The following is a 57,671-nucleotide window of genomic DNA, read 5'->3' on the forward strand; positions in this document are numbered from 1 at the left end:
TTCCTTCCAGTCAATCCCAAGAATTATATCTTGGGGCCAACTGTCCGAGAACCGTAGGGCGCCTCACTTCGTGTCCGACTGGACGATGCACTGCGTCGTCCAGCGGCCCAGCAGCCGGAGTGGCCGGATCCGGACCTGACCCGGCGTGCTCGCGGGGTGCTGGAGAGTGTTCCGCCGATCACCGTGCCGGCGGAGATCGACCGGTTGCGGCAACGGTTGGCGATGGTGGCAAATGGCGAGGCGTTCCTGCTGCAGGGCGGGGACTGCGCGGAGACGTTCGAGTCGAACACCGAGCCGCACATCCGGGCGAATCTACACACGCTGTTGCAGATGGCGGTGGTGCTGACGTACGGGGCGAGCTTGCCGGTGGTGAAGGTGGGCCGGATAGCCGGGCAGTACGCGAAACCGCGATCAAGCTCCAACGACGCACTGGGGCTGCCGGTGTACCGCGGTGACATCATCAACTCTCTGGTCGCCGAGCCGAAGCTGCGGGAGCCGGACCCGGGCCGGATGATCCGCGCCTACGCGAACGCGGGCGCGACGATGAACCTGATCCGGTCGCTGACCGGTGCGGGGATGGCGGACCTGGCCCAGGTGCACGGCTGGAACAAGGACTTCGTCCGTACCTCGCCGGCGGGGGAGCGGTACGAGGCGCTGGCGACGGAGATCGATCGAGGGCTGCGGTTCATGTCGGCCAGCGGGATGACCGGTACATCACTGCATTCGACAGAGATATTCGCCAGCCACGAGCTGCTGCTACTGGACTACGAGCGAGCAATGTTGCGGTTGGACGACGCGGAGGCAGCGAATCCCAAGCTGTACGACCTGTCTTCGCACTTCCTGTGGATCGGCGAGCGGACCCGCCAGCTCGACGGTGCCCATATCGCGTTCGCCGAGCTGCTGCACAACCCGATCGGGCTAAAGATCGGTCCGATGACGACCCCGGAGCAAGCGCTGGAGTACGTGCGGCGGCTGGACCCGCGGCACGAGCCGGGCCGGCTGACCCTGATCTCCCGGATGGGCAACGGCAAGGTGCGCGAGGTGCTGCCGGCGATCGTGGAAAAGGTCGAGATGTCAGGGCACAAGGTCATCTGGCAGTGCGATCCGATGCACGGCAACACCCATGAGTCGTCCACCGGGTACAAGACCCGTCACTTCGACCGCATCATCGACGAGGTGCGCGGCTTCTTCGAGGTGCATCGCGAGCTCGGTTCGTACCCCGGTGGGATTCATGTCGAGCTGACCGGTGAGGACGTGACCGAATGTCTCGGCGGCGCGCAGGACATCTCCGACCTCGATCTGGCCGGTCGTTACGAAACCGCTTGTGATCCCCGGTTGAACACGCAGCAGTCGCTGGAGATGGCTTTCCTCGTTGCTGAGATGCTCCGCGGCTGAGGCCGACAGCGCGTGGTCTACCAGGCCTACACCTTGGTCCTGCTGCGCAAACCGACGTCAGCGACCCCTGCGGACGAGTCCGACGACAGGGCGAGGGTGGTCGACAGCAGCCCTGGGAAGCGGTCCTCGAGGTCGTCGCTGCGCAGCCGCACGTAGCAGCGGGTGCCTTCCTCGCGGGTCCGGGTGATCCCGGCCGAGCGCAGCACCTTGAGGTGGTAGCTGAGGGTGGAGTTGGCGATCGGTGCGTCCAGCTCGCTCCAGGCGCGTTCCTCGTTGTCGCTGAGCAGGCGCACCAGGCCCAGTCGGATGGGATCAGCCAGGGCATGCATCACCGTGGGCAGATTGAGGGTGTCCATCGAGGGGTGTGTTGCGGCGGCCATGAGATAGATCATACTAGGACCTAAATGTTCGAGGTTCGTCGATTATCGAAGGGGATAGAGATGACTAGTCTGCGAGTGGCCGGCTACCCGGTGTGGCTCCTGTGCTTGTTCGTGGGGATGCTGGCCCTCGGCACCGACGAGTTCGTGATCTCGGGGATCTTGCCGGATGTCGCTCGGGACCTCGGCGTGTCGCCGGGGACCGCCGGATTGCTGGTGGCCGCCTTCGCGATCACGTTCGCCGTCGGGGCGCCAATCCTGGCCTTCCTTACTGATCGGCTCAACAAGAAGGCGGTCCTGACCTGGGCGCTGGTGATCTTTGCCGTAGCCAACCTGGCGGTCGCGGTCAGCGACGTGTTCGTCCTGACGCTCGTGTTGAGGGCGGTCGCGGGGCTCGCTGCGGCGGCGGTCTCGCCGACCTGCATGGTGATCGCAGGTATGGCTGCGCCGGAGGGCAAGAGCGGACGCTATCTCGCGGTCGTGACCGCCGGCCTCACGGTGGCCCTGTTCACCGGTGTGCCGTTCGGGGCTTTCCTCGGCGACGCGCTGTCCTGGCGGGCGACGTTTGTTCTCATCGCTGTGGTCGCGGCGCTCGTTGCGGTGTTAAGTGCAATCCTCGCCCCCTCGGTGCCGGGGGGGTCACCCACCGCCCTCGCCGCCCGGCTGGCTCCGGTGCGCAATCCACGCGTGCTCGCCCTTGTCGCGGCCATGTTCCTGTCCGGTGCGGGCGGCCTCATGTTCTACAGCTACCTCGGCACGATCTTTACCGAACAGCTCGGCGCCGACAGCAGTGACGTCACCCTGGCTCTGCTGCTGGTCGGGCTCGTCGGGGTGATGGCGGTGTTCTTCGGCGGCTACCTGACCGACCGACTTTCCCCGCGCCCGGCACGCCTGGTCGTCCTCGGAGGCCACTGCCTCGCCCTGGGGGCACTGGCCGCCTACTTCGGGCTCGGAGCCGGGTTCGGGTTCGCGTTGTTCGTGCTCATCGCGGTGTGGTCGGTCTTCGCCTGGGCGCTGAGCCCAGTCATCCAGGCCGGAATCATGAGCGTGGCTGACGGCCAGCCGATGCTGGCCATGTCGCTGGGGATCAGCGGACTCTACGGTGGCAGCGCCGTCGGCGCCGCTCTCGGCGGATATCTCATCGACAACTTCGGCCCCGTCGCGATTCCGCTGGTCGGTACCTTCTGGCTCGCCATCGCCATCCTGTGCGCCACCGTCCGTCCTGCACCGGCGGTCAGGGACAGCGCCGATCCGGTGCCGGTCACCGCTCCCTGAGCACACCCCGCACGTTCCATCCGGTCGTCATCCCGCCGACGGGAGCAACATCCACCACCCGGAGGGCACGATGACCAACCCGAACACCAGCGGAGCACCCCAGTCGCCAACGCAGCTCCAAGCCCCGCCTCGTCCTCGCACCCGCGCGCCCGAGCTCGTCGTCGACCTCCTCGACGGCAGCCGGTGGAACCTGGCGGGGCGGCGACCCGAGAACTTCACGATGATCGTCTTCTACCGGGGTCTGCACTGCCCGGTGTGCCGCGACCAGCTCGCGGCCATCCGCGACAGCAGCGCCGAGCTGGAAAGCCTGGGCGTCGACGTCATCGCCATCAGCGCAGAGGACGAGCATCGCACCCGGCGAGTTCGCGACGACTGGGACCTGCCGGCCCTGCAGCTCGGGTACGACCTTTCTGTGCAGACCATGCGGGACTGGGGCCTGTTCGTCTCCGCAGCCAGCAATGACAACGAGCCTGCCCACTTCAGCGAGCCCGCAGTCTTCCTGGTCGACGCTGAGCAGGAGATCTACTATGCCGCGCTCACCTCCATGCCGTTCGGCAGGCCGGGGCTGGCCGATCTCCTCGGTGGCATCAGGTTTGTCACCCGCACCGGTTACCCTGCCGGGGGCGACCGCTGACGTGCTCCAGGCCGGCTACGAGCGTGTTGCAGGCCACATGGCATGGAGGCACGTGCCCCTGGGAGGGAGAATGGGTTGGTGACCACCCTCGACGTCGTCCGCATCGATGACCCCGCCGACGAGCGCCTTGCCGACTTCAACAGCCTCACGGACGTCGTCCTGCGCTCCAAGCACGAGCCGGCCAAGGGCCTGTACATCGCGGAGAGCTCGACCGTGATGCGGCGGGCGCTCGCGGCCGGGCACCGGCCGCGGTCGTTCCTCATGGCGCCGAAGTGGCTGGACTCGATGACCGACCTGATCGCGGCGACCGGTGCGCCCGTCTACGTCGCCGAGGAACCGCTGCTGAAGGAGATCACGGGCTTCAACCTGCACCGCGGCGCGCTGGCGGCGATGCACCGCCCGCCGCAGCCGACCGTGCACGAGCTGCTCGCCGGCGCGCGCGGCGGCGCGGGGGCTCGCAGGGTGGTGATCCTCGAGGACATCGTGGACCACACGAACGTCGGCGGTTCCAAAACACGAGCACCGGAACCGCAGGTCAGCGCCGCAACGGAGGCGCGACGGGTCGTGATCCTCGAAGATATTGTGGACCATACAAATATTGGTGCCGCGATGAGGGCGTGTGCGGCCCTCGGGGTCGATGCGGTGCTGCTCACCCCGAGCTGTGCGGATCCGCTGTATCGGCGGGCCGTGCGGGTTTCTATGGGGACGGTCTTCCAGGTCCCGTGGACGCGGATCGATCCCTGGCCGGCCGGTATCCGGACCTTGCACGAGCATGGTTTCAAGGTCGCGGCGCTCGCTCTCGAGGATGACTCGATCACGCTGGACGAGCTGGTGGCCGACCCGCCCGACAAGCTCGCGCTGGTTCTCGGGACGGAGGGCGATGGCCTGAAGCCCCGCACGATCGCGGAATGCGACATGACCGTCCGGATCCCGATGTCCGGGGGAGTGGACTCCCTGAACGTGGCCTCGGCCGTGGCGGTCGCTGCTTGGGCTACGCGGGTGCCGGACAGCGATAGCTGAACGGCTACCGTGGCCATCGTCGGCGGATAGGCTCGCGCAGTGCTCGAGGAACTGGACGCGATCAACTGGGACGGCGTGGGCGGGGCCTACGGGCCTGCGGGCGATGTGGCCGAGATCTTGCGAGGGCTTGCCTCGCCGGACGAGCGGGTTGCGGGTGAGGCGCTCGATGCGTTCTTTTCCTCGATCTGGCACCAGGGGACGGTCTATCCCGTGACCGTGGTCGCGGTGCCGTTCATCGTGGACCTGGCCGCGGGTCGTGCTGTTCACCACCGGGATGCTCTGTGCTTCGCGTTGGGCGGGTTCGGAGATCCGAACATGAGCGACGGTAGTGCTCTGCCCGCGGTGCGGGCGGCATTGCGCGCCCACTCGGACCGGCTCCTGCCGCTGTTGGAAGACCCCGACGAGGCGGTCCGTGAGGCTGCCACCTACGCAGTCGCCCACTCGCGCGGCGGTGACAAAGCTGCGTCGGCTCTGGCCGCACGGCGGGAGGTAGAGGACGCCCCGCAGGTCCAGGCGGGCATCGTGCTGGGCCTGTGCGCTGTCGAGCCTGCTGCCGGCCTCCGAGTGGCGGAGGCCGCGTTGCGTGATCCGTTCCCGGTCCCGCTTGCTGCGGCCCATGCGCTTCTCGACGCCGGGCGCGCGGTGCCTGGCGAGGCGCTGGAACACCTCGCGGCCGCGATCAAGCGGGAAGCGGAGTGGACTGGCGCCTGGACGGAGTCCCTCGCACGGTTCGACGGTGTGATCGAACGCCTCGACGCCGTTGCCGCGCGGACTGTTGTCACGAAGATGGGGACTGGCTCCGCGGAGAGCCGTGTCCGTCAGGCGGAGAACCTCGCCCTCCGCTCGCGTGCCAGCCGGTCGGCTGCGCGGGAGTCCGTCGGGCACCTCCGCGAGCTTCTGGCCGACGACGACGCCGGCGTCGTGGCGTCTGCTGTCGCTGCAGCTGCCGATGCTGGTCACGCGGCGTCGAGCCTGGCGCCGGAACTGGCGCACCTGGCACTCGGCGACGTCACTGACCACCGCGGTTCCGCGAATATGGCGATCGCGGTCCTGACTCGGCTCCGGGACGACCGCGTCATTCCAGCGCTGACCGCTGCATGGGAACGCGGCCAGTCGCCGGACGCGCTGCGGCTGCTCGGCGACAACGTCCCGTCCTTCGACCCCGACTTTCTGACCGTCGTCCGCGCCCGACTGGTGACCGTGCTCGATGCCCCGGCGAGCGAGCGTGCCGAGTGGGCGACTCCCGTAGGCTGGCCGGACGGTCCTGCTCCGCTCATCGCAGTCCTCAGGGGCTGGGGACCGGCTGCGGCACCCGCCCTCGACGCCCTCGTCGACGCGCTCCCCGTGGCTCCGTATGCCGTTCCCATGGCGCTGGCTGCGATCGGCCCGGCAGCCCGTGGCGCAGAGGCCGCGCTCCGCGCGGCGGCTGCCGGCGACGGGCTTCCCGCGCTGCGGGCTGCTCACGCCCTGCGCCAGCTGCGTGAGGATTCGGCGCCGCTCGTTGCGGTGGCCGCGGGGCTCCTGGACAGCGGTCATGGGTTCACCGACTGGGATCTGAACTTGGTCGCAGAGGCCGGGCCTGACGCGACGTCGCTGGTCCCGCGCCTGCGCACATACCTGACGGGACGTGCTGCCGAGACCTACCCGGACCGTGAGCTCCAAGTCGCCGCCGCTCGCGTGGTCTGGCGAGCAGTGGGGGACATCGATGCGGTGGCCCCAACTCTGGACGCGGTGCTGAAAGCGGGGGAGAGGCCTGCGGCCCGAGCGGCTGAGTTGTTGGCGGAGCTTCCGCCTGAACTTCTCGGACCGTTCGTCCCAGTGCTGCGCGGCCTCGCAGAACGCACTGAGCCCTTCCACGGGGCTGCACGGGTTCCGGCGGCCCGCGCGCTCTGGCGTGCCGGTACTGCTACAGCTGGTCTCGTTCCGCTGCTCCTCAAGGAGATCGCGGGACCGTGGGGGAGCATCGATGGCGTAGACCTACTCACCGAGATGGGCGACGCCGACGCCGTTCCCGGACTTCGCGCTCTTGCGGAACAGGATGCCCGCATCGTCACCTCCGGCAGCTGGGACAGCCTCGTCTGGGAGGACGACTCCCTGCGTCGGAGACTCCTCGATGCGATCACCACGCTACAAATCATGAGCCGGAGCACGGGCAACCGAGGGTGAACGTGGTCCCTCCGACGTCCAGCACGCCGCACCGGCTAGGTGGCTCGATCGTGGCTTGATCTTGGTAGCCAGCTCATCAGTGCAGATCGAGCAGTAGAACGGAAACTCGCCCTGCTTCGAGTTCGATTGCGGGCCAGTGCATCTCCTTTGTCGGCAGGCGACACATCCCGTCGTCGCATCAGGAATATCCTCGAGATGCCGGGCGTTGTGTGGGTGGTTGCAGTACGCACACCCGGGTCGTGTAATTCGGGGTGGGTCTGTACGGGCGGTGTGTTTACCGCAATAATTGAACAGTGATCGTTGGTTGAGCTAGCCAGCGGTGGTGGGTTCGAAACCCTCACTCTGATAGGGACGCTCGCGGCCGTCATCCCCTTTGCCTTTGCCCACATGTTGAGCGAAGCCCGGGCGCGAAAGCGCTCAGCAAGGAGGAAGAATATGACAGGTGAAACCTCATCAAGGTTGCAGCAAATCCGCCGATTCCTAGGTAGTTTCTCGCAGTCGATGCTGGTAACGATCTGGACAGTAGGCACGGGGGCTCTGGCGAGTCCGCTGGCATCCTGAGTCAACGATCACTGACGACAATGCCCTCCGGCGAACCGGAGGGCATTGTTTGTTTGTACGGATCGTGTACGTCCAGAAGCCGAGCTTCGGCCAGACTCTCGACCGGAGCATCCGATCAAACTCGGGCAGGACAATGCGCCGCTATCTGGAGGTCGGCCGTTTAAGGGAGAAGTCCAGGACGCGGACAGAGATCACACGGCCCTGGGCGCGCTGCTTCTCTGCCTCGGCCTCCAAGGCCGTGCGCACCTTCGTGACGCTGCCTTGGCGTGCCGCCTTGCTGCGTCGGCCGTCCGCGGTTGCCCAGGATTCTTGGTCGAACCAAGCGACGACGTAAAGCCCATGATCGGTCTGGAAGTCGGCCATGTACCGCTGAACGAGCTGTGTCTCGAGCGACTCGATGAGCCCAGGGTTCCAGACGCCCTTGACCTCCCCCGGAATGCGCAGCGTCCCCGGCGACCCTATGGCGCCCGAGTCTGGCCGCACCGCCTCTACCCGCAGATCAGTCCGCTCAGCCAGGCCGCTCTGCCCGCTACGGCGCACCTGCACCTCTCGGTTGACCACTACGCCGACGCCGTTGAGGTGCTGTTCTAGTTCGTTGGCGAGGTAGTCGGAGATCTCTTCCTCTCTTTTCGGCCGCTTCGAGTGTGTGTCCCAGAGGAGAAATGCTGACGGCGTATCAGCCTGGAGGCGCGCTTCGATCTCGTCCAACGCGTGGAGCGTCGCGGCGAGCAGATCGGCGTCCGAGCGCACTACGCGCGTCCGGCGGCTCTGGGCGAGCTGGTCGATCTCGTCCAGTGTGAGCGGCTCCCAGCTTCGTTCGCGTAATGCGCGCTTGGCATCGACCAGGAAACGTGCCATCCATGGCTCGTCAGGCCGAGCCAGTGCAATCCGCTCGATAGCCGCTACAGCGTCACGCGTACCGTGTCGTGACAGGGCGGTGAGTAGGGCATCCCGCCAGTGAGCGAGAGACTCACGTGGTCGGACCCGGTCAGTGTCCTCGGAGGCAGTGTCTTGGGCGCGTGGGAAGCGTTCGCACAGCCAGAGATACAGATCGGCCAGGGCTTGTGGCGCAAGGTCCGGAGTACGTCGGTCGAAGGCCTGGGCGAACTGCAGAGAGACCGCTTCCATGAAGGGTGCGTCGTTCTTCATCAGGGCACCGAGTGCCACCCACGACCTCGTTGCATCATTGCGGAGTAGGCGGCATGCGGCGTCCTTCCCCAGCTCCGGGTCTTCGATCCGTTCAGCGTCGCCAAGGCGTGAGTGCAGCACGGGAGCGACAAGGTCCAGGTGTCGTTCGACAAGGAAGTCCAGGATGCCCGCCCGCGTGTCGGGGGCCATGGGACGTGTGAGTCGTTCGAGAAGTTCGCGCGCTAGGACCTCGGTGGAAAGGACCTCGAGTTCGGTCCTGAGGAACACGTGCGCCTCATCGGCGATCGCCTTGTCGACCAGCACCAGGATGGTCTGGCGCAGTTCGTCCTCCGCATGCGGGCGCGCCAGCGTGAGCAAGCGTTGCTTGTCGTCATGGCTTGCTCCGTTGTTCGTGGCGATCCAGGCGATCAGGATCGGAGCCCAGTTACGCCAGGCCTCGGGCGAGACCGCGTTCAGCGCCGGCGGGTCTAGCTTCAACAGTAGAGCCAGCGCCTGATATCCGGCCCGCGCGGGGCGGTAGTCGATGTTCCGGGCGAGCCACTGGTCGGGCTGGCATTCACCGGTCTCCACATAGATGCGCGCGGCGGTCACGAAGTCGGCCTTCACCGTGCCCGGGAGCGTCTCCCACCGCGGGTGAAGCGTCAGGTCCGGCTGGAACTCGTCCATGTCTCTTCGCATACCGGGCATGACCGCCAGGTGAGCTGCTCGCCAGAAGGCGGAGGTGTTTCCGTCAACGGCCTTGCCGATCTCCTCAGCGATGCGCGGATTGACCCAATCGTCTGAGCGCTCTTCCTTGCGTCGCCGCGAGATCTCAAGGTGTCGTCGGGCGCGTTCTTGCGACTTCTGCCGGGCCTCGACGGCTGCTTCGGAATCGAGCTCGACCACTGATCGCCAGTCGCTGAACAGTTCCGCGGCCGCGTGATCCTCGGGAAGCTCGAGGATGATGCTGCTGTGCGCGACCAGGTGGGGTTTGAGGAGTTCCCTGGCGGCACGCCCGGCATTCTCCCGGAGCGTGCCGTCGGCCGCGGCGTAGACGTCGATGAGCCACTCAAGGTCCTCGTCGTACACGAGTACCATTCCCCGGCCGGGCTGCTCGTCGACGATCCACCAGACCTGCTCCTCGGACACTGTCTCAAGGAGCAGTCGAGTCACTGCGTGCCGTGTGTCAGTGTCCAGGTCGATCTCGTCACCGTTAAGCCCCGGTTCTCCAAAGAGCGGCTGGGAGTCAGCCAGGCTCTTGAGCGCCATAGCAACGATGACCTCTCGTGCCGAATCGTCATCGAGATGTGCAAGGCAGAGCTTGAGGATTGCGCGGACGAGCTTGGCCAGCCGAAAGTCATCCATGCGGGAGAGATCGGCCAGAAGCCACGTGCAAGCTGGTCTCAGGTCGGACGCCCGGAGTTCCGTTGCGAAACGGTCCATGAAGACGGAGTACAGGCCGTAGTAGTTGCGCGGGTGCGATGGTGACAGCACGGAGAAGACCTTCTCGGTCGACACAGCGTGTGGCCAGGACACCAGCAGCGCTGCTGCCTCCAATTCTTGATTATCCGCGGCGACAGACCCGGTTGAAGCGCCGATGAGCGTCGCCAGGTCATGGCTCGGCGCCGCGGCCGACAGGCCATGAATTGCCATTGCTGCCGACGCCCGCACGTGCGGGTCCGCCTTGTCGTTGAGTGCGAGAGTGGTGAGGTCCGGTACTGAATCCATGAGCGAGCAACTTCTGGCGATGCGGACCGCGACTCGGCAGGCCTCTCCTTGCGGGGTTTGCAGGGCGGGCCGCAATTGCTCTGCCAGCCCGGAGTGCTGCAAGCCGGAGTAGTCCACGTCGTAGTCGTCGAAGAGTTCCCCGGACTGCGCATCGCGGAGCAGGGCGCTGACAACCTCAGAACGGAGCTGACCTTCGGGCAGGTCGACGCTCGCGAGGAATGCCTCCGGGTCGCTCTGGATGAGATGTCGGAACCTTGCAGAGTCAAGAGCGACCAGCCAGGCTGCCACCTGCCGCGCGCGCGTGTAGATGCGCCCGTCATTCGCCACCAGGAGCGACGTCACCTGCTCGTTGTCGAGGCTTTGATGCAGGACCCACCTGGCGCTGAGATAGTCCGCGAAGGTGGCGTGCGACCAGCCGAGACGGGCTTCGCCTGCGCCAGTGAAGATCCCCGAGCGCAACGTCGCGTGCACGTCGTCCGAGGAGATTCCCTGTCCGTCGCGCCCGGGCGGTCCGACGCACTGGTCGACGCTCAGATCGTCCGGTGGGGCGGTCGCGACAGAGCCTCGCCACACGGTTGGTCGACCCCCGAACAGAGACAGCGCAGCGATGCGTTCGGCGGCACGCATCCGACCGGCTACACCACCCGGTGGCGCGATCGCTTGCTGGCGCTGCGGGTTCATCTCGTCGAGCAAGGCCGTCAAACCATGCTCGTATAGCTCCCGAGCGTTCCCGGGCAACGATCCGTGTTGGCTGATCGAGGACTGGATGAGTTTCAGCGTCAAGGGACGTGCCGCGAGCGGGACGATGCGGGCCTGTTCTACTGCTGCCAGGATCTCCTCCGCGTCCAGCTCCGCAGCTCGCATTAAGTCGGCTGCGTCGGAGCGTCGCAGGGGCAGCAACTCGTGGATATTGACCTCGGAGAAGTTGTTCTCCAGGACGGTCCGCATTCTCTGGGGCCAGTCAGCGGTGCGGCAGGCGACGCGAAGGAAGAGGCGATCGCAGTCCCACCTCATCAGAAATTCGTCGAGCAGCTGGTCCAACGTCTCGACCCGGTTCTTGGCCTCGTCGAAACTGTCCAGCGTTAGGCACAGCGAATGGTTTCCCGCTTGCCACGTCCGAATCTGCTCGCTCTCGAACACCTCGCGGACCAACCGATCTTCACTGCCGTAGCGGCCCAGATCGACGTGCAGTCCTTCGATCCCCTCCGCTTGCGGTGCCACAGCACTTCCCGCAGCGAGCGTGCTCGTCTTTCCCATCCCTGGTTCCCCGAGCAAGACGACGCACTGGCGTTCTGCCAGGGCTGCTGTACTGACGGCCGCAGCGTTCGCGCGGAACAAGCCTTTATCGGTGGGATCGTCTAGCCAGCCGGCAGGGGTGAGCGTGTAGGTCCCGTCCTCCGGTAGCCAGAAGCGTTCAAGGTCTACGTAGTTCAGAGCCATCGCTCACCAACTTCATGGAAGGAGCCGACGACGACCTGCTGCGTCGCCCCGGTGTGTTCGGAGACTGAATTCCGCAGAACGATGACTGGAGGGTCAGGAACGGCGGTCCCGCTTCCTGGTGCGGTCCGGCTGCGCCGCGGCGGGCGCAGCCGGTCCCGTCGATCGGTGTCGTAGTTCTTGTGGGTGACACCGATCGTCCGAGGTTTACGTCGGTACGAGCCGTAGCGCCGGTCGCTCGTCTGCTTCTCCCAGAAGCTTGCGGACCGTCGCTGCCGGCCATGCGAGCTCTTGGGCAAGGGACGCTACGGTCACTCCGTTGGCGTCCGCGAGCTCGACGGCTTCGCGTAACAGGCAGGGTGTCTCGCCGGGAAACTGGCCGACCGGTTGTGGCGCGAAGGCCCCTTCGTTCTGCAGCTGGTTGAGCATGATGTAGGCGCGTCGCGCGGTGGAGTCCGACAGCAGGCCGACCTCGCGGCTGCGATATATCAGGGACTTGATCGAGACGCCCCACTCGTCGCTGAGCTGGCTCCATCGCTGGAAGTCGACGCGGCGGGGTAGGCGGTCGCGGATGACCAGGCCCGGCGTGAGGAACTCGGCGGCGAACCGATCTGCCTCGCGCTCGAGCTGAGGGTCGCCGCCGACCTGATCGGCGTGGAGGACCAGGTGGCCGAGCTCGTGGGCGGCCGTGAACCTGTGCCGGAGCACGTCGTCGGCCCGGTCGGGAGCGAGCACGATGACGGGCCGAGACAGGGCGACCGTCGAGAAGGCGTCGATGCGTCGGACCTCGGCGTCGGCCAGCGGTGCGAAGACCACAGCGATCCCGTGGTTCTCGATGATCCGAACGACGTGCGCGACGGGTCCTGAACCTAGTCCCCACGCCTTGCGCAGGGCGCGCGCAGCCGCGTTCGGGTCTTCGGGGAAGGTCCCTGGCTCGATCTCACCACCGACGAAACCGGGAAGGGCGACTGGGGGGAACCGGACGTGCCGCTCGATCGCGTTCACCAGCTCCCAGACCTGCTCGGCGTAGGAGACCGCCTTCGCACGCTGCTTCGCCGTGGTCGACCGCAGACTGCGGAAGTAGGTGTCCGCCGTCTCCAGTCGCGCCATCGGGCGACCGGCCGCGAAGAACTGGCGCGGCACGCCGAGCTCGGTAGCCATGCGCACGATCAGGTCCGGGCGTGGCGGCGTCGCTCCCGACTCGAACTGCCCGACGGCGGTAGCTGATACCCCGAGGGAGGCCGCCAGGCTCTGCTTGGTTCGCAGGGCAAGCTGTCGCGCTTGCCGTAGCCGGTAGCCGTCGAACACTTGAGCAATCTGACGATCAGTGAGGCGGCTCTCTGCCGGGCTGTCATTCACCGCCGCCCCCGGTGGCGGACTGGTCCTGGTTACCTTCCGCATCGGTGCGCAGCGAGATCGGGCTCTCGGGCAGCGGCGCCTGGTCGAACCTGCCGCCAACACCGGGGTCGCTGCTGAGGGCAAGCCCGGTGATCGAGCTGTCGAGAAGGGACTGAGGCAGTTCCTCGCGGTGGGTCCAGTCGAGGAACCCCAGAGCGTCGGGGGCGGCCTCTCCGTAATACACGTGCTGGAGGCCTCCACGAGCCGAGACAGCGCAGGCGACAGTCACGACCCGTTCTGCCGAACCGAAGGAGCCGTCACGCACCACGCGCACACGGCCAGCGTCGAACTCCTGGCCCAGGTCCAAGTGCCCCTGGACGGCCTCTGGCTCACGCCCGTTGAGGGCGTACACGCGCGCGCGGTACTCGGACACGTCGATCCGGATCTTGTCACCGCCGTGCGGGCTGCTCGAGTACCGCACAGGGAAGACCAGCGTCCCGCGGAAGACGATCAGTGGGAAGCGGGAGTCCTTCGGGTGGACCTGCTCGTGGCCCGGCAGAAAGTTCATGTGCGTGGCGACCTGGTGGCCAAGGATCCGCCAGAGCGCGCCGTAGGCCTCGTTGGACTCCAGCTTGCTGCCAGCCTTGGCGTCCAGGGCGTACTCCTGCGACGCACGTGCCGCCTCCGCCAGGGCGACCCTGACCTGGTGCGCATGCTCGCCGAACCGCTCGACCATCCACCGTGACGCTTCGGGCAACTCGTGCATGTGCACTCCAGGGCTTGAGAAGGTTGTACGAATAGTAGCACCAGCACTTCAGATTCAGGCCGAGAACAGTCAGCGGGCTGCTGGTCGGTCGGACAGTCCCGCTCAAGAGCCGGCGGCACGTACTACTGGGAAGTGACACACGGCACGGCACAGCGCACAGCGAGCGATCTGTAGGGATCCATCGAATATGTCGGTTCGACCCATGTTGTTGTCGGCAAGGCGTCGGTCGGCCCGGGCCCCATCAGTGGCACGCCCGCGTCGACGCGACAGTTCGGTCACTCGTCCGGGATCTCGGGCAACTAGAAACGTCGGTCGACCAGCGTGCGCCTGCGTCCAGCAGTGCAGGTCACGAACGCCGCGACACGACAACCACCGATCCCTCTGGCGGTGCCTGGGTGACTACGCTGAGCGCGACGAGAGGGGACAAGATGCGCCTCAAGCGGGTGCGAGTGCGTGACTACCGGTCGGTCAACGACAGCGGCGAGTTCGAGATCGAGCACGACAAGACCATCCTCGTCGGCATCAACGAGGCCGGAAAGACGGGTCTGCTGACTGCGATGGAGCAGTTGAACGCGCCGGCCACGCGGCCGAAGTTCAAGGCGCTGACGGACTACCCCCGCGCTCGCTACACGGAGGTACAGCGGGGCGACCGCCCAGCGGGTGACGTCGAGGTCGTGGTCGCGACCTTCCAGCTCGACGACGACGACCGCAGTGCCGTCGCTAAGGTCGCACCCGACCTTGAGAACCTCAAGACGTTCCAGGTCACGCGCAAGCTCGACAACACGTCGACTCACTACCTCGTCGACGCCCCTGACTACAAGCTGTTCCGCAACGTCGAAGAAGACCTGCAGCGCCTTCGTAAGGCGTTGCTGGCTGTCGAAGGGAGCGAGGCCATCCTCGCGAAATTCGACGCCGCGGTGAAGGTATTTGCCCCGACCGAACGGCTGACCGGAAGCAAGGCAACGACACTCGACGCCCGTCTGGCCGAGGCAGTTGCCGAGATCGACGAGGGCAACGAACGAGAACTCACGCGCCTGCGAAAGATCCGCAGCGCGATCGCCATCTCGACTCAGCGTGCTGCGGCCGCGCGCGTGCTGGTGGACAGGCTTCCTCAGTTCGTCTACTACTCGACCTACTTCCAGGTCCACCCCCGCATCAACCTGACGGCACTCGCTGCGCGCGAGGCTGCCGGAGACACCGAAGAGGGATACGACTTCGGCAACCTGTGCCTACTGAAGGTCGTCGGCCTCACAGCGAAGGAGCTCGCAGAGCTAGCCGACGGCCAACCGACGGAGCAGCAGTACGGCCACAATACCGACGCGTATCGTGAGGCGGTGAAGGCCTACCAGGACAAGCTGGACGACCGTCACAACCGGCTCAACGCCGCCAGCGTGTCTCTCACCCAACAGATCCGCAAGGTCTGGGGTGACGAGCAGGTGCAACTGCGCTTCGTCGCCGACGGCCACTACCTCAAGGTGACCGTGGTGGACGACCTCGGTGTCGAGGTGGAACTCGACCAACGCAGCGAGGGGTTCCGCTGGCTCGTGTCGTTCTTCGTCGTGTTCCGCGCCCAGTCCGAGGGCAATCTCAAGAACGCCATCCTTCTCCTCGACGAGCCCGGCCTGAGCCTGCACGCGCTCAAGCAGCAGCAGTTCCGTTACACCGTCGGCGAGCTGGCCGGCACAAACCAGGTCATCTACACGACCCACTCCCCGTTCATGGTCGGCTCCGACGAACTCGACCGGGTGCGGATCGTCGAGATGCCAGACCGGACTATCGGCACCAAGGTCCACACGCGGATCGCGGTCGACGACCCGGCCTCGCTTTACCCCCTGCAGGCTGCGCTGGGCTATGAACTGGCTCAGTCGATGTTCACCCAGGCTCGCAACCTGGTGTGCGAGGGCTACACCGACATGCTCTACGTCGAGTCCTTGAACGCCGCAGCTTTCGACGCTGGGAGCGGGTTCAAACACCCAGTCGCGCTCGTACCGGCATCCAGCGCCAGCAAGGTCATCTACTACGTGACCGTCCTGGTGAGCCAGGACTTCAAGGTCGCCGCACTGCTTGACTCCGACCAAGCCGGGGACAAAGCAGCCGAGCAAGACGAACTTGTCGCGATGCTCGACAAGAAGCGGCTGCTACGAACCAAGGACTTCATAGCAGGGTCGGTCAAGGGACCCGAGATCGAGGACCTTCTCCGAGAGACCCTCGTCAACGTCGCCAAAGAGCGGTGCGGCTGGGACGTCGAGCAGATCGCGACCGACCAGCCGCACCGACGCCTCGTCGACATCCTGATCAAAGAGATCTCAGGCTTCTCGAAGTTGAAGCTCGCTCGCGCATTCATGTCCTGGCTGGGGGAGCACGGCTTCGACGGACTGACGGCCGGCGAGCAGGAAGCCGTGAGGAAGTTCTTCACCACAACCAACAAGGCGCTGGCCTGACTTCGGTCCGGGTTCTTCGACAATGACACCAGCCGCTCAGAGCCGAGAAGGCGCTCCACTTCCGTCGGCCGCCAGCCGCCAGGACCACCCTCTGACCACTGGGGAAGATGAGTCCGCGCTCGTGGTGCGCCCGTGAAGGACGCCATCTTCGCTGGCCTGATCGTGACCGTCGTCGGCGGTCTGATTGTGGTCGGCGTCTCCTGGATCGTTAAACGCGTGCCAGCCGCTTTGCGTCGTGTTGCTGCCAAGTCGACTGCGTTGAGGCAGAAGACCAGCCGGGACGACGCGGCGTTGCAACTCGTTGTCCTACGTGAGCAAGTGCGCGAAGTCGCACGAGAGCAAGGCCTGCGGGTACCAGACCGCGCGACCGGCCAGGATCCGACGATCGTCACATACACGCATGGTCACCCGTCGTACCACTTTTCCGGCCACGCCGCGTACAAGCGGGTACTTGCGAGCGGGAGAGCAGATCCATTGCGTTCTAGCGTCAGCAAACCTCCACAACCTATCTCGCGGTGGACAGAGAAAGCCCTCCGAGACTGGCTGGCTCAGCACGCCACGTCGTGGGTGGCAAACACCAAGGCCTGAGCGGATCCGTGGCATACCGGCGGGGCTGCCGCCCGGACGGGTGACACCGGCAGTCACATCCGAAGCATGGACGATCTTTCCAAGGGGCAGCGGGCGACTGTGTCGCTGCTGCCCCTTGGCGCATCCGCTGCGCCGCTGGTCATCGATCAGCCCGAAGACGGCTTCGACAACCGGTTCGTGCACGACGGCGTGGTGAGCGAGTTGCGTGAGCTCAAGGGGAACCAGGCAGATCATCACGAGCACCCGCAGTGCCAACGTCTCCGTCCTCGGCGACGCTGAACTGATCGTGCTCTTGGAGGTGACGGACAGCGTGGACGGCCGATAATAGACGGCGTCGGATCCCTTGATGACCGCACGATCCGCGCCCTCGTCGAGAACATCCTCAAAGGGGGACCTGCAGTATTCAACGTACGAAAGCACCTCTAGGGACTGCTGCGGTCGAGCAGTATCGCCAGACGGGAAAGAAATGGACGTACACCAGTGACGAGAAAGCCTGACTTCGGGCTACTCGATGGCCTCGCCGGCGTCATCGATCAGGTAGAGGTCGTAGTGGCCGTCAGTGCCTCAACGACCGGATCGCTTGCACGCCAAGTGACCCAGGCCTCTTCGGCACGTCTTCGTTGATCGCCACGAACCCGTTCGTATCGAACGTGGTGCCCAATCAACAGCGCGTCGACTGCGCTCCAAATCCGTCGGAGGTGAAGACCCAGATCGATCGCCAATTCAGCACCGGCGACCGGCCAGGTCTGACGAGCCGGATCCAGCTTCTCCAGCAACCTCGCACCGTTGGGAGCCGGATGACCACCGACCTCACAGTGACCCCAGTACTCCTCATTCGAGAATTTGCCCACAAGGTTCCGCATCTTTTGTGGCGAGAACGAGTTCCGGATTTCAGTTGGAGTGCTCTCGCCCCATCGGCGGGCGTGGTCGAGATCGCTGCAGAAAAGTGTTAGCAAGTATTCGCACTCAATCAGCTGGCGGACCACTGCCCCCACTGCGTAGTACCGCCGCCTCGCCGCCATGGTTACTGCCGCCTCTGCCAGTTCAACGCTCATGCACGCCACAGTGGCCACGCCGCGAAACGCAAGCAGAGTTTCTTGATCGCGCGTCATGTCGTGGTGAGGATCCTCGACTTTTCCACCGCCGATCCAGGAGTCGACTGCGATCCAGTCCGTGACGTTGATCAGGACGTCCAGGATTGTCGATGCGAACTTATTCCGAGCAGCGACATTGCTCTCATCGACCGTCGCCCGCAGAATCTCCGCCCGCACGTCGTGTTGCTGGCCCTCGCTATGGTCCATGGCACCACCCTAGCTACTCACAAACTCGCGTCAGATCGTGCTCTCGTAGACGTGGTCGTTCTCCTCACCGACAAACAAAGTGATCGTCCACTAACTCGCCGCAGACGGAGCAGGGGACGTCGTCGGGACTACTGCACGGATGGGTGACACCTAGCCTCGGTTCGGTAAGTCCCGCGCCATCGAGGTCGGAGGGCGAGCGACTTGGCCGTAGACCTGTGGTGGTCAGGCTGCAGAGGGCCGTTGGGGCAGACCACGTCGTCCTGGTCTAAGACGAGCTGGATGTTGTAGCGTGGAGGTGGGCAAGGAGTTCGGGATCGAACCTGAACAACCGCCGACAGTTCTCGCGGCACGGAGCGTTGGATCGCGCCTGCGCCACCGCCGCTCTTCCATCTTCTTTGTTGCTGGCTGGCGTGCGCTTGTGCCGCTGGCTGGAAGGGTGTACTTGCGATGACCATCTATTCCCACCATCCCCAGCGGGGCAAGGTGCAGATCTTGGCGACCTTTCGTGGGCAGTCTGGTCTCACCTCGTCCACGGTGACGAGCGTGGAGTCCGTCGACCTGGCGGAGCCGATCGTGGAGGCGCTGAACAGGGTATCGGCGAGTGCGACGATCCCTGTGAGCTTCTGGGACACCCGTCATGGACCTGTGGGCCGCTTCCCGGCTGACCACATCGCCGCGCTGACCGATCCCGTGGCACGTCAGCACCTTCTTGTGGGGGCTCACAGCCTCTGGTACGTCATGACAACCTGGCTGTTGCACAGCGCGCTGACCGATCTCGATGCCGCGCTGGAGGCAGCGCCTCCTCCGGTTCGGACGGCAATCGAAGCGGAGCTTGAGACCGAGGCCACTTGGCTGCGGTCTGGGCTGGCCGAAGAGTGGGAGGGTGCCGAGCCGCCTGCCCGAGACGACGAGCGGCGCATCTGGGAGCACGAGGAGCCGTTCGTCTACGCCGCTGAGTACGGCCTTGGCGACCGTGACCGGATGTACCTCGATCGACATGAAGCGTCCTTCACGGACGCAGAGCGTCAGCAAGCCGTCGACGACCTTCGGATGATGCTTGATGTGTACAAGCAGCGCTCCCCCCGTGCTGACGTGGCACTCGGACTGGATGGGTTCGACTTTTTCGTCGAGCCCATCGACGGAGATCCGCTGGCTGAGGACCGCTTCTATCTCGAGATCGGTCCGTTGCTGTCTGAGGACGATGCGGGCCAGGGCCGGTGGGGGATCTCCCTGGGCCGGTGGGTGACCGACGAGGTGGACGAGGAGGGCTACCCGATCGGGTCGACTGGGACAACATTCCTCGATGCCGGCTTCTCAGAGTCTCCTGCGCCTACCGAGATCGCAAAGCTGCTCGAAGTCACTCACGACCAGGTCGCCTCCTGGACCACAGCGGTCGTCGGCGATCCCCTTGAGGGGACTGGGCTCGTCGTGACCGACCGGGTCGGGAACTAGCGGCGGGCCGCGGAAGTCACGGACTTCTGTAGGCATGGATGCTGCCGCGCCGGATTCGGCGCGGCAGCATGCAGGCGCGGTGATGCCCAGTAGTCGAGTCCTGTTGCCAGGGTTCGGCCGGTGAGGTCGGTCAGAGCGATCCGGTTGTCCCGGGTAGCAGAGTCTTCTGCCTTGAGTACGGTGCAGGCGTCGTAGAAGCGGGCGAACACGGCGGCGACGTCGAAGAGGTACGCGTTCATTCCTTGTGGTCCTCCGCGGTCGCCGGAGCGGCGGTCCGATGCTCCTTCGGACGTGGTGGGATCCCGGTGCCGACCTCGATCCTGATTCCGTGCTGCACCGCGGGATCCGGCCGTCGACCTGACGCTATTCCGGCGGGATTCGCTTGACGCCGGCCGGGCCAGGGTGTGCGATCCCCTTGATCGTGGGGTTGTTGTAGTCGAAGGTGATCATCTGGAACCGGCTGTCCAAATTTCTGGGTGGCTTGTTGTCGGCGATGATGATCTGCGCCTTGCTCTTCTCGAATGACATGACATCCATCTCAAACCTGCTATAGACGCGGTCGGCTAGTTCTTCCTGGTCGCCGAGTGCGAGTCGTGGTGTGTCCATGAGGAGGAACGAGGGGTAGTGGACGTCGGTCCAGTTCCTCGACTCTTCGAGCGCGACGGTGTTCACCGCGAGCCAGTAGGCCAGCTGTGTGAGGGTGATGATCCCTCCGCCTTTGCTTACCTGAGCGAACGTCTTGTCAGCGAAGGTTGGTAGGTAGGTTTTCGGATCGATCTTGGCTCGCTCTACGGCGGGGATGCCGAAGTGTCCAACGACGACGTTGAAGCGGTCGGCGAGCAGTTCAACGAGCAGCTGGCGGCGTTCAGCGGCGTTGGCTTCAAGTTCCCTGAGCCGCGCCCTGGCCTCCGTCTGCTCCTGTTGAAGCCGTTCTGCTGTGTCGGCGATTTCCTGCACTTGGTCCCACTGGCGGAGCAGTGCTTCGTAGCGCTGTTGATTCGCGCGACCTTTCTCGCGCTGGCCGACGGCGTCGGCGTACCGCTGAAGCCGTGGCGTCGCCACCGTCTTGGTGCGCTCGTCGATCTCTCGGGACAGGTCGGCGACGAGTCCTTCGCGTTTGCGTAGGGTGTGCCGGACCTGCCCTGTCTGCTCTGTGATGATGTTCAGCTGCTGCGCCAGCTGCTCGATCTGGTCGTCGATTCGCTTGATCTCAGCCTCGGCCGGCCGCTTCTTGCGTACTGACGTTGGGTCTTCCTGCAGGCAGACCGGGCAGGCGTCCTGCGGCACCTCGCGCTGGTTAAGCGCCTGCGAGCATCGAGGACAGTTCACAAACTCGATGAGCCCGATGAGCTCTGTCGCGCTGGAGGCGCGCAGCAGACGCTCTCGTGAGCGGCTCAGCCGCTGACGTTCCAGCTCCAGTTCCCTGCGGCTCGCCGCGAGTGCGGCAGCCGTGTCAGCGATATGTGTGACGTCACGGTCGGCCTCGCTGAGGAGCCGCCGAAGTGTCTGTGTGCGGTCGTCGAAGAACTCGTCGAGCTCGTTGCGCAGCAGCTCGATAGTCTGCGCGGCTTGCTCCTCTTCGCTCCTGGCCTTGTCGAGGGCGATCTGAGCGTCGAACCGGCTGGTGGTACCACTCGACTTCACGACGTCCTTCGCGATCGTGAGGGCCTTCTTCGCTTCGTTGATCTCGCCCTTGATGATGTTGATGCGGGACTGGAAGGCGAGCATCTCAGTGTTGACTAGGCCGAACATCAGCTCGAACGTCTTGCGCCGCTTGAGGTCGAGCGGGGCTTCGTCCGAGCCGGCGATCGATCGGTTCATGACGTCCTGGGAGACGTACATGAACCGAAAGACGTCGTTGAAGGTGATCAGGTCGCCAGCCCTCATGCTGCTGCCACTGGCCGCCGCCCGGGCGTCTGTCGGGAGGCCCATGGCGGCCATGAGCAGGTCACTGATCTTGGGCTCGGCATCGACGCGGTGATCGTCAAGCCGGACGCCGCGCCCAAGGTCCTCGACACGTACGGTCTTACTCGGCTTGCTGGCGATGGCCCGCGAGAGTCGCAGGCGGCGGTCCCCGATCTGGATGGTCAGGTGCACGTCGGTGACCGACTCGACGACGGGCGAGAGGTGCGCGTTGCCGCCGATGCCGTGCTTGATGAGTTCGAACAGCGTCGTCTTGCCGACACCGGTCGGACCGGCCAGTACCGTGAGGTCGCGGTCGAACTGGTAGAAGAACTCGTCCTTCACGGTGTTGATCTGGATCCTCTCCAGACGGAACTTCGTCATGCGATCACCTCCCGATGGCTGCGGTCCATGAGGTCAGGTAGACGCTCGTAGATCATGTTCTTGAGTTGGTTCCCGGTCATCGTGCTGGTGAGCGATGCAATGCGAGTACATGCCTGCATGACGGTGTTCCACTCGCTACGACTGGCCAGTTCGCCCGCTGTCTCATGCCCCGCGTGGGTCGACTTGAACTTGAGCGCGCCCCGCTGGCCCTTGGTAGCGGTGACGAGACCGCGGCTGAGCAGGCGGCCGAGCACGTCGTAGTAGCGGTCGTCCCAGGGGCCGTACTTGTACCGGATCATCGGATCGTCGATCACAGCAGGATCATCGTCGGCCGCAGGGATGTCGACCGCGTCGTCGATCACCCGCCCGACGACATGGGGGTAGCGGACCAGGAAGTCCATCTTGGCAAGCTTGGTCAGCCCGTTCAGCACGCCATTGGAGCCAGGCGCCTGACACGCGGCATCGATCAGGAGGAGCACTCGCGCCTCGTGATAGGCGGTGTCGTCGACAACTCGCGATTCGTCAGTCATGGCCGACCTCCCGCAGCGATTCGGTCTCGAGCCGCGGCGACGTCGAAGCGGTCCGAGAACCACACCTCGCACTGTTCGCACAAGTCGGCGATAGCGCCAGTCAGGTTGTCGATGTCGAGCTCGTTGAACTCGACGGTGCCGGCCAGCGACTCAAGCCGTTGTTCCAGCTCATGCCACAGCGCGGAGTTGGTCCCGGTTGTTCGTTCGACCTCACGGACGAGTCGTAGCAGCCGGAGTTCAACGGTTTCGAAGCGATCCTGCTCGCCAGGGACATCGAATGCGGCATCCCGGATTCGGAAGTAGCGAGTACGCAGACGTCGGGCGTGCGCGATGACGTTGTCGGACAGTTCCCCGACGGTCAGTTTGATTCCGAGGTTCGACGAGTCGTAGACGCGTGGAGGCGGTCCGTAGCCATCGGCTCGCTCAAGCGCCACGGACACCGCCAGGTCGATCTCGGGGAGCGACACCACGCGCTTCTCGACCGTTGCCGCGAGCGACCCGTTGCTCGAAGTTGGCAGGGCCGCACGAGGGGTAGGGCCATCGCCCTGCATCTTTGGTCGAACCACCGACAGGACCGCCTGCCAAATGGCCCCTCCCGATCCGGGCCGGTCTAGCAGGGCAGCTACTGGCTCGGCATACGCAGACGGCGCCATGTACTTGACGTGGTCCCGGTGTGGCTTGTTGCCGTCGATGTGGAGACCAGAGAGGAACTCGGCAGTGGAGAGCCGATCCAACGGCAGACCGTTGTCAAGCCTCCTGGCGGCGCCGATGAACTTGTCGAGCGTGTCCGCGTGCCCCCCGATGCTGACGTCGTTGACACCCCGGGTATTGAAGTCGTGGCACGCCCTGCCTACGTCGCGGGCATCGCCCCCGAGCTCAGAAGTGGTGACCAGCCGACATGTCACCGCCTTGTTGTGGCACAACCAATTCCGCAGGAGGTGCAGCACACCGGCGTCGTTCAGCAGGCTGCGGTATGAGGTGATAGCCCCAACCTGCGGTTCACGATGTTTTGCTGAGACGATCTCGACCTGTCCGCCGCGATGAACGATCCAGTCCTCGTGCCACTCACAGGTCAGCTGGAAGTTGAAGCCCTTCGAGCGCTTCGCCTCAAGCCAGTCGGCATAGGCCCTCAGGACATCAACGGCAGCCATCGCGACCTGCCACTCATACCGTGCGGCGGTCGCAGCTCCGCTGTCTTCGACCGGGGCGGTCGACAAGATCGCCTGTGTAGGTTTATCAGTGCCATCGACGACGTCGGCCACGGCGATAATCTACGAGACGCATGAGAGTGTGTCACGCATCTGCACGGGTGAACTGACCTGCAACGACGTAGTGGCGAGCTGCCGAAGCTGACATCGTCGGTGACGAGTCCGTCGGACTCGGGAGCGATATGCGCCGACAGCGTCGGGCATGAATGCCCCACTACGGAACCGCCGGCGCCGTCCAGGCCCAGCGCCAGCAGGTCCTGAACGATTGCCCGAAAAAGCAGCGATCAACGACCCAATGAGACGAACAGCACACTCATCAAAATAACCAACACGTACACGTCTCGTTTGACTTGACAACTACTGAGAGAGGGCTCTCGGTGTCCCTACTCCTCCCTGGTGAGGACGTTGTGCACCGTCCCGACCGAGACACCGACAGCTAGTGCGATGGCGCGGATCGGCTCGCCCTGGTTGCGAAGCGACAGGATTCCGGCGCGCCTGACGTCGTTGACCACTGTCGGTCGGCCGCCCACATCACCGCGTTCGCGCGCCGCTTGCAGACCGGTCTTGATCCTCTGGCTGAGGAGTCTGCGACGTAGTTCGGCGATGTCTCGGCCCTGGTCCAGGAAGAGCGAGCGTTTGGTGTGATCACCAGCGGCGATGCCTTCGAGGACCTTGACCGCCACTCCCTGCTCGAACAGGTCGTTCAGCACGTTCAAGCCCTCCAGCATGCTCTGCGCGAGATGCTTGGCCCTCGTGACGACGAGCATGTCGCCTGGACGCAGATGGTCCAGCGCGGCCAGGAGCTGGGGGCGGTTCTTGATCAGGCGCCGTCGGCTCGCCTCCTCCTCGAAGACGCGTGCACAGATCGGGTCGAGTAGCTCGTGCTGCCGATCGGCGTCGCGGGCGTCGCCGGTGACCCGTACCAGGCCGATGAGCGTCACCGTGTTCCGCAGCCTCCATGTCGAGCATCCGTGTACGGGGCTCGACGATACGTGTCGATGACGGTCTCGACCGAGCGGCGGGTTCAGGGAGCGCGGAGGTTTGTTGAACACGGCGGACCCGGCGCAGACGTATCCGCGGACTGTGTCGCTCCTGGTAGTCCGGGGAAAGGTGAGTCTTGCCGAGCCCAGCCGGCGCGCGTCAAGAGCAGGCTGTCGCGCCTCTCATGCGCCCCTGTGCGGATTGTGACCCTTCACAACATCGGCGCGGCGATGCGGGCGTGCGCGGCTCTCGGGGTGGACGTCGTGCTGTTCACCCCGAGCTGTGCGGACCCGCTGTACCGGCGAGCGGTCAGAGTCTCGATGGGTACCGTCTTCCAGGTCCCGTGGACGCGGATCGACCCCTGGCCCAGTGGCATCCAGACCTTGCGCGAGCACGGCTTCACGGTGGGGGCGCTCGCGCTCGAGGAGGACTCGATCAGCCTGGACGACCTGGTGGCGGACCCGCCCGAGAAGCTCGCCCTGGTGCTCGGCACGGAGGGCGACGGGCTCAAGCCCCGCACGATCGCCGGGTGCGACATGACGGTCCGGATCCCGATGTCCGGGGGAGTGGACTCGCTGAACGTCGCCTCGGCCGTGGCGGTCGCTGCCTGGGCGACGCGGGTGCCGGACGGCGATCGCTGAACCAACCAGGGCCCCGTCGACTACGCGTGAACGGTGCGGGCGACCTGATGCTCTCTGTGCAAGGCACGGGCAACGCCTCGCCGCCGGCCTGCGCAAGGGCCTCTCGCAGACAGGCGAGGGGCCCTTCGTCGCGCCGGGCAGCGTTGCTTGACCTCGCCCAAGGGGCGACGCTCATGCTGAGGGACGCCGATACCCCGACAGCACAGGAGACACATGACGAACGAGAAGAACGACCTGACCGCCGGCAGCTTCCAGGCGATGACCGGCCTGACCGCCAAGGCGCTCCGCCTCTATGCCGAGCGCGGCATCCTGGCACCGGCATCGGTCGATCCTGACACCGGATACCGCCGCTACGCACGCTCCCAGCTGCAGCACGGGATGACCACCGACCTCCTGCGACGCGCCCAGGTCCCGTTGTCCGAGCTCGCCTCGGCGACCAGCTTCCCCTTCGACCAGTGGCGCGAGACGGTCGAGACGAGACCGCACCTCGAGGACTTCTGTCTTGCCGTCGCCGAGCACGTCACCACGTTCGACCCGGCGGACTTCACCGCCCATGCCTCGGAGGCCCCGGCTCTCGACTGGGTCGGCGTCGTCATCGACCTCGACGTCCCCGAGGACATCGACGGCAGGATCGAGGCGTTCACCGGTCTGGCGGTCGAGACGCCCGCCGTCGGCAAGGCGTTCGGCGAGGCGCTCACCGACCTCGGTGTCGGGCCCGCTGACGTGTGCTGGACGGCGGTCCCCGAGACGACCACGAGGAGCGGGGGCGGGCAGCTTCTCCTGGCCCGCCCCGGTCCGGCCCACCTGGGTGCGGCTGATCGCGAGCACATCGCGGGACGAGTGCGTTCCAGCACCGGACAGAGCGTCGTCCCGGTGACAGGGACGCTCCCACCGCGCGTCGAGATCACGTTCACGGCCGCCATCACCGATGATCCGACACCGGTCGAGGAGGCCGCCGCGGGGTATCTGCATGTTCTCGCCTTCGAGGACTACGTCGGACGACGCCGGCTCACCGCCGTCCTGCCCACCGCACGGCAGGTCGTCCACGCGGCGACGTGGTTCTCCTTCGATGCCGTCGATGAACCGGCCAGCGTCTTCGACGTACTCCCACCCGCACCCGTGGCCTGACGGCCTGACGCCGTTCAGCCGGGCTGAAGGCCCCACGTCAGCGGCCAGCTTGATCCAGCATGGCGTCGAGGCGCGCGCGAGCACGTTGTGCCCAGACGGCGCCAGCATTGCTCGGGGTGTCGTATGCGATCGCGGTGAGGTAGTACCTGCGCGCCGTGGACGTCTTGCCTTGTGCAACAAGCATGTCCGCGATCTCGGTTGCGGCGCGTGGTGCCCATGCCTCGTGCCGCGAGTCGACTGCACGCTGGAAGAACGATCGAGCTTCGTCGTGCTGCCCCGTCTCGCGCGACAGGTTTCCCATCCACCAGAGGCCTGCGGGCGTCCCGTGGTGACTGTCTGAGTCGATCGCCTGCCGGAACGCCCGCCGCGCCCCGGCGACATCTCCTCGGGACTCACGGCGTACACCCACGTTGATCGCCGCACGCGGCGTTCGCCAGCGAAGGGGCCAGATCACAGTTTCCTCCTTGTGGGCGGCTCACAACCTCCTTGGGCAGAGTATTGGGCTCGGTCGGGGACCGGTCCCGAGCACGCCATGGTCCACGAGGGACGCCATGGTCCACCGATCCGAGCGGGATCCGGTGGAGGACGGCGTGGCACGCAGAAGATGGCGTGGCCGACGGCGCGGGTGGACGACTTCTCCAGGGAGACCCGAGGTCACCCGCGCAGCGCGTCGGAGCAGCTGGGACCGGCGGTCAGAGCAGCTGGGACCGGCGTCGGGGCTCGGCGGCCTCGCGCTCGATCTCCTCCTGCCGGCCCTGCCAGCCCCTGAACTTCTCCTGCGCCTCCAGCTCCGCCGCGCTGGGTGCCAGGCCGACCACCAGGAGCAGCAGGATCGTGCTGATGGTGACGCCGATGATCAGCGGGCCGAGCAGCGCGGCGACGGACACGCCGCCGTCCGGGATGATGACCGTGCCGGTGACGACCTCGGCCCGCATGGCGGCCATGCCCGTGTAGTGCATGCCGGAGACAGCGACGCCCATGATGAGCATGGCGCCGGCGACCCCGGCGAAGTTGTGCACCTTGGCCGAGAGCCAGAGGCCCGCTGTCGCCGCGACGATGCCGATGAGCACCGACATGAGCACGGTCGGCAGGTCATAGGTGACCTCGACACCGACGTGGACGGCACGCATCCCCAGGTAGTGCATGGCCGAGATGCCCAGGCCCGTGACGATGCCCCCACCGACGAGCGCGAAGGGCCCGACGCCCGCCGCGCGGACGATGAAGAGGCCGAGGCCCACGACGGCGATGGCGAGCAGGCCGCTGGCGATCGTCAGGGGGACGTCGAAGCGGGTCTCGGTGCCTCGCACGTGGAACCCGAGCATGGCGACGAAGTGCATCACCCAGATGCCGGTGCCCCCGATGGAGACGGCGCCGAGGGCGAGCCAGCCGGTGCTCGCGAGACCGTGGGAGACCCGCGCCCGGGCGGTGCAGGTCAGGCCGACGGCGCACCCGGCGCACGAGAGCAGGAACGAGATGATGGGCGTGACCCAGCCCAGCGCGAAGTGGTCGATCATGGTGGGGGCTCTCCAGCGGGTACGAGGTATGCGTGCGGCCGGCCGCTGACGGCGAACGGCGGCCGCGCCAGGGGCAAGGTCGTTGCGTGGGATCGCTTCCAAGTAAAAGGGGCCGAGATGCAAGATGCACCCTTTGTACAGGGTTAACTTTGCGGAGGAAGGGGTGATCTCTCCGGAACCCCGACGTCCTGTTTCCCCTCCGTTGTCCATCCGTGATATTGCGCCGGAGCGGCCGTGCGGGTGGCCAGGGTCACTGCATGGAGGGTGGCACAGGCGGTACAAAGTTAGGTTAGGCTCACCGTCGTGACCACCAAGACCGAGGGGCTCCAAGCCAAGCCCTCGCGAATGTTCGACGTCGAGGTAGCGCGCGTGACGCGCCTGTGCCCGTCCTTCGTCCGCTTCACGTTCCGCGGCCCGGACCTGCACAAGTTCGCGGACAACGGCCGCGACCAACGCATCAAGCTCCTCCTCCCGGCACCTGGCGGCGGCTGGGAGGGCCTGCGCCGCGACGACCCCGACTGGTACGCCGCCTGGCGCTCGCTCCCGGACGAGCAGCGCAACCCGATGCGTACTTACACGGTCCGCACGGTGCGCCAGGACCTGCGCGAGGTCGACGTCGACGTCGTCATGCACGGTGACACCGGCCCGGCGTCGCGCTGGGCTCTCAACGCTGCCGCCGGCGACCCGCTGGTCATCATGGGCCCCAACGCCGAGTACGAGGGCACGCACGGGGGCGTGGAGTTCGCCCCGCCGTCGTCCAGCCACGCGCTGCTGCTCGCGGGTGACGAGACCGCGGTGCCTGCCATCGCCGCGATCTGCGAGTCCCTGCCCGCCGACGCCGTGGGAGAGATCTTCCTCGAGGTGCCGCACCCTGAGGACGGCTGGCAGCTCGGCGCACCCGACGGTGTGCGCGTGCACTGGCTGGCGCGCGACGGGCGGGAGCACGGCGACGTGCTGGTCCCCGCCGTCCAGGAGGCCGCCGACCGGCTGCTCGCGATGGGTGTGCGGCCGTCGTCGGACAGTGCGCCCTCCCTCACCGCCGCCGGCGTGCACCTGTCGGGTGAGGTGGACGACGTCGACATCGACACCGGGATCCTCTGGGAGGTGCCGGTCGACGAGGCGGGCCGCCCCCTGGCTCAGGACACCGTGCTGTACGCGTGGCTCGCGGGCGAGGCAGGCGTCATCAAGACGCTGCGCCGCTATCTCGTGAACGAGTGCCAGGTGGACCGCAAGTCCGTGGCGTTCATGGGCTACTGGCGCAAGGGCCGCGCGGAGAACTGAGTCCGGCTGCATCCCGCGTCACCCACCCGATATCGCGTTCGACCGCAAAAGCCGAGGCCAATGTGGTAAATATCGGACCCTGACGTTCGGGAGGACGTATGGGTGCGATGGGGCAGCCGGTAGACAAGAACGAGCGCCGGGAGGGCGGGGCCCGGCCGTGGTGGGGGGACCACCGGACGACGGCGGTCGTGGTGCTCGGCGCGGCCGCCAGCATCTGCGCGGCCGCGATGGGCGTCGTGGACCGGGGCACCCAGATCGTCCTTCTGGTCGTCATCGTCGGGCTTGCCCTGGCAGGGCTGGCCGCTCTCGTCCGGGTGCGGACCTATGCGCGCTGGTTCGCGGCGGCCTGGAAGTGGGTGCGGAGCCACCGGCTGGTCGTCGCCGTGGTGACGGTGGTGGGCCTGGCCGGCTCGACGGGCGTGGCGGTGGCTCTGGAGTCCGCACGGTCCTGCGAGGACCCGACAGAGGTGGCGGTCGTGGTCCCGGAGGACGGCGTCGGCGGCTTCACGGCGGTCGCTGACGCCTTCGAGCGGGACTCGACCACGGCGTTCTCCTGCCCCCGGTACCACGTGACGACGTTCGGCATGGGGTGGCCCGCGCTGCGCACGGCGCTGGGCTCGGGCTGGGGAGCGGCGAGCGACGACGACGTGACCACGCTCGAGCTCGGTCCCCGGCCGGACGTGTGGCTGGCGGAGACCGAGGTCCAGGTGGAGATGGCGGCCCCGCAGAGGGCCGGCACCGGCTTCACGATCGCCGAGCCGACGCTCGTGGCCCGTTCGCCGCTGGTCGTCGCGGTGCCGGAGCAGCACGAGCTGGCGCTGCGCGCGGCCGTGCTGCCCGAAGACGCGGTCCCCGTGCTGGTCGACGCGGCCGGCACGGTGGGCCACGACGTCGTGCGGGCCAACCCGGACGCGTCCTTCGTCGCCGCGCTGCACACCGAGCTCCTCTACGCAGGGTCCGAGCCCGAGACGCACGAGGCGCTGGAGCTGGACCTCGGTCATGCCCTGGAACGGGTGGGCCTGCCGTTCGGGAGCGACGGCGCGCTGCTGTGCCGGCTGGACGAGGTGTCGGAGAGCGAGCCCCCTCGGGTGGCGGTGCTGACCAGCGAGCGCGCGATGATCGACCGTGACGCGGCCTGCCCCGTCACGGCGGGCGGCGACGGTGACGCCGCCCTGGTCCCGTTCTACCCCGGCTCCGCCCTCGCCCTCGGCCTCGACTACCAGGCAGTGCGGCTCACCTGGACCGACGCCCAGCCCTCCGACCGCAGAGCCGACGCGGCGACCGCCTTCGTCGAGTGGCTCGAGACGGACGCGGGGCAGGTGGCTCTCGTTCAGGAGGCGAAGGTGCGCGGCGTGGACGGGCAGCCGCCGTCGGACACGGACGGACCGTTGCCCGGCCTCAAGGACGCCTCGGTGGTCGAGCCGGCCGAGCCGGGCGCGAGGTCGGAGCGCATGGGAACGATCGAGGATCTTTACCACGAAGCCCGGCGTCCGGCACGGGTCCTGGTGCTGGTGGACTCGTCAGCCTCCATGGGCAGATCGGCGGACGGCGACCGGCTGCGCCTCAACGTCGCCAAGCGCGGTGTGCTGGGGGCGCTCACGCACCTCGACGAGTCGGACGAGGTGAGCATCTGGCCGTTCTCCGGGGATGCCGGTTCGAGTCCCGACGACGAGATGGACCTGACCAGGATCGACGAGGCCAAGGCTCAGGCGACGGAGCTGCTGGGCGAGCTGGAGCCCGGCGGACGTACGCCGCTGTACGACGCGATCGACGCCGGCACGTCCCACCTGGTCGGTATGGACCCGGACGGCGCATCACGCAGGCACCTGACCGCGCTGATCGTCCTGACCGACGGGGAGAACCGGCCGGGCGGAGGTCCCGGTGCCGAGCTGTCGGCGCAGGACCTGATGCGCTCGGCGCACGCGGAGGCCGCAGCGGGCGTCCGGGTCTATGTCGTAGCGGTGGGAGAGGCGTCGTGCCAGGTGAGCGAGCTGCGGGAGATCGCGGCGGAGTGGGACGGCGAGTGCTGGGACACCTCGTTCGGTGAGCTGGAGAGCACGCTGGGCAGCCTGTTCGGACAGCTAGGAGGTCGGTGACGTGACCGGTGGCGTTGACGGTTCCGGTGTGGCAGGCAGCGGGACGGATGGTGGAACGCACGCCTGGACCACCCGCCGCGGGTTCTTCGTCGGTGGTGCGCTCGGGCTCCTTGTGGGCGCGGGCCTTCCGCTGGGGTTCGAGCAGCTGTTCGGCAGGGCTGCCGACCTGGAGACGTTCTCGCTGGGGGACGGGCTCACGATCCTCAGCGGGCGCGACGAGACCGAAGGTGGGCAGCGCCATCGGCTCGTGGACCTCTGGAACCGGGTGCACGTGGACCACCCCGCGCGGATCGTCGAGGTGTCGAGCAACGCAGACCGTGCCTACAGCACCATGCTGTCTGCCGCGCAGGCGGGCGATCCCGGCTACGACCTCTACAACCTGGACATCCCGTGGGTGCCGCAGTTCGCGCAGAGCGGCTACCTCCGGGTGCTCGACGGCGCGACCGGTGACGGGTTCCTTGGCAAGCCGTGGGCCGCCGGGACCTGGGAGGGCGCGACGTACGCGCTGCCGTTCAACTCGGACGTCGGCCTGCTGTACTACAACCTCGACCTGATCGACGAGTACTACAAGGCCAAGGGTGAGGAGGCGCCCAGCACCGGCCCGGTCCCCGCGCATACCAGCTGGGCCGAGCTGGACACGTTCGCGCACGAGGTCTTCGCCGAGGTCGGGGGCGACCGGCGCGGGCTGGACCGCCCGGTCGTGGATACGCCGATCGCTCTGCAGCTGGCGGACTACGAGGGGTTCACGGTCAACCTCTGGGAGATCCTGCTGAGCTTGGACGCCGTCTCGGTGGACGCCACGAACCGACCGGTCTTCGAGGACGTCGACGGGATCCGTGCGGCCGTCACGAGCCTGGCGAAGGGCCTGCGCACGCCGTCGGGCGGCCCGGCGACGTCGTTCGCGTTCGACGAGCAGGGCTCGCTGGCCGCCTTCGCCGGGGGGCGCGCGGTCTTCCTGCGGCACTGGCCGCGGGCGCTGCGCCTGCTGCGCGGCGAGGACTCGGTGCCGTTCGAAGTGGGGTTCATGGCGCTGCCCGGCGGTGGCGTGCTCGGCGGGCAGAGCCTTGCCGTGTCCGCCGCGTCCAGGTACCCGGTGGCGGCCCGGCGGCTCGCCGAGTTTCTCACGAACGAGCGCAGCCACCAGCTGCTCTTCGAGCACGGTGGTTTCGCCGCGAGCCGCGAGGCGCCCTACCACGACCCCTCGGCCCCTTATGGCGATCCCGAGGGGTCCGGGTCAGAGGAACCGGTGGAAGACGGCCCCGAGCGTGATTCGAACGAAACGCTGCGGTCGGCGCTGGACGGGGCGTCGCCTCGTCCGCACCTGCAGCACTACGTCGAGCTCAGCGAGGAGTTCCGCCGGTACGTCCGAGCCGCCCTGGTGCCGGGCGGGTCTGCGGACGGGGGCGACGTGCCGTTCGACGGCGCCGAGTTCGCCGAGCGCATGGACGCGGCGATGAGCGGCAAGGTCGCCCCCGCCTGACCCTCTTGGTCGTGGGCGTGATCATCGCGCCTGAAGCGGGCAGGAAGTCTCAACGGTCGCTCACGAGCACGGGGGCGTCAGCGAGTGGTGCCAAGGTCCTCCGTCACCTCGACGCCCGGCATGCTGCACAGCAACGGCCCTGGCATGAGCAGCTTGGACCGTCGGACGCCGGAGCCCATGAGCGCCATCGTGCCCTCCTCGGTGAACCGGGAGTCGACGAGCACGCGGTAGCCCTCTGGCAGGCCGACGGGGGTGATGCCGCCGTACTCCATGCCCGACTCGGCCACCGCGCGGTCCATCGGCAGGAACGACGCCTTGCGCACGTCGAGCAGCTTGCGCACCCGCTTGTTGACGTCGGCGAACGTGCTGGCAGGGACGACGCAGGCCGCGATGCGCTCGTCCTCTCCCCGCTTGCCCGCCACGAGCACGCAGTTGGCCGACGCCTCCGGCGGCAGGCCGTGCAGCTCGTTGAGCGTGGCCGTCTCGGCGTGCTCCGGGTCGATCTCGGTGACGGCCACGAGGCCGGCGACCCGCGGGTCGGCGTCGGCCCAGGCAGTCAGGGCTGCACGTACCGGCTCGGCGAGGAGGTCGGGGCGCTCCAGCGCGGGCGCCCAGACCAGGTCGCCCAGCGTGGGCAGGGTGGCGTTCCCGCTCATCGGCTGTACGTCGCCGTCAGCGTGGCGCGCCCCAGCAGGTGGAAGTACACGTTGAACGCCACCTGCGCGTTGGTGTTGTCCGGGCCCAGCCCCAGCTCGCCTGGTTCGACGGAGAGGGCGTGCACGGCGAAGATGTACCGGTGCGGGTGATCGCCGGGCGGCGGGCCCGCGCCCTCGAACCCCGGCGTGTGGCCGTCGCTGTGGGTGTGGAACGCGCCGGCGGGCAGGCCCGAGCCGTCGGGTGCGCCCGCGCCGGTGTCGAGCGATGTCACATCGGCGGGGAGGTCCACGACGGTCCAGTGCTGGTAGCCCATCGGCGTCGGAGCGTCGGGGTCGTAGCAGGTCACGACGAACGACTTGGTGCCCTTGGGAGAGCCGCTCCACTCCAGCGCGGGGGAGATGTTCTGGTCGTGCGCGGCGTGTGCGTCCGGCATGCGCTCGCCGTCGGTCAGGTTGCTGCTCGTCAGCGAGAAGGTCGCGGGAGCGGGCAGCAGCGTGTAGGGGTCCGGCGGGTAGGGGCGAGTGAAGTCCATGGCCCCACTCTGCCGAATCGCCGGGGCTGGTGCCAGCGACCCGGCCGGGTGGATCTCGAGCGTGCTGGTGCTGGCGGTGGTGCTGGTTTGGGGTCGTGCCGATGGCTGTTCGGTCAGTGCCGTGGGTGTGTCGTGGAGTGCCGAGCCGCAAGTTGCACGTGACGCGTGTGAGTTCTGGAGTGCCGAGCCGCAAGTTGCACGTGGCTCGTGTGGCCGATCTGCAAGATAAGGGTCGATCAGGGCCTTGATCGACACCTGTCTTGCGTTTCGGCGCTGGTGGTGACGTGAAGGTTGCGGTTCGGCATCCTGATCACCGCGGGCCGACGCGCAGGTTGCGGTTCGGCGTCCTGCTGCGCGCCGGTCGACACGTAGGTTGCGGTTCGGCCGTCGTGGGCTTAGCCAGAGTCTGGGCTTCGTCGCCGCGGGGTCTGTTCGGTCGACGCGTTCAGCGACCCGCTCAGCCCACGCGCAGCAGGTGGCGGAACGCCGTCCGCGCCCGTTCCGGGCTGGGCTCGTCGCCGGTGATGAGGTCCGCGTAGGTGAGTGACTCCGAAACGCGCACCAGCAGGTAGGCGAGCTCCTCCGGGGTGATGGTGCCGCCGAACGGCTGCTCGCCGAGGTCGCGGAGCACGAGCCACTCGACGGTCGCGACGAAACGCTGCTGGATGGGGCTGTCGGCGGTGGTGAGCAGCCGCAGGGAGCGGGCCGGCTCGCGGCGCAGGAACGCGCGGAAGTAGTCGGCGACGATCAGGTCGTGCGCGAAGGTGGTCAGGAGGTCGGCGAGCCGCTCGGCGCCGGTCAGGTGCTCCGTCGCGCGCTCGGCCTGCACCAGCGTGGGCACGGCGAGCGACCACAGCACCTCGCTGAGCAGCGCGTCCCGGTTGCCGACCCAGCGGAAGACCGACGTCCGGTCGACGCCGAGCTGCCCGGCCAGTGGGCCCATGTCGATGCGGTAGCCCTCGATGAAGGTGTCGCGCGCGAGGTCCAGCACACGCTGCGCCTCGGGGCGCGTGGCCAGCCGAGCGGAGAGGCGGCTCGGCGCGGCTTCCAGGCCGACGGTCGCTATCGACGTCGTTGACATGCCGACCATCCAACCGCTACCCGACTCCCGTTGCAACAATATGCGAAACGATGCATATGGGGCATCAGCGAAAACATGTACTCTACCCGGCGCGGCAGGGCTGTGCTACGGTGCCACCACAAACCGACCAGACGGTATGGAGGAGTGCGTGGCTGACAGCGTCGTCGCCGGCAGGTTCGAGGGCAGGGTCGCCCTGGTCACGGGCGGGAGCAGGGGAATAGGTCTCGCGATCGCCCGTCGCATCGTGGCGGAGGGCGGTCGGGTCGTGGTCACCGGACGCTCCGCCGACACCCTGGCCGGAGCGGTCGCCGAGCTCGGCGTGGACCGCGCCCTCGGCATCGCAGGCAAGGCCGACGACGCCGAGCACCGCGCGCAGGTCGTCGCCCGGACGATCGACCACTTCGGACGACTGGACCACCTGGTGAACAACGCCGGGATCAACCCCGCCTGGGGCCCGCTCACCCAGCTCGACGTCGGCGTGGCCCGCAAGATCCTCGAGGTGAACGTGATCGCCGCGCTGGAGTGGACCCGCGAGGCGGTCGCCGCCGCAGGGGCCCCAGCGGCGCACGGCCTGCGCTCGATCGTGAACATGGCGTCGGTGGCCGGCACGGCGTCGGGCCCGAACATCGCCTTCTACGGCGTCTCCAAGGCGGCCCTCATCAACCTGACGATCCAGCTCGCCGACGAGCTCGCCCCGACGACGCGCGTCAACGCGCTCGCGCCCGCGGTGGTCAAGACGCGGCTGGCCCGCGCCCTCTACGAGGGCCGCGAGGAGGAGGCGGCCGCCGCCTACCCGCTGCGTCGGCTCGGGGTCCCGGACGACGTCGCCGGCCCGGCCGCCTTCCTCCTGTCCGACGACGCCGCCTGGGTGACCGGCCAGACGCTCCTGGTCGACGGCGGCGCGAGCGTGCGGACCGCCCTGTGATCCGGCCGGTGCAGGCGGTCGCGACGGTGAAGGATGAGGCCATGCGCACCATGAACGTCCAGGACCAGGTCCTCCGAGCCGCCCTCGAGCTCTTCTCCACGCGGGGGTACGCGACCACGAGCGTGCAGGAGATCGTCGTCGCCGCCGGCGTCACCAAGGGGGCGATGTACCACTACTTCGCGTCCAAGGACGACCTGCTGTTCGCGATCTACGAGCGGATGCTGTCGCTGCAGAAGGCGCGCCTCGACGAGATCGTCGCGGCGGGCACCGAGCGGGGCGACGCCGTCGAGGACGTGCTCCGCGCCGTCTGCGAGGACGTGGTGACGACCTCCATCGAGCTCCTGCCCGAGGGCACCGTGTTCACACGTAGCCAGCACATGCTGACGGCGGAGCGCCAGGCGGAGGTCAAGCGGCGCCGGCGTGCGTACCACGACGACTTCGAGTCGCTGCTCCTGCGCGGGACCAAGGAGGGGGTGTTCCGCGACGACGTGCCCACCGCGGTGCTCATCGCGCACTTCTTCTCCGACGTGCACTACCTGCCCCAGTGGTACTCGCCCACGGGGCCCGAGACGGCGGCCGAGGTGGCGGGCCAGCTCACCGAGCTGTTCCTGCGCGGCATCAGAGCGGCGGCGTCACAAGACCCAGGGAAGGACTGACACGTGAGCGTACCCACGGCGATGAAGGCGTGGCGGGTGGTCTCCCACGGGGAGCCCGAGCAGGTGATGGAGCTGCACTCCGTCCCGGTGCCCGAACCCGGTCCGGGCGAGGTGCTGCTGCGCGTGCGGGCGGTGGCAGTGAACTTCCCTGACGTCCTGCTGGCGCGCGGCGAGTACCAGGAGCGGCCCGAGCTGCCCTTCGTGCCGGGGATCGAGCTGTGCGGCGACGTCGTCGCGCTGGGTCCCGGCGTGGACGAGGGGGAGCGGGTGCGGGTCGGTGACCGCGTCGTCGGCTCGAAGATCGGGGTGCTGGCGCAGTACGCGAGCGTGCCGGTCCAGGCGGTGCACGCCGCGCCGTCGGCCCTGGACGACGCGCAGGCCGCCGCGCTGACGATCGCCTACCAGACCGCCTGGTTCGGGCTGCACCGGCGGGGCGGGCTGCAGGCCGGTCAGACGCTGCTGGTGCATGCCGCCGCTGGCGGCGTCGGCACCGCCGCGTGCCAGCTCGGCCGGGCGGCCGGGGCGCGCGTGGTCGGCGTGGTGGGCAGCGCGGCCAAGGTGGCGGCGGCCCGTGCCGCGGGCGCCGACCAGGTGTTCCTGCGCGACGACGACTGGGTCGCCGAGCTGCGCAAGCCTGGCGTCGACGTGGTGTTCGACCCGGTGGGCGGCGACTCGTTCGAGCGCTCGACCCGCTGCATCGCGTTCGAGGGCCGGATCGTCGTGGTCGGGTTCGCGAGCGGGCAGACGCCGAAGGTCCGGGCCGACCTCGCGCTCGTGAAGAACTACGGCGTGCTCGGCCTGCACTGGGCGCTGTACCAGAAGCGCCGGCCCGACCTCGTGGACGCCGCGCACGCCGAGCTGGACAAGCTCGCCGCCGCTGGCGCGGTGCGCCCGGTGCTGAGCGGCGTCGTCGGGTTCGACCAGGCGCCCGCAGCGGTGGCGCGACTGGCCGGCGGCGCGACGACGGGCCGGCTCGTGGTCCGGGTGGCGGACGACGCGGTGATCGGCGTCGACAGCACGGGTGGCACGGGTGGCGCGGGCGGCGCCGACGCGGAGGTGACGGCATGACCGGGCCGAGCGTCGCGCGGATGCACGACCTGACCGGGCGGGTGGCGCTCGTGACGGGCGGCGCTCGCGGTATCGGCGAGGCGTACGTGCGCATCCTGCACGACGCCGGGGCCAGCGTGGTGATCACCGACGTCCTGGACACCGAGGGTCAGGCGCTGGCCGACGCGCTGGGGGAGCGGGCGCGGTTCGTGCACCTGGACGTGACCGACGAGGAGGCCTGGGACCGGGTGGTCGGCCAGGTGGTCGACGACCTCGGCGGCGTGGACGTGCTGGTCAACAACGCGGGCATCGCGAACGCCGCGCCGATCGAGCACTTCACGCTCGCCAAGTGGAACGCCGTGATGGCGGTCAACGCGACCGGCGTGTTCCTGGGCTGCCGGGCAGTGGTGCCCACCATGAAGGCCGCCGGACGCGGCTCGATCATCAACATCTCCTCGGTCGAGGGGCTGCGCGGGAGCTGGAGCCTGCACGGGTACACCGCCTCCAAGTTCGCGGTGCGCGGGCTGACCAAGTCGCTCGCCGTCGAGCTCGGCAAGGACGGCATCCGGGTGAACTCGGTGCACCCCGGCCTGATCCTCACCGAGATGAGCGCGAAGATCGACCCCGACGCCCTGGTGATCCCGCTCGGCCGGCCGGGCGTGCCCGACGACCTCACCGGGACGATCCTGTTCCTCGCGAGCGAGGCGTCGGCGTGGATCTCTGGCCAGGAGATCGTGGTCGACGGCGGTATGACGAGCGGGATCCCGCACCGATGACGGGCGGATGAGCGACAGGTAGGCACTGGGTGGGCCGGCCTGGGTGTCCCAGGACCGTGTCATACCGGCCGGTCGGTTTATCCAACGACGACACATGGAGGTGTCGATGACAACGACGTCGAGCAGTACAGAAGACAGCCCACCCCGGCTCGAGGTCTCGGGGCTCACCGTGACGTTCGGCGGCCTCACGGCCCTGGACGACGTGTCCTTCAGCGTGGCCGACGGCGAGACCGTCGCCCTGATCGGCCCCAACGGCGCCGGCAAGACCACCGTCTTCAACGCCGTGTGCGGCCTGGTGCGCACCCGGCGGGGCAGGATCCGCGTGGGTGGCGCGCCCGCGCCGTCGTCGGCGACCGGGCTGCTGGGGGCCGGGGTCTCCCGGACCCTGCAGGGCCTGGGGCTGTTCGACCACCTCACCGTGCTGGAGAACGTGCTCGTGCCGCTCACGAGCGTCCGGCCCGGCGGCGGCACGAGCGCGGACGCCGTCCAGGAGGTGCTCGGCACCCTCGGCCTGGGCGACCTGGCCGATGCTCCCGCCGGCACGCTGCCGTACCCCGAGCGCAAACGCGTGGCGCTGGCCCGCGCCCTGGTCACCCGGCCGCGGCTCCTGCTGCTGGACGAGCCGGCGGGCGGGCTCGGGGCCGGTGACATCGACCAGCTCGCGCAGACCGTGCGCACCGTGTCCGACGGCGGCTGCGCCGTGCTGCTCGTTGAGCACCACGTCGACTTCGTGATGGACGTGGCCGACCGCGTGGTGGTGCTCGACTTCGGGCACGTCATCGCGTGCGGGACGCCGGACGAGGTGCGGCGGGATCCGGCGGTCGAGGAGGCGTATCTCGGGGTGCCGGTGGGCGGTGCGCAGGTTGAGCCTGTCGAGACCGGGCGGGAGCAGAGCGCGTGAGCACCCTGACGATCGAGAAGCTCACCGTCGGCCACGGCGACGGCGCCCCCGTCCTGCACGGTCTGGAGCTGGAGGTGCCGGACGGCGGCGTCGTCGCGCTGCTCGGAGCCAACGGCGCGGGCAAGACGACGCTGCTGCGCTCCCTGATGGGCCTCGTGCCCGCCCGCAGCGGGCGCGTGCTGCTCGACGGCACGGACCTGACGCGCCTGAGCACAGAGGACCGGGTGCGGCGTGGTCTGGCCCTGGTCCCCGAGGGGCGCAGCGTCGTGGTCGAGCTGACCGTCGCGGAGAACCTCCGGCTCGGCACGCTGTGGAAGACGGGGCGGAAGCGCAAGGGCCCGGCGCGCGAGGCCGCCGTCGGGCAGATGTACGAGCTGTTCGAGCCGCTGGCCCGACGCCGTGACGCGGCCGGCCACACCCTGTCCGGCGGCGAGCGGCAGATGCTTGCGCTCGCGCGGGCGCTGGTCGGCGAGCCGGACGTGCTCCTGCTCGACGAGCCGTCGCTCGGGCTGGCGCCGCTCGTGGTCGCCCAGCTGCTCGGCGTGCTCCGCGACCAGGCGGAGGCCACCGGCCTCACCGTGCTCCTGGCCGAGCAGAACGTCACGGGCGCGCTGTCGGTCGCCGACCGCGGCGTCGTCCTGTCCCTTGGCGAGGTCGTCGCCGACCGGCCGGCCGCCGAGCTGGCCGCCGACCCCGCCCTCCGTCACGCCTACCTGGGCTTCTGACATGGCTCTTGAGCTGGCTTCCGACATGACTCCCGAGATGGGTCCCGCCGTGGAAAGACTCGTGTTCCTGCTGTCGACCGGGCTGGCGCGCGGCGCCGTCCTCGCGCTCTTCGCGCTGTCGCTCGTGATCGTCTACCGGGCCGCGCGGGCGGTGAACTTCGCCCAGGCCGCCATGGCGATAGTGCCCGTGTACGTGGCGTTCGCCGTGACCTCGGCGAGCGGGTCCTACTGGCTCGGGCTCGCCTGCGCCCTCGTGACCGGCGCGCTGCTCGGCGCCGTCGTCGAACGATGGCTCCTGCGCCTGGTGCCCCAGGACAACCCGCTGCCCGGCATCATCGTGGCCATCGGCCTGGTCATGGTGCTCCAGGCCGGGCTCGCCATCGCCTTCGGGCCCGACCACCGGCCGGTGCACGCACCGTTCTCGCAGCGGCCCTTCGACGTCGGCGGGGTCAGCGTGCTCAGCCCCTACGACCTGTTCGTGCTGATCGTGGCCGCCGTCGTCATGGGCGGGTTCGCGATCCTGTTCAACCGCACCTCCATCGGCCTCCAGCTGCGCGCCGCAGCCTTCGCCCCCGAGACCTCCCGGCTGCTGGGCGTCCGAGTGCCCCGCATGGTCACCCTCGGCTGGATGCTCTCCATCGCCACCGCGGCGCTCGCGGCCCTCCTGCTGGTGCCCACCGGGCTCGGCCTGGACCCGCACGCCGCCGACGTGCTGTTCGTCAACGCCTTCGCCGCCGCCGTCATCGGCGGGCTGGACTCACCGGTCGGCGCGCTCGTGGCCGGCCTGGTCGTGGGCGTGCTCGCGAGCCTCGTGACCGGGTACGCGTCGGCCGCGACGGCGCCGCTGGCGGTGCTCGCCCTGCTCACGGTCGTGCTGCTCGTGCGACCGCACGGACTCTTCGCCGCGAGGGAGGCCCGGACGGCATGAGGACCCTTGACCTGAAGTCCGAGGGCACGAAGCTCCTGCTGCGCGCCGGCCTGCTCACCCTGCTGGCCCTGGGCGCCACCTTCCTGCTCGACCCCTACCGCAACTACCAGCTTGCGACCTCCGCCGGGGTGTTCGCCGCCGTCGCCGGCCTCACCCTCCTGGTCGGCCTCACCGGCCAGCTCTCCCTCGGGCACGCGGTGCTGATGGCCGCGGGCGGGTACGGGTACGCCCTGACCGCCACCTGGGTGGCGGGCGCACTGGCCGGGGCCGAGGGAGAGGTGGCCGACGGCGTCGTCGGCTGGCTGCTGCCCCTGCTCGCCGGGGTGGGCGGGGCGCTCGTCGCCTCGGGTGCGCTCGGCCTGCTCCTGGGGCTCGCGGCGGCCCGGCTGCGTGGCCCCTACCTCGCGGGCCTGACGCTCGCCCTGGTGATCGCGCTGCCGTCGGCGGCGAGCACGATCCCCGGGCTGTCGGGGGCGCAGGGGATCAGCGCCCCGTTCGTCCCCGTGCCCGACACGCTCGCCGCCCTCATCGCGGTGGAGCAGTGGCACGCCTGGCTCGCGATCGGTGTGACCGCCTGCGCGGTCACGCCCCTGGTCGCCCTGCGCGCGGGGCGCGCCGGCCTGCGCATGCGTGCGGTGCACGACGACGAGACGGCGGCCCGGCTCGCCGGCGTCGACCCTGGCCGGGTCAAGACCGGGGCGTTCGTGATCAGCTCGCTCGCCGCGGGCCTGGGCGGCGTGGTGCTCGCGATCGTCACGCAGCAGGTCAGCCCGGGGGCGTACGGACTCGGGTTCTCGCTGCTGCTCGTCGTGGCGGCGGTGGTGGGCGGGCTCGGCTCGCTCGGGGGCGCCGCCATCGGCGCGGTGCTCGTGACGCTGCTGCCCTGGGTGGTCGACCAGGCCACCGCCGGGCTGCCCGCCGACCTCGGGCACCGCCTGCAGGGAAACCTCGAGATCGTCCTGTTCGGCGTGGTGGTCATCGTCGTCACCGTGCTCTGGCCGGGCGGGCTCTCGCGACTTCTCCGGACCAAGAAGCGCTCCAAGAAGACCCAGCTTTCCCAGAACACGCAGCTCTTCCAGAACACAGAGAGGTGATCGGAAATGCGCACCACACGATCCACTGCACGCTCCACCGCCCTTGCCGCCACTATGGGACTGGCCGCCGCCACTGCCCTGTCGGCCTGCTCCACCCCCGCGGCCGCCGAGGTCCCGGGTGTCACCGACGACAAGGTGGTCATCGGCACACACCAGCCGCTCACGGGACCGGCCGCGGCCGGCTTCGCGTCGATCTCGGCGGCCACCGCCGCGTACTTCGAGTACGTCAACGGACAAGGCGGCATCCACGGCCGCGAGATCGAGTACATCGTCAAGGACGACGGCTACAACCCGGCCAACACTCAGACGGTGGTGCGGGAGCTGGTCCAGGAGGACGAGGTCTTCGCGATAGTGAACGGCCTGGGCACGCCCACGCACTCCAGCGTGCTCGACTACCTGGACCAGAACGGCGTGCCCGACCTGTTCGTCGCCTCGGGCTCCCTGACCTGGAACCAGCCGGACAAGTACCCGAACACTTTCGGTTTCAACGCCGACTACGTGACCGAGGGCGCGGCGCTCGCGCAGCACGCGCTGGACACCGACCCGGACGCCGTCGTCTGCGTGCTGGGCCAGGACGACGACTTCGGCGAGGGCATCCTCCAGGGCGTCGAGCTGGTCGTGGGTGAGGGCGAGGTTGCGACCAACCAGACCTACTCCACTGCCGACCAGGACGTCACCGCGCAGCTCGGCGCCATGAAGGAGGCCGGCTGCACGCACAACGTGCTCGGCACCATCAACGGCTTCACGGCGCTGGCCGTCGGCACGGCGGCGCAGATGGAGTGGTTCCCGAAGTGGCACGTGTCCTCCTCGGGCTCCGACTACCCGACGCTCGCGGAGTACCTGGGCGAGGAGGGCACACCGGCGCTGGAGGGCCTGGTCTCGGTGAACTACCTGCCCAACAGCCCGTCGTCGGAGTGGTACGAGCTGTTCTCCCAGATCAACGAGGAGTACAACGACGGCGCGCCCTACACGGGCAACACGACGTTCGGCATGAGTGTGGGTTACCAGTTCGCCGAGGCGCTGGCCGCGGCCGGCGAGAACCCGACGAGGGAGTCGATAGTGGCGGCGGTGGAGTCCGGTGACCTGGGGGGCAACGGCATAGCGCCGCTGACCTACTCCGCGGACGACCACTTCGGGCACCGCACCGTCCGGATCGCCGTGGTGGCCGACGGCGTGCAGGACTTCACCGACAGCGCCTACGAGGTGTCCGACGCGGGCGCCACCGCCGTCGAGCCGGAGCAGGCGCCGCTCGAGAACGAGGGCATCCCGGCCACTGAATGACACCTGGATGACCCCGCACCGAGCAGGGGGCACAGCACCACAGCACGAGAGGGGAACCATGACGCACGAACTACCCGGCCTGAAGGTCGCGGGGCTGGCCGCCTGGCTGGCCCGGGAGCACCCGGAGGTGGCCGGTCAGGTCCGGTCCGACTCGGACCTGACCGCGAGCCTGATCACCGGCGGGCGCAGCAACCTCACCTACCGGGTGGACGGCGCCGCGCTGCCGCTGGTGGTGCGGCGCCCGCCGCTGGGGCACGTGCTGTCCAGCGCGCACGACATGCGGCGCGAGCACCGGGTCATCACCGCCCTGGCGGGGACGATCCCGGTGCCGCGCACCGTCGCGGTGGCGGACGACACCGAGCCGGGCGAGGTCACGGGCACCGTGTTCTTCGTCATGGAGCACGTGGCGGGCATGGTGCTGGCCCACCCGGAGCACAACGCGGCCTGGACCCGCGAGGGGCTCGGCCGGCTCGGTGTCGAGCTGGTCGAGGTCCTCGCGGATCTGCACGCCACCGACCCGGCGGCGGTGGGGCTTGCCGACTTCGGCCGGCCCGCCGGGTACCTGGGACGCCAGCTGAAGACCTGGCGGCGTCAGTACGACGCTTCCCGGTCGCGGCCCCAGCCGCTCCTGGACACGCTCCAGGAGCGGCTGGAGGCCGCGGTGCCCGACGACGGCGCGCGCACCGGCATCGTCCACGGCGACTACCGGCTCGACAACGTGCTCGTGGCCGGCCCGCCCGAGGCTCCGCGGATCGCGGCGGTGCTGGACTGGGAGATGGCGACGCTCGGCGACCCGCTCGTGGACCTCGGCATGCTCGGCATGTACTGGCACATCAGCGGCCTGACCGCGGACGCGCAGGTCGAGGGCGTCGCGGGGGCGATAGTGCCCGGCGCCGGCTACCCGGACTTCGACGAGGTCATCGACGCGTACGCGGCCCGCGCCGGGATCGCCGTGCCCGACCTCTCCTGGTACCGCGCGTTCGCCTGCTACAAGCTCGCCGTCATCCTCGAGGGCATCCACTACCGGTTCACCGGCGGGCAGACCGTCGGCGACGGGTTCGACACGATCGGCGCGCTCGTGGAGCCACTGGCCGCTGAAGGGCTGGCCCGGCTCGCCGGCGCTCCGCACGCACAGGAAGGCGTCTGATGGACTTCGCACCCGATACGACCACACGCGAGATCACCCGGCGGGTCAGGGACTTCGTGACGGACGAGGTGCTGCCCGCCGAGCCCGTGCTCGCCGAGCAGCTCGCCGCCACCCCCGACGGCTGGTCCTTCCGGCCGGTGGTGCGCCACCTGCAGGCCACGGCCCGCGAGCGAGGGCTGTGGAACCTGTTCCTGCCCCCGGGCGGGCCGGTCGGCGCCCGCGGCGGCGGCCTGACCAACCTGCAGTACGCCCCCGTGGCTGAGCTCACCGGGTACAGCCCCAAGCTCGCGCCCGTCGCGATGAACTGCGCGGCCCCCGACACCGGCAACATGGAGCTGCTCGCGCACTTCGCCACGCCCGAGCAGCGCGAACGGTGGCTCGACCCGCTGCTGGAGGGCGCGGAGCGGTCCGCGTTCTGCATGACCGAGCCCGCCGTCGCGTCGTCGGACGCCACGAACATCGCCACCCGGATAGTGCGCGACGGCGACGAGTACGTGATCACCGGCCGCAAGTGGTTCGCCACCGGCGCCATGAACCCCGACTGCGGCCTGCTGATCGCCATGGGCAAGACGGATACAGGGGCGGCGCGGCACCGCCAGCAGTCCATGGTGCTCGTGCCCCGCGACACCCCCGGCGTCACCGTCGTGCGAGGCCTGACCGTGCTGGGCTACGACGACCGCGACCACGGCGGCCACGCCGAGATCGTCTTCGACGACGTCCGCGTCCCCGCTGCCAACCTGCTCGGCGGCGAGGGCGAGGGGTTCGCGATGGCGCAGGCCCGCCTCGGACCGGGCCGCATCCACCACTGCATGCGCGCGCTCGGCATCGCCGAACGCGCGATGGACCTCGTGCGCGAGCGGGCCACCGAGCGTGTCGCGTTCGGTGCGCCGCTGGCCGACCAGGGCGTCGTGCGCGAATGGCTCGCCGTCTCGCGCATAGAGACCGAGTCCCTGCGCCTGCTCGTGCTCAAGACGGCCTGGCTCATGGACACCGTGGGCAACAAGGCCGCCATGACCGAGATCCAGGCCATCAAGATCGCCGTACCCCGCGCCGTCGGGCAGATCCTGGACCGCGCCGTCCAGGTCTTCGGCGCCGCGGGGGTCTCTGGAGACCACCCCCTGGCCGAGCTGTTCGCGGGCGTCCGCACCCTGCGCCTGGCCGACGGCCCCGACGAGGTGCACCTCGCGTCCCTCGGCCGGGCCGAGCTCCGCCGTCGCGCACCGTTCCTGACCCGGCCCGCACCCGCCCACCCCTCCCCGGAAGGAGACCTGACATGACGCACGCACCCGGCGTCCTGCCCGAACCCGTCGCAAGCCGCACGGTCGATCGCTCAGTCGATCGCTCAGTCGACAGAGCCGTCGACCGAGCGGTCGACGGCCCCGGCTACGGCACCCTCTCGATAGCGAGCATCCTCGCCGAGACCGCCGGCCGGTTCCCCGAACGCACCGCGCTGCACTTCATGGGTCAGGCCACCACCTACGGCGACCTCTGGGAGCAGACCCGCGCGTACGCGGGGGCGCTCGCGGCCCGCGGGATCGGGCCGGGCTCGCGCGTGGCGATGATCGTGCCGAACGTCCCCGACTTCGCGCGCGTCTACTACGCGACGCTCGCGCTCGGCGCCGTGGTGATCCCCGTGCACCTGCTCTTCCGTAGCGAGGAGATCGAGTTCGTCCTGAAGGACGCGGGGGCCGACGTCGTCGTGGTCGCCGCACCGATGCTGGCGGAGGCCGCGCCCGCAGCCGCGAGGGCCGGCGTACCGCTGGTGACCGTCCTGGTGCCGGAGTTGACTGCCCGGCAGCTCGCTGGGCAGGGCACCGTGGTGGCGCGCCTCGAGGACGAGGCGGCCGCCGCGACCCCGATCGAGCGGCACGTGGGCACGAACCCGCTGGCCGCCGCCACGATCCTGTACACGAGCGGCACCACGGGCACCCCGAAGGGGGCGGTGGGGTCGCACCTGGCGATGGTCGAGCAGGTGCACTGCTCGCTGATCGACTCGTTCGACCTGCGGCCCGACGACGTGGTCTACGGCGGCCTGCCGTTCTTCCACTCGTTCGGCCAGATGGCGGTGCTGAACATGGCCTTCCGGCGCGGCGCGTCCATCGTCCTGCTGCCGAAGTTCGACCCCGACGAGGCCCTCGAGCTGCTCGTGGCCCACGGCGTCACGGTCTTCACGGCGGTGCCGACCAACTTCGCGGGCATGGTCGAGGCGGCTCGGCGCTCGGCGGCGCGGCCCCCGCTGCGGTACGCGGTGTCCGGCGGCGCGGCCCTGCCCGTGGTGCTGCTCGAGGCGTTCGAGGAGGCGTACGGCGCGCAGGTGCACGAGGGGTACGGGCTGACGGAGACGTCGCCGTCGTGCACGTTCAACGTCACGTCCGAGCCGATCCGGCCCGGGACCGTCGGGCGCTCGATGTGGGGCGTCGACGTCGCGGTGGCGGTCGCCGAGGTCGAGGACCGGGTGGAGCTCCTGCCGGCGCCGTCGGGCGAGGCGGGCGCCCCGGGCGCGACGAGCGGGCTCGGCGAGATAGTGGTGCGCGGGCACAACCTGATGAAGGGGTACCTGGGCTGGCCGGACGCCTCGGCCGCGGCCGTCGTGGACGGCTGGTTCCGCACGGGCGACCTCGGGACCGTGGACCCGGACGGCATCGTCACGATCGTGGACCGCAAGAAGGACATGATCATCCGCAACGGCTACAACGTTTATCCCACGGAGGTCGAGGCGGTGCTGGCCCGCTACCCGGGCGTCGCCATGGCCGCGGTGTTCGGGGTGCCCGACGAGGTGCGCGGGCAGGAGGTGCATGCCGCCGTCGTGCCGTCCTACGGAGCGGACGTGGACCCCGACGCCGTGGTCGCGTACATGAAGGAGCACGTGGCGGCGTACAAGTACCCGCGGGTGGTGCACGTGTCCGCCGACCTGCCGCTGGGCCCGAGCGGCAAGGTGCTCAAGCGCGAGCTGACGGCCAGGTACGCGCCGCCTGCGGGGTAGCGGATGCGTGCCCCGGCCGGACTTGCGCGGCGGCCCAGTGATTGGGCCCGAAAACGCGTGATTTTCGGGCCGAATCACTGGGCTGCGCGAGGTGCACGCCGCGGGACCGCGCGGTCACGCCGTCGGGGGCGGCAGGTGTTCCGCGACCGCCTCGCGCACCCGGTCCGGGACCGGGACCGGGCGGCGGGCAGTCTGGTCCACGAACACGTGCGTGAAGCTGCCCGTCGCGTACGGCTCGCCGCGGTCGGGCGCGCCCGCGCGCAGGATCGCCAGGTCCCAGGTGAGCGACGTCCGCCCGAGGCGCCCGACGGCGACGTCGACCTCTATCTCGTCCGGGAACGACACCGGGGCGAGGAACTCGCACGACGAGGCGCGCGCGAGCCCGATCACGTCGCCGGCCGGGTCCATGCCGGTGTGCCGCATGAGCCACAGGTTCACCGCCGTGTCCATGGCCTCGTAGTAGACGGTGTTGTTCATGTGGCCGTACTGGTCGTTGTCGTTCCAGCGCAGCGGGAACGGGTGCCGATAGCCCATATCCGCAGCGTAGCCCGGCTCAGGGGGAGGGGTGCAACGTATTCGCGATTGATGCATACTGGACACCGACTGGTCGGTCGGTGCTGACCGCCAGTACCGGATCGACCAGCCAGATCGACGATGATCGGAGGACCGATGACGCTCGCACCCGAGTCGCCCCGCACGGACACCCTGGAGGCGGACTTCTACTCGTTCCAGGACCTGCTCACCCCGGCCGAGCAGAAGAAGGCGCTGGCCGTCCGCGAGTTCATGGAGCGCGAGGTGCGCCCCATCGCGGACGACTACTGGGAGCGCGCCGAGTGCCCGGTGCACCTGTTCAAGCCCTACGCGCAGCTCGGCACCATCGGGTCGGGCTGGGCCGAGACGCAGGGCGAGGAGACCTCCGCGGTGTTCCGCGGCTGGATCGGCATGGAGACGGCGCGCGTCGACTCGTCGTTCTGCACCTTCATCGGGGTGTCCGGCGGCCTGGCGATGACGTCGATCGGCGTGGGCGGCTCCGCGGAGCAGCGTGCGAAGTGGCTCCCGCCCATGGCGAGCGGCGACCTGATCGGCGCGTTCGCCCTCACCGAGCCACTGGCGGGCTCCGACACCGCCAAGGGCCTGCGTACCACCGCCACCCGCACGGGCGACACCTGGGTGCTCAACGGCGCCAAGCGCTGGATCGGGAACGCCACGTTCTCCGACGTCGTGGTGGTCTGGGCCAAGGACACCGCCGACGACCAGGTCAAGGGCTTCCTGGTGCGCAAGGGCACGCCCGGCTTCACGGCCACCAAGATCGAGCGCAAGCAGTCCCTGCGCATAGTGCAGAACGCGGACATCGTGCTCGACGGCGTCGAGGTGCACGAGGCCGACCGCCTGGCGCACATCAACAGCTTCCGCGACCTGGCCAAGGTGCTGCGGATCACCCGCGACGGCGTCTCCTGGCAGGCGCTGGGCACCATGATCGGCGCCTACGAGGCCGCCGTGGCGTACACCAAGCAGCGCGAGCAGTTCGGCAACCCCATCGCGAGCTACCAGCTGATCCAGGACAAGCTCGCCACCGCCTACGCGAACGTGACCGCGGGCTTCGCCATGTGCGTGCGCGTGGCCCAGCTCCAGGACAAGGGCACCCAGATCGACGCCCACGCCGCGATGGCCAAGGCGTTCGTCACCACCCGCATGCGGGAGACCGTCGCGCTGTGCCGCGAGGCGTGCGGCGGCAACGGCATCACGCTCGACCACGGCGTGGCCCGGTTCTTCGCCGACGCCGAGGCCGTGTACACGTTCGAGGGCACCAAGGACATGAACCAGCTCATCGTGGGCCGGGCGATCACCGGCCACGCGGCGTTCGTCTGAGCCGGACTGTTCTATCGTCGCAGCACGGCTCAGCACAGCTCAGCCCAGCACGGCACAGCCCAGCGCAGCTCAAGGAGGAGTTATGACCGAGGCCTACATCGTCGCGACCGCCCGATCGCCCATCGGGCGCGCACACAAGGGGTCGCTCAAGGACGTCCGCCCCGACGACCTCGCCGCCCTGATGGTCACCGCCGCCGTCGAACAGGTGCAGGGGCTGGACCCGGCCCGGATCGACGACCTGCTGCTCGGCTGCGGGCTGCCCGGCGGCAAGCAGGGTATGAACCTGGCCCGGATCGTCGCGGTGCTGTGCGGCTGGGACACCGTGCCGGGCGCGACCGTCACGCGCTACTGCAGCTCCAGCCTGCAGACCACCCGCATGGCGTTCCACGCCATCAAGGCGGGCGAGGGCGACGTCTTCGTGTCCGCGGGCGTCGAGTCCGTGAGCTCGTTCGCCACCGGGTCGAGCGACTACATCCCGGGCGTGGACCTGACCAATCCCGTGTTCGCCGACGCGCTGGCCCGTACCGAGAAGCGTGCCGGGTCCGGGTCCGGGACCGGGCTGTGGACCGACCCGCGCCTGGAGGGCGTGCTGCCCGACGCGTACATCAGCATGGGGCAGACGGCGGAGAACGTCGCCGCCCTGCGCAACGTCACGCGCGCGGACCAGGACGAGTTCGCCGCCCGCAGCCAGCAGCGCGCGCAGGCCGCGATCGCGGCAGGCTTCTGGGCCAGGGACATCACGCCCGTCACGCTCCCGGACGGCACGGTCCTGACCGCCGACGACGGCCCGCGCGCCGGCACCACCACCGAGACGCTCGCCACGCTGGAGCCGGTGTTCCGTCCGGACGGAACCGTCACCGCGGGCAACGCCTGCCCCCTGAACGACGGCGCCGCGGCGCTCGTGATCGTCTCCGGCCGCGTCGTGGACGAGCTGGGCCTGCAGCCGCTGGCCCGCATCGTGTCCACGGGGGTCAGCGGCCTGTCGCCCGAGATCATGGGCCTCGGTCCCGTCGACGCCAGCCGGCAGGCGCTGGCCCGTGCGGGGCTCACCGTCGACGACATGGACCTCGTCGAGATCAACGAGGCGTTCGCCGCCCAGGTGATTCCCTCGGCGCGCGAGCTCGGCGTCTCCGATGAGCGACTGAACGTCAACGGCGGTGCGATCGCCGTCGGGCACCCGTTCGGGATGACCGGGGCGCGCATCACCTCCACCCTGATCAACGCGCTCGCGGACGCCGGGGGCCAGTACGGTCTGGAGACGATGTGCGTGGGCGGCGGCCAGGGCATGGCGATGGTGCTGGAGAGGCTCTGACGGGCCCGGAGGGAGATGCTGTGCGGATCACCGGTGCGGTGCTGGAGCGTTGCGACGCCCCGGCGCCCTATGCGGAGTCCCGGCCGGTCACGGTCGGTCCCCTCGAGCTCGGCCCGCCACGGGCCGGCGAAGTCCTGGTGCGGATAGAGGCGGCCGGGCTGTGCCACTCCGACCTGTCGGTCGTGGACGGCAACCGCGTGCGGCCGGTGCCGATGCTGCTCGGGCACGAGGCGGCCGGCATCGTGGAGAGCGTCGGCCCCGGTGCGCGTCTCGCGATCGGGCAGCGGGTGGTCATGACGTTCCTGCCGCGCTGCGGAGAGTGCGCCGAGTGCGCAACCGACGGTCGCCTGCCCTGTTCGGTGGGGTCGGCGGCCAACGGGGCCGGCACGCTCGTGGGCGGGGGACGGCGGCTGACCCGGGTCGCCCCCTCGGGCGAGGCGCAGGAGGTGCACCACCACCTCGGGGTGAGCGCGTTCGCGAGCCACGCCGTGGTGTCCGAGACCTCGGTGGTCCCCGTGGACGACGACGTCCCGCCCGACGTCGCCGCACTGCTCGGCTGCGCGGTCCTGACCGGCGGCGGCGCCGTGGTGAACGCGGGGCGGCCCGCGCCGGGCGACCGGGTGGCGGTCGTGGGCCTGGGCGGCGTCGGCATGGCGGCGCTGCTGATGGCCGTCGCGCTCGGGCACGAGGTGATCGGAGTCGACGCCGTGCCAGCCAAGCTGGAGCTGGCGCGCGAGCTGGGTGCGGCGACCGCCGTCGGGCCGCAGGAGGCTGTCGAGCAGGGGCTGCGTGCGCCGGTCGTGATCGAGGCCGCCGGCTCGGCCCGTGCGTTCGAGACCGCGTACGCGATCACCGCGCCGGGTGGCACCACCGTCACGGTGGGGCTGCCGCATCCCGACGCCCGGGCCAGCATCTCGCCGCTCAGCCTCACCGCGGAGGCCCGCACCGTGGTGGGCTCCTACCTCGGGTCGGCAGTGCCCAGCCGCGACATCCCGCGCTACGTCGAGCTGTGGCGGGCCGGCAGGCTGCCCCTGGACCGTCTCGTCTCCGACCGCATCGCCCTGGACGACCTACCTGCCGCGCTCGACCGCCTCGCCTCCGGTGAGGCGCTGCGGCAGCTCGTGACCTTCTGACCTGTCATTCCTGGCGTACCTGCCATCGTTCGCAACGAGAGGAAACACCTCATGACCCGCACTGCCATCGTCACCGGAGCGGCCCGCGGCATCGGCGCCGCCACCGCCCGCCGGCTCGCCGAGGACGGTTACGCCGTCGCCGTCCTTGACCTGCTGGAGGACCAGGCCAAGGCCACGGCGGAGGCCATAGTGGCCGACGGCGGCCGCGCGCTCGCCGTCGGCGCCGACGTCGCCGACGAGCAGTCGGTGGCCGACGCCGTCGCACGCGTCACCGCCGAGCTGGGTGCGCCCACCGTGCTGGTGAACAACGCCGGCATCCTGCGCGACAACCTGCTGTTCAAGATGTCCGTGGGCGACTGGGACTCCGTGCTCGGGGTGCATCTGCGGGGCGCGTTCCTCATGACCAGGGCCGTGCAGGCGCACATGGTGGAGGCCAAGTTCGGCCGCATCGTGAACCTCTCCTCGACCTCGGCGCTCGGCAACCGCGGCCAGGCCAACTACTCGGCCGCCAAGGCGGGTATGCAGGGCTTCACCAAGACCCTGGCGATCGAGCTCGGCAAGTTCGGTGTCACCGCGAACGCCGTCGCCCCCGGGGTGATCGAGACCGACATGATCCGGGAGACCGCCGAACGCATCGGCATGCCGCTGGCCGACTACCTCGGCGTGGCCGCGAAGGACGTGCCCGTCGGCCGCGTGGGTCAGCCCGAGGACATCGCGAACGCCGTCTCGTTCTTCTGCGCGGAGCAGTCCGGGTTCGTCTCGGGCCAGGTGCTGTACGTGGCCGGCGGGCCGAAGGCGTGAGCACCGAAGGGCGTGACGTCATCACCGTCGACTCGCCGGCGGCCCTCGCGGACGCCGTGGGGCGGACGGCCACCGGCGACTGGTTCGAGATCACCCAGGAGCGGATCAGCGCGTTCGCCGACGCCACCGAGGACCACCAGTGGATCCACCTCGACGCCGAGCGGGCGGCCGCCGGACCGTTCGGCTCCACCGTCGCGCACGGGTACCTCACGCTGTCGCTGCTGTCGCACCTGGCGGCACCGCTCGTCTCAGTCGGCGGTGCCGCGATGGTGATGAACTACGGCCTGGACCGGCTGCGGTTCCTCGCCCCGGTGCCGGCCGGCTCGCGTGTGCGGGCCCACACCGAGATCCTCTCCGCCGACCCGGCGTCCACCGGCGTACGCCTCGCCGCGAAGGTCACCGTGGAGATCGAGGGCTCCGAGAAGCCGGCGCTGGTCGCGCACACGCTGTCGCTCTACGTCCCGGAGGGCTGAGCACCGCTTCGAGAGCGACCTGAGGCACCGATCCGGGCCGGATCGGTGCCGGTGGGCCAGGCCGGGCAAGGTGGACCCGGGGAGAGGGTGCCAGGTCTGCTGAATTTCGTTCGCCCTGGCCCCGAGTAGTTCATCTCAGCTGAACTGTTCGGCTGAGCCTGCAAACCCATGGCCCAGCCGAACGTAGTTCGGCGGACCTGGCACCTCCTCAACGGGTATACCGACCCCCGGCGGCCCCCGGAACGACCCTCTGTCGACCGTCCACGCGCTGCAGTGTTGCGAGGTCGATGGTTTGACAGGCGCGCCTCGCGAGAGGTGTACTGGTGTTCTATCGAACAGGCGTTCGATGAGGTGCTCGACCGATCCGGTCACCACCGGCAGACACCATCGCTGGAGGGTCATGACCGTTGTCACAGCGTCCTCGGAGGCGATCGACCTCGACGCCGATGCCGACGACACCGCCGCTACCCGGCACGCACGGGCGCTCGCAGCCCTGCGGTCCGCCGAGGTGCGTACCGGCGTACGGAAGCAGGCCACGGCCACACGGGCCATCCAGGCGGTCCGCCCCCAGCCCTTCGCTGACCGCCCCGCTGACCGCCCCGCCGACGGGGACACCCGTGTCCTGCCGGTGGACCAGCGCCTCGCGTCCCTCCTGCCCGACGGCGGCCTGCGCACCGGCACCACGGTCGTGGTCCAGGGCTCGACGTCGCTCCTGCTCACGCTGCTCGCCGAGGCGTCCCGCGACGGTGCCTGGACGGTGCTGGTCGGTTACCCGGCCGCCGGGATGGCCGCCGCAGCCGACGCCGGGTGCGACCTGACGCGCACCCTGGTGGTGCCGCTGCCGGCCGGGTCGGGCGTTGACGCGTCCGCCGTGCTCGCTGCGCTGATCGACGGCATGGACGTGGTGGTGATCGGGCCGGAGGTCGCGCTGCTGGAGCAGGACCGCCGCCGGCTGGCAGCGCGCGCCCGCGAACGGGGAACGGTGCTGGTAGCGGCTCTGCCCACCCCCGCATCCAGCACCCGACGAGAGGCGGGGGGCGTCGGCTGGGCCGGGGCGCACGTGGTGCTCGAGGCGACCGAGGGGGACTGGACGGGGGTCGATCACGGGGCGGGCTGGCTGCGGCGTCGGACCCTGCGGGTACGGCGCACCGGGCGGGGGAACGCGTCACGGCCCCTGCATCTGGACGTCGAGGTGCCGGTGTGCCGGGCGGCCGGCGGAGGAACAGGCGGCGGAGGAGCGGCCGGCGTCGTCGAGCCTGCTGGCGGCCGGGGCCCCGTGACGGGATCGCAGGGCGAGGGCTCCGAGAGCCGTCCGCAGCTGGAGCTCGTCGGATGACCGACCGCTCCGGCCCGGCGCCGACAGGAACGGCCACCCGCACCGCCTGCCTCTGGGTGCCCGACTGGCCGGTCGTCGCGGCCCTGGTCGTCGCAGGCCTGGGTCCCGAGACCCCTGCGGCCGTCACGGGCGGTCCCGGCGGCCGGATCGTGGCGGTGTCCGCACCCGCCCGCAGCTCCGGGGTGCGCCGCGGCATGCGCCGCCGCGAGGCCCAGGGACGCTGCCCCGACCTGCAGCTCTGGGCCGCCGACGACGCCCGCGACGCCCGCGAGTTCGAGCCGGTCGCCGTGGCGGCTGAGACCGTGGTCTCCGGGCTGGAGATCGCCCGTCCCGGCCTGCTCCTGCTGCCGTCGGGCGGTGGGGCGCGGTACCACGGCTCCGAGCAGGACCTGGCCCGCGAGCTGACCGAGCAGGTCGCCGTCCGTACCGGTCACGAGTGCCAGGTCGGGGTCGCCGACGGGTTCCTGGCCGCGGTGCTGGCGGCGCGCGAGGACGCCGTCGTGCCGCCGGGCGCCTCACCGGGCTACCTCGCGCCCCGCCCCGCGGCCGTGCTCGTGCACGCCCGGCCAGGGGACCGCGCCCTGACCGAGCTGGTCGACCTGTGGCGCCGCCTCGGCATACGCACCCTGGCGGAGCTGGCCGCGCTGCCCGACGCCGCCGTCGCCGCCCGCTTCGGCGACCTCGGCGTCTGGGGGCAGCGCCTCGCCAGCGGGCAGGACGTGCGGCCCCCGGCCCGGCGTCGGCTCGAGGAGGACCTGACCGTCGCCGAGGAGCTGGACCCGCCGGCGCACCGGGTCGACGTCGCGACCTTCGCCGCCCGCCGCCTGGCCGAACGGCTCCACGAGGACCTGAGCCGGCGCGGCCTGGCCTGCGGGCGGCTGCGGATCACGGCGCGCGCCGTCGACCCGGTCACCGGCGAGGCCCGCACCCTGGAACGGGTGTGGCGCACCGACGACACGCTCGGCGGGCTGTCGGCCGCCCGGATCACCGACCGGGTGCGCTGGCAGCTCGAGGGCTGGCTCACGGCGTCGTCCCTCGGGCAGGGCGAGGCACCCGCCCCGATCGCGGGCCTGACCCTGGCCGCGGAGGAGGTGGCGCCCGCCGGAGCCCTGCAACCACGCCTGTGGGGTCCTGGCGCGGGCGAGGACCTGCGCGCCCGCCGCGCCGTCGAGCGCGTGCAGGCCCTGCTCGGTGGCGACGCCGTGCTCACCGTCCGGCTCCAGGGCGGGCGCGACCCCCGCGACCGCGTCCAGCTCGTCCCCTTCGGCGAGCAGGTCCCGCCCGAGCGCGACCCGGACCGGCCCTGGCCCGGCGCACTGCCGCCTCCCGCGCCGTCCGTCGTGCTGCCCGAGCCCGTCCCCGCACACGTGCTCGACGACGCCGGGCGCCCCGTCGTCGTCGACGTCCGGCTGGGTGTGAGCGGCGACCCGGCGCGCGTCGTCGTGCCCGGTGAGGGGGCATGGAGCGGGCTCGACGCCGCCGTCGTCGACTGGGCGGGGCCGTGGCCGGTCGCCGAGCGGTGGTGGACACCCCAGGGCAAGCGCCGCGTGTTCCTGCAGGTGGTGGCGGACGGCGTGGAGGCCCCCGCGCTGGGCCTGCTGCTGTCGTCGTCGGCGGGAGAATGGTCGCTGGAGGCGCTCTATGACTGACCTCGCCATGTCTGGCGGCGTGCCGTACGCCGAGCTGCACGCGCACTCCGCGTTCAGCTTCCTGGACGGGGCCTCGCACCCCGAGGAGCTCGCGGCCGAGGCCGCGCGCCTCGGGCTGACGTCGCTCGCGATCACCGACCACGACGGGCTGTACGGGGTGGTGCGGTTCTCCGAGGCGGCGAAGAAGGTCGGCCTGAAGACCTCGTTCGGGGCGGAGCTGCACCTGCCGGTCCCGGGATCGGTCGCGACGGGTGCGCCCGTGCTCGACCCGCCCACCGGGACCCCCGACCCGCGCGCCACGCACCTGCTCGTGCTCGCGCGCGGCCCGCAGGGGTACCGCAACCTGTCGAGCGCTATCGGCACGGCGCACCTGGATGCGGGCGTCAAGGGCGCCGCGAACTACACGCTGGAGGAGCTGGGCGCGGCGTCGGCCGGTGAGTGGCTGGTCCTGACGGGCTGCCGCAAGGGCGCGGTCCGCCAAGCCCTCCACCGGGGTGGGGGGAACCGGAGCGACCGGCTGGCCGGCGCGCGGTACGAGCTCGAGCGGCTCGTTGATGTCTTTGGGCAGGAGAATGTCGCCGTCGAGATCACCGCCACCGGTGATCCCCGGGACGCCGACCTGCACGACGCGCTCGCGTCGTTGGCCGCCGACGCGCGCCTGCCGCTGGTCGCCACCACAGCGGCGCACTACGCGCGCCCCCGGGACGCCGACCTCGCCGGGGCGCTCGCCGCCGTCCGGGCCCGATCCTCCCTGGACGACCTGGACGGCTGGCTGCCCGGTGCCCCCACCGCCCACCTGCGCAGCGGAGCGGAGATGGCACGCCTGCACCACCGGCACCCGCAGGCCGTGCCGACGGCGGCCGCCCTGGGCGAGGAGTGCGCGTTCGACCTTGACCTCATCGCCCCCGAGCTGCCGCCCTACGACGTCCCCGAGGGCCACGACGAGACGTCCTGGCTGCGCGAGCTCGCCTACCGGGGGGCGAACCGGCGGTACGGCCCGCGGGAGGGCAGCACGTTGGCCTGGAAGCAGATCGACTACGAGCTGGACATCATCATCCGCCTGGGCTTCCCCGGGTACTTCCTCGTGGTCTACGACATCGTGGAGTTCTGCCGTACCCACGGGATCCTCGCGCAAGGGCGGGGCAGCGCCGCGAACTCGGCGGTCTGCTACGCCCTGGGAATCACCGCGGTGGACGCGGTGAAGTACGGCCTGCTGTTCGAGCGGTTCCTCGCCGAGGCGCGCAACGGGCCACCGGACATCGACGTCGACATCGAGTCGGTGCGCCGCGAGGAGGTGATCCAGCACGTCTACGAGAAGTTCGGGCGCACGCACGCGGCCCAGGTCGCGAACGTCATCTCCTACCGGCCACGGTCCGCGGTGCGCGACGCCGCACGCGCGCTCGCCTACGACATCGGGCAGCAGGACGCCTGGTCCAAGTCCATCGAGCGCTGGGGAGCGCTCAAGCCCCAGGCGACCCCGACGACGTCGGCCGAGCCGCAGAACAAGACCGCCGCCGACGACGCCCACGACGTCGTACCGTTCCGCACGCCGCCGTCGGCCGCGCAGGAGGGCGAGATCCCCGACGACGTGCTCGACCTCGCCGACCGGATGC

At 69.3% G+C, this 57,671-nt stretch carries 47 protein-coding genes and 3 pseudogenes (1 of these 50 running past the window's edge); 34 read left to right on the plus strand and 16 right to left on the minus strand.

Annotated features, from left to right (window positions below; all coding sequences use genetic code 11):
• Window positions 1–90: 90 nt before the first annotated feature.
• Window positions 91–1,395, plus strand: coding sequence for a class II 3-deoxy-7-phosphoheptulonate synthase (locus APR04_RS24735; RefSeq protein WP_253875943.1), 1,305 nt, complete (start codon window positions 91–93; stop codon window positions 1,393–1,395).
• A gap of 26 nt (window positions 1,396–1,421) precedes the next feature.
• On the opposite strand, the gene APR04_RS24740 is transcribed toward APR04_RS24735, so the two are convergent.
• Window positions 1,422–1,775 (minus strand): ArsR/SmtB family transcription factor, encoded by a 354-nt coding sequence (locus APR04_RS24740; RefSeq protein ID WP_253875708.1) that lies wholly within the window; start codon window positions 1,773–1,775, stop codon window positions 1,422–1,424.
• Between the two features lie 117 nt (window positions 1,776–1,892).
• Here APR04_RS24740 and APR04_RS24745 point away from each other — a divergent pair, with 117 nt between their 5' ends.
• From APR04_RS24745 to APR04_RS24760, 4 genes are all read left to right on the plus strand, one after another.
• Window positions 1,893–3,047 (plus strand): MFS transporter, encoded by a 1,155-nt coding sequence (locus tag APR04_RS24745; RefSeq protein ID WP_253875711.1) that lies wholly within the window; start codon window positions 1,893–1,895, stop codon window positions 3,045–3,047.
• A 70-nt stretch (window positions 3,048–3,117) separates the two neighbouring features.
• Complete coding sequence (locus APR04_RS24750) at window positions 3,118–3,681, plus strand: peroxiredoxin-like family protein (protein ID WP_253875714.1); 564 nt, start codon at window positions 3,118–3,120, stop codon at window positions 3,679–3,681.
• A gap of 78 nt (window positions 3,682–3,759) precedes the next feature.
• Window positions 3,760–4,701, plus strand: coding sequence for a TrmH family RNA methyltransferase (locus APR04_RS24755; protein ID WP_253875717.1), 942 nt, complete (start codon window positions 3,760–3,762; stop codon window positions 4,699–4,701).
• Between the two features lie 39 nt (window positions 4,702–4,740).
• A complete protein-coding gene (locus APR04_RS24760) occupies window positions 4,741–6,867 on the plus strand; it encodes an amino acid adenylation domain-containing protein (RefSeq protein WP_253875720.1) in 2,127 nt (708 codons plus the stop codon).
• A gap of 702 nt (window positions 6,868–7,569) precedes the next feature.
• On the opposite strand, the gene APR04_RS24765 is transcribed toward APR04_RS24760, so the two are convergent.
• From APR04_RS24765 to APR04_RS24775, 3 genes are all read right to left on the minus strand, one after another.
• Complete coding sequence (locus APR04_RS24765) at window positions 7,570–11,724, minus strand: NACHT domain-containing protein (RefSeq protein ID WP_253875723.1); 4,155 nt, start codon at window positions 11,722–11,724, stop codon at window positions 7,570–7,572.
• Window positions 11,725–11,928: 204 nt separating this feature from the next.
• A complete protein-coding gene (locus APR04_RS24770) occupies window positions 11,929–13,029 on the minus strand; it encodes an XRE family transcriptional regulator (RefSeq protein WP_253875727.1) in 1,101 nt (366 codons plus the stop codon).
• A 43-nt stretch (window positions 13,030–13,072) separates the two neighbouring features.
• Window positions 13,073–13,825 carry a hypothetical protein gene (locus tag APR04_RS24775; protein WP_253875730.1) on the minus strand — a complete coding sequence of 251 codons (753 nt, stop codon included), beginning with the start codon at window positions 13,823–13,825 and terminating at the stop codon, window positions 13,073–13,075.
• 395 nt (window positions 13,826–14,220) lie between these two features.
• Here APR04_RS24775 and APR04_RS24780 point away from each other — a divergent pair, with 395 nt between their 5' ends.
• The 3 genes and pseudogenes from APR04_RS24780 to APR04_RS31375 form a co-directional block, all read left to right on the plus strand.
• A complete protein-coding gene (locus APR04_RS24780; RefSeq protein WP_253875733.1) occupies window positions 14,221–16,266 on the plus strand; it encodes an AAA family ATPase in 2,046 nt (681 codons plus the stop codon).
• 132 nt (window positions 16,267–16,398) lie between these two features.
• The gene (locus APR04_RS24785) at window positions 16,399–16,854 is read left to right on the plus strand and encodes a hypothetical protein (RefSeq protein ID WP_253875735.1); all 456 of its coding nucleotides are present in this window, start codon (window positions 16,399–16,401) and stop codon (window positions 16,852–16,854) included.
• 60 nt (window positions 16,855–16,914) lie between these two features.
• A pseudogene (locus APR04_RS31375) lies at window positions 16,915–17,280 on the plus strand (TrlF family AAA-like ATPase); the annotation flags it as partial.
• Between the two features lie 107 nt (window positions 17,281–17,387).
• Here the strand turns inward: APR04_RS31375 and APR04_RS24795 are convergent.
• Entirely contained in the window at window positions 17,388–18,155 is a 768-nt protein-coding gene (locus tag APR04_RS24795; protein WP_253875740.1) for a hypothetical protein, read from the minus strand.
• A 543-nt stretch (window positions 18,156–18,698) separates the two neighbouring features.
• Here APR04_RS24795 and APR04_RS24800 point away from each other — a divergent pair.
• Entirely contained in the window at window positions 18,699–19,607 is a 909-nt protein-coding gene (locus APR04_RS24800; protein WP_253875743.1) for a hypothetical protein, read from the plus strand.
• On the opposite strand, the gene APR04_RS31380 is transcribed toward APR04_RS24800, so the two are convergent.
• The 5 genes from APR04_RS31380 to APR04_RS24825 form a co-directional block, all read right to left on the minus strand.
• Window positions 19,604–20,008 carry a DALR anticodon-binding domain-containing protein gene (locus APR04_RS31380; protein WP_345376038.1) on the minus strand — a complete coding sequence of 135 codons (405 nt, stop codon included), beginning with the start codon at window positions 20,006–20,008 and terminating at the stop codon, window positions 19,604–19,606. The two genes, APR04_RS24800 and APR04_RS31380, sit on opposite strands and share 4 nt — an antisense overlap.
• Window positions 19,971–21,893 (minus strand): hypothetical protein, encoded by a 1,923-nt coding sequence (locus APR04_RS24810; protein ID WP_253875749.1) that lies wholly within the window; start codon window positions 21,891–21,893, stop codon window positions 19,971–19,973. Before APR04_RS24810 ends, APR04_RS31380 begins: the two co-directional genes overlap by 38 nt.
• Window positions 21,890–22,423 carry a hypothetical protein gene (locus tag APR04_RS24815; RefSeq protein WP_253875752.1) on the minus strand — a complete coding sequence of 178 codons (534 nt, stop codon included), beginning with the start codon at window positions 22,421–22,423 and terminating at the stop codon, window positions 21,890–21,892. Before APR04_RS24815 ends, APR04_RS24810 begins: the two co-directional genes overlap by 4 nt.
• On the minus strand, window positions 22,420–23,685 hold the full coding sequence (locus tag APR04_RS24820) for a DUF4297 domain-containing protein (protein WP_253875755.1): 1,266 nt from the start codon (window positions 23,683–23,685) through the stop codon (window positions 22,420–22,422). Before APR04_RS24820 ends, APR04_RS24815 begins: the two co-directional genes overlap by 4 nt.
• Before the next feature lie 329 nt (window positions 23,686–24,014).
• Window positions 24,015–24,572 carry a recombinase family protein gene (locus APR04_RS24825; RefSeq protein ID WP_253875758.1) on the minus strand — a complete coding sequence of 186 codons (558 nt, stop codon included), beginning with the start codon at window positions 24,570–24,572 and terminating at the stop codon, window positions 24,015–24,017.
• Window positions 24,573–24,812: 240 nt separating this feature from the next.
• Between APR04_RS24825 and APR04_RS24830 the strand changes: the two are divergent.
• A pseudogene (locus tag APR04_RS24830) lies at window positions 24,813–25,253 on the plus strand (TrmH family RNA methyltransferase); the annotation flags it as partial.
• A 213-nt stretch (window positions 25,254–25,466) separates the two neighbouring features.
• On the plus strand, window positions 25,467–26,381 hold the full coding sequence (locus APR04_RS24835; protein WP_253875761.1) for a MerR family DNA-binding transcriptional regulator: 915 nt from the start codon (window positions 25,467–25,469) through the stop codon (window positions 26,379–26,381).
• Window positions 26,382–26,418: 37 nt separating this feature from the next.
• Here the strand turns inward: APR04_RS24835 and APR04_RS24840 are convergent, their stop codons facing one another.
• Both APR04_RS24840 and APR04_RS24845 read right to left on the minus strand, forming a co-directional pair.
• Window positions 26,419–26,835, minus strand: a complete 417-nt coding sequence (locus tag APR04_RS24840) for a tetratricopeptide repeat protein (protein ID WP_253875763.1) — start codon at window positions 26,833–26,835, stop codon at window positions 26,419–26,421.
• A 238-nt stretch (window positions 26,836–27,073) separates the two neighbouring features.
• Window positions 27,074–27,895 (minus strand): MHYT domain-containing protein, encoded by an 822-nt coding sequence (locus APR04_RS24845; protein WP_253875766.1) that lies wholly within the window; start codon window positions 27,893–27,895, stop codon window positions 27,074–27,076.
• Between the two features lie 303 nt (window positions 27,896–28,198).
• On the opposite strand from APR04_RS24845, the gene APR04_RS24850 reads away from it, so the two are divergent.
• The 3 genes from APR04_RS24850 (at window position 28,199) to APR04_RS24860 (ending at window position 32,752) form a co-directional block, all read left to right on the plus strand.
• Window positions 28,199–29,176 carry a siderophore-interacting protein gene (locus tag APR04_RS24850; protein ID WP_253875769.1) on the plus strand — a complete coding sequence of 326 codons (978 nt, stop codon included), beginning with the start codon at window positions 28,199–28,201 and terminating at the stop codon, window positions 29,174–29,176.
• 107 nt (window positions 29,177–29,283) lie between these two features.
• Window positions 29,284–31,272, plus strand: a complete 1,989-nt coding sequence (locus APR04_RS24855) for a vWA domain-containing protein (protein WP_253875772.1) — start codon at window positions 29,284–29,286, stop codon at window positions 31,270–31,272.
• A gap of 1 nt (window position 31,273) precedes the next feature.
• Window positions 31,274–32,752, plus strand: a complete 1,479-nt coding sequence (locus tag APR04_RS24860) for an extracellular solute-binding protein (RefSeq protein ID WP_253875774.1) — start codon at window positions 31,274–31,276, stop codon at window positions 32,750–32,752.
• A 77-nt stretch (window positions 32,753–32,829) separates the two neighbouring features.
• Here APR04_RS24860 and APR04_RS24865 read toward each other — a convergent pair whose 3' ends face one another.
• The 3 genes from APR04_RS24865 to APR04_RS24875 form a co-directional block, all read right to left on the minus strand.
• On the minus strand, window positions 32,830–33,408 hold the full coding sequence (locus APR04_RS24865; RefSeq protein WP_253875777.1) for a YbaK/EbsC family protein: 579 nt from the start codon (window positions 33,406–33,408) through the stop codon (window positions 32,830–32,832).
• A complete protein-coding gene (locus APR04_RS24870; protein WP_253875780.1) occupies window positions 33,405–33,941 on the minus strand; it encodes a YbhB/YbcL family Raf kinase inhibitor-like protein in 537 nt (178 codons plus the stop codon). The genes APR04_RS24865 and APR04_RS24870 overlap by 4 nt, the downstream gene beginning before the upstream one ends.
• Window positions 33,942–34,398: 457 nt before the next feature.
• Complete coding sequence (locus tag APR04_RS24875) at window positions 34,399–35,022, minus strand: QsdR family transcriptional regulator (RefSeq protein WP_253875782.1); 624 nt, start codon at window positions 35,020–35,022, stop codon at window positions 34,399–34,401.
• Between the two features lie 136 nt (window positions 35,023–35,158).
• On the opposite strand from APR04_RS24875, the gene APR04_RS24880 reads away from it, so the two are divergent.
• The 12 genes and pseudogenes from APR04_RS24880 (at window position 35,159) to APR04_RS24935 (ending at window position 47,485) form a co-directional block, all read left to right on the plus strand.
• Window positions 35,159–35,947, plus strand: coding sequence for an SDR family oxidoreductase (locus tag APR04_RS24880; protein WP_372496169.1), 789 nt, complete (start codon window positions 35,159–35,161; stop codon window positions 35,945–35,947).
• 41 nt (window positions 35,948–35,988) lie between these two features.
• Window positions 35,989–36,603 (plus strand): TetR/AcrR family transcriptional regulator, encoded by a 615-nt coding sequence (locus APR04_RS24885; protein WP_253875788.1) that lies wholly within the window; start codon window positions 35,989–35,991, stop codon window positions 36,601–36,603.
• 3 nt (window positions 36,604–36,606) lie between these two features.
• Window positions 36,607–37,671 (plus strand): NADPH:quinone oxidoreductase family protein, encoded by a 1,065-nt coding sequence (locus APR04_RS24890; RefSeq protein WP_253875791.1) that lies wholly within the window; start codon window positions 36,607–36,609, stop codon window positions 37,669–37,671.
• Window positions 37,668–38,426: an SDR family NAD(P)-dependent oxidoreductase gene (locus APR04_RS24895; RefSeq protein WP_253875793.1), complete on the plus strand. Its 759-nt coding sequence runs from the start codon at window positions 37,668–37,670 to the stop codon at window positions 38,424–38,426. Before APR04_RS24890 ends, APR04_RS24895 begins: the two co-directional genes overlap by 4 nt.
• A 106-nt stretch (window positions 38,427–38,532) precedes the next feature.
• A complete protein-coding gene (locus tag APR04_RS24900; protein WP_253875796.1) occupies window positions 38,533–39,327 on the plus strand; it encodes an ABC transporter ATP-binding protein in 795 nt (264 codons plus the stop codon).
• Window positions 39,324–39,830: pseudogene (locus APR04_RS24905) on the plus strand (ABC transporter ATP-binding protein); the annotation flags it as partial. The gene APR04_RS24900 and the pseudogene APR04_RS24905, both read left to right, overlap by 4 nt.
• A gap of 223 nt (window positions 39,831–40,053) precedes the next feature.
• Window positions 40,054–40,980: a branched-chain amino acid ABC transporter permease gene (locus tag APR04_RS24910; protein WP_253875802.1), complete on the plus strand. Its 927-nt coding sequence runs from the start codon at window positions 40,054–40,056 to the stop codon at window positions 40,978–40,980.
• The gene (locus APR04_RS24915; protein WP_253875805.1) at window positions 40,977–42,074 is read left to right on the plus strand and encodes a branched-chain amino acid ABC transporter permease; all 1,098 of its coding nucleotides are present in this window, start codon (window positions 40,977–40,979) and stop codon (window positions 42,072–42,074) included. The genes APR04_RS24910 and APR04_RS24915 overlap by 4 nt, the downstream gene beginning before the upstream one ends.
• Before the next feature lie 6 nt (window positions 42,075–42,080).
• Window positions 42,081–43,355 carry an ABC transporter substrate-binding protein gene (locus tag APR04_RS24920; RefSeq protein WP_253875807.1) on the plus strand — a complete coding sequence of 425 codons (1,275 nt, stop codon included), beginning with the start codon at window positions 42,081–42,083 and terminating at the stop codon, window positions 43,353–43,355.
• 58 nt (window positions 43,356–43,413) lie between these two features.
• On the plus strand, window positions 43,414–44,502 hold the full coding sequence (locus tag APR04_RS24925) for a phosphotransferase family protein (protein WP_253875809.1): 1,089 nt from the start codon (window positions 43,414–43,416) through the stop codon (window positions 44,500–44,502).
• Window positions 44,502–45,779: an acyl-CoA dehydrogenase family protein gene (locus APR04_RS24930; RefSeq protein WP_253875813.1), complete on the plus strand. Its 1,278-nt coding sequence runs from the start codon at window positions 44,502–44,504 to the stop codon at window positions 45,777–45,779. The genes APR04_RS24925 and APR04_RS24930 overlap by 1 nt, the downstream gene beginning before the upstream one ends.
• A complete protein-coding gene (locus APR04_RS24935) occupies window positions 45,776–47,485 on the plus strand; it encodes an AMP-binding protein (protein WP_253875816.1) in 1,710 nt (569 codons plus the stop codon). The genes APR04_RS24930 and APR04_RS24935 overlap by 4 nt, the downstream gene beginning before the upstream one ends.
• Window positions 47,486–47,599: 114 nt before the next feature.
• Here APR04_RS24935 and APR04_RS24940 read toward each other — a convergent pair whose 3' ends face one another.
• Window positions 47,600–48,019 (minus strand): acyl-CoA thioesterase, encoded by a 420-nt coding sequence (locus tag APR04_RS24940; protein WP_253875819.1) that lies wholly within the window; start codon window positions 48,017–48,019, stop codon window positions 47,600–47,602.
• Window positions 48,020–48,154: 135 nt separating this feature from the next.
• On the opposite strand from APR04_RS24940, the gene APR04_RS24945 reads away from it, so the two are divergent.
• The 8 genes from APR04_RS24945 to APR04_RS24980 form a co-directional block, all read left to right on the plus strand.
• A complete protein-coding gene (locus APR04_RS24945) occupies window positions 48,155–49,354 on the plus strand; it encodes an acyl-CoA dehydrogenase family protein (protein WP_253875822.1) in 1,200 nt (399 codons plus the stop codon).
• Between the two features lie 82 nt (window positions 49,355–49,436).
• Window positions 49,437–50,666: an acetyl-CoA C-acetyltransferase gene (locus tag APR04_RS24950; protein ID WP_253875824.1), complete on the plus strand. Its 1,230-nt coding sequence runs from the start codon at window positions 49,437–49,439 to the stop codon at window positions 50,664–50,666.
• 20 nt (window positions 50,667–50,686) lie between these two features.
• Window positions 50,687–51,799 (plus strand): zinc-binding dehydrogenase, encoded by a 1,113-nt coding sequence (locus tag APR04_RS24955; protein ID WP_253875827.1) that lies wholly within the window; start codon window positions 50,687–50,689, stop codon window positions 51,797–51,799.
• A 51-nt stretch (window positions 51,800–51,850) separates the two neighbouring features.
• Entirely contained in the window at window positions 51,851–52,600 is a 750-nt protein-coding gene (fabG, locus tag APR04_RS24960) for a 3-oxoacyl-ACP reductase FabG (RefSeq protein ID WP_253875830.1), read from the plus strand.
• Window positions 52,597–53,073, plus strand: coding sequence for a MaoC family dehydratase (locus APR04_RS24965; protein ID WP_253875834.1), 477 nt, complete (start codon window positions 52,597–52,599; stop codon window positions 53,071–53,073). The genes fabG and APR04_RS24965 overlap by 4 nt, the downstream gene beginning before the upstream one ends.
• Before the next feature lie 400 nt (window positions 53,074–53,473).
• On the plus strand, window positions 53,474–54,409 hold the full coding sequence (gene imuA', locus APR04_RS24970) for a DnaE2-dependent mutagenesis accessory factor ImuA' (RefSeq protein ID WP_253875836.1): 936 nt from the start codon (window positions 53,474–53,476) through the stop codon (window positions 54,407–54,409).
• Window positions 54,406–56,058: a Y-family DNA polymerase gene (locus APR04_RS24975; RefSeq protein WP_253875839.1), complete on the plus strand. Its 1,653-nt coding sequence runs from the start codon at window positions 54,406–54,408 to the stop codon at window positions 56,056–56,058. Before imuA' ends, APR04_RS24975 begins: the two co-directional genes overlap by 4 nt.
• Window positions 56,051–57,671: the 5' portion of an error-prone DNA polymerase gene (locus APR04_RS24980; RefSeq protein WP_253875842.1), read on the plus strand. 1,676 nt of this gene lie beyond the right edge of the window; 1,621 of the gene's 3,297 nt are visible here — the first part of the coding sequence; the start codon lies at window positions 56,051–56,053; its stop codon lies beyond the right edge, outside the window. Before APR04_RS24975 ends, APR04_RS24980 begins: the two co-directional genes overlap by 8 nt.

Source organism: Promicromonospora umidemergens, assembly GCF_024171995.1.
Lineage (GTDB): Bacteria > Actinomycetota > Actinomycetes > Actinomycetales > Cellulomonadaceae > Promicromonospora > Promicromonospora umidemergens.

What these genes read in the sequence shown, in the direction of transcription:
- APR04_RS24740 (WP_253875708.1), bottom strand. Translation starts at nt 1,775, where the DNA reads ATGGCCGCCGCAACACACCCCTCGATGGACACCCTCAATCTGCCCACG.
- APR04_RS24745 (WP_253875711.1), top strand. Translation starts at nt 1,893, where the DNA reads ATGCTGGCCCTCGGCACCGACGAGTTCGTGATCTCGGGGATCTTGCCG.
- APR04_RS24750 (WP_253875714.1), top strand. Translation starts at nt 3,118, where the DNA reads ATGACCAACCCGAACACCAGCGGAGCACCCCAGTCGCCAACGCAGCTC.
- APR04_RS24765 (WP_253875723.1), bottom strand. Translation starts at nt 11,724, where the DNA reads ATGGCTCTGAACTACGTAGACCTTGAACGCTTCTGGCTACCGGAGGAC.
- APR04_RS24775 (WP_253875730.1), bottom strand. Translation starts at nt 13,825, where the DNA reads ATGCACGAGTTGCCCGAAGCGTCACGGTGGATGGTCGAGCGGTTCGGC.
- APR04_RS24795 (WP_253875740.1), bottom strand. Translation starts at nt 18,155, where the DNA reads ATGGACCATAGCGAGGGCCAGCAACACGACGTGCGGGCGGAGATTCTG.
- APR04_RS24810 (WP_253875749.1), bottom strand. Translation starts at nt 21,893, where the DNA reads ATGACGAAGTTCCGTCTGGAGAGGATCCAGATCAACACCGTGAAGGAC.
- APR04_RS24815 (WP_253875752.1), bottom strand. Translation starts at nt 22,423, where the DNA reads ATGACTGACGAATCGCGAGTTGTCGACGACACCGCCTATCACGAGGCG.
- APR04_RS24835 (WP_253875761.1), top strand. Translation starts at nt 25,467, where the DNA reads ATGACGAACGAGAAGAACGACCTGACCGCCGGCAGCTTCCAGGCGATG.
- APR04_RS24845 (WP_253875766.1), bottom strand. Translation starts at nt 27,895, where the DNA reads ATGATCGACCACTTCGCGCTGGGCTGGGTCACGCCCATCATCTCGTTC.
- APR04_RS24855 (WP_253875772.1), top strand. Translation starts at nt 29,284, where the DNA reads ATGGGGCAGCCGGTAGACAAGAACGAGCGCCGGGAGGGCGGGGCCCGG.
- APR04_RS24865 (WP_253875777.1), bottom strand. Translation starts at nt 33,408, where the DNA reads ATGAGCGGGAACGCCACCCTGCCCACGCTGGGCGACCTGGTCTGGGCG.
- APR04_RS24870 (WP_253875780.1), bottom strand. Translation starts at nt 33,941, where the DNA reads ATGGACTTCACTCGCCCCTACCCGCCGGACCCCTACACGCTGCTGCCC.
- APR04_RS24875 (WP_253875782.1), bottom strand. Translation starts at nt 35,022, where the DNA reads ATGTCAACGACGTCGATAGCGACCGTCGGCCTGGAAGCCGCGCCGAGC.
- APR04_RS24880 (WP_372496169.1), top strand. Translation starts at nt 35,159, where the DNA reads ATGGAGGAGTGCGTGGCTGACAGCGTCGTCGCCGGCAGGTTCGAGGGC.
- APR04_RS24885 (WP_253875788.1), top strand. Translation starts at nt 35,989, where the DNA reads ATGCGCACCATGAACGTCCAGGACCAGGTCCTCCGAGCCGCCCTCGAG.
- APR04_RS24895 (WP_253875793.1), top strand. Translation starts at nt 37,668, where the DNA reads ATGACCGGGCCGAGCGTCGCGCGGATGCACGACCTGACCGGGCGGGTG.
- APR04_RS24900 (WP_253875796.1), top strand. Translation starts at nt 38,533, where the DNA reads ATGACAACGACGTCGAGCAGTACAGAAGACAGCCCACCCCGGCTCGAG.
- APR04_RS24910 (WP_253875802.1), top strand. Translation starts at nt 40,054, where the DNA reads ATGGCTCTTGAGCTGGCTTCCGACATGACTCCCGAGATGGGTCCCGCC.
- APR04_RS24915 (WP_253875805.1), top strand. Translation starts at nt 40,977, where the DNA reads ATGAGGACCCTTGACCTGAAGTCCGAGGGCACGAAGCTCCTGCTGCGC.
- APR04_RS24920 (WP_253875807.1), top strand. Translation starts at nt 42,081, where the DNA reads ATGCGCACCACACGATCCACTGCACGCTCCACCGCCCTTGCCGCCACT.
- APR04_RS24925 (WP_253875809.1), top strand. Translation starts at nt 43,414, where the DNA reads ATGACGCACGAACTACCCGGCCTGAAGGTCGCGGGGCTGGCCGCCTGG.
- APR04_RS24930 (WP_253875813.1), top strand. Translation starts at nt 44,502, where the DNA reads ATGGACTTCGCACCCGATACGACCACACGCGAGATCACCCGGCGGGTC.
- APR04_RS24935 (WP_253875816.1), top strand. Translation starts at nt 45,776, where the DNA reads ATGACGCACGCACCCGGCGTCCTGCCCGAACCCGTCGCAAGCCGCACG.
- APR04_RS24940 (WP_253875819.1), bottom strand. Translation starts at nt 48,019, where the DNA reads ATGGGCTATCGGCACCCGTTCCCGCTGCGCTGGAACGACAACGACCAG.
- APR04_RS24945 (WP_253875822.1), top strand. Translation starts at nt 48,155, where the DNA reads ATGACGCTCGCACCCGAGTCGCCCCGCACGGACACCCTGGAGGCGGAC.
- APR04_RS24950 (WP_253875824.1), top strand. Translation starts at nt 49,437, where the DNA reads ATGACCGAGGCCTACATCGTCGCGACCGCCCGATCGCCCATCGGGCGC.
- fabG (WP_253875830.1), top strand. Translation starts at nt 51,851, where the DNA reads ATGACCCGCACTGCCATCGTCACCGGAGCGGCCCGCGGCATCGGCGCC.
- imuA' (WP_253875836.1), top strand. Translation starts at nt 53,474, where the DNA reads ATGACCGTTGTCACAGCGTCCTCGGAGGCGATCGACCTCGACGCCGAT.
- APR04_RS24975 (WP_253875839.1), top strand. Translation starts at nt 54,406, where the DNA reads ATGACCGACCGCTCCGGCCCGGCGCCGACAGGAACGGCCACCCGCACC.